This window comes from Bacillus sp. Au-Bac7 (assembly GCF_021341655.1).
GTDB lineage: Bacteria > Bacillota > Bacilli > Bacillales > Cytobacillaceae > Niallia.
This window is the reverse complement of sequence record NZ_JAJTTG010000013.1, coordinates 1-57,671: the sequence shown is the minus strand read 5'-3', so window position 1 is coordinate 57,671 and position 57,671 is coordinate 1. Positions and strand designations below refer to the sequence as shown.

Annotated in this window: 52 protein-coding genes, 7 tRNA genes, 1 riboswitch and 1 other annotated feature (1 of these 61 running past the window's edge); of the genes, 16 read left to right on the top strand and 43 right to left on the bottom strand. The window is 39.0% G+C overall.

Annotated features, from left to right (window positions below):
• The 4 genes from LXM54_RS22740 to thpR all read right to left on the bottom strand — a co-directional run.
• On the bottom strand, window positions 1–610 hold the 5' portion of the coding sequence (locus tag LXM54_RS22740) for a phosphotransferase family protein (protein ID WP_233317727.1). It extends 170 nt beyond the left edge of the window; the window shows 610 of its 780 coding nt (coding positions 1–610); it begins with the start codon at window positions 608–610; its stop codon lies off the left edge, out of view.
• 380 nt (window positions 611–990) lie between these two features.
• Window positions 991–3,144: a type I pullulanase gene (gene pulA / locus LXM54_RS22735; protein WP_442780530.1), complete on the bottom strand. Its 2,154-nt coding sequence runs from the start codon at window positions 3,142–3,144 to the stop codon at window positions 991–993.
• A 40-nt stretch (window positions 3,145–3,184) separates the two neighbouring features.
• The gene (locus LXM54_RS22730; protein WP_233317651.1) at window positions 3,185–4,165 is read right to left on the bottom strand and encodes an NERD domain-containing protein; all 981 of its coding nucleotides are present in this window, start codon (window positions 4,163–4,165) and stop codon (window positions 3,185–3,187) included.
• Window positions 4,166–4,199: 34 nt separating this feature from the next.
• Window positions 4,200–4,766, bottom strand: coding sequence for an RNA 2',3'-cyclic phosphodiesterase (thpR, locus tag LXM54_RS22725; RefSeq protein ID WP_233317649.1), 567 nt, complete (start codon window positions 4,764–4,766; stop codon window positions 4,200–4,202).
• 276 nt (window positions 4,767–5,042) lie between these two features.
• Between thpR and cysK the strand changes: the two genes are divergently transcribed.
• The gene (gene cysK, locus LXM54_RS22720) at window positions 5,043–5,975 is read left to right on the top strand and encodes a cysteine synthase A (RefSeq protein ID WP_233317647.1); all 933 of its coding nucleotides are present in this window, start codon (window positions 5,043–5,045) and stop codon (window positions 5,973–5,975) included.
• Window positions 5,976–6,026: 51 nt separating this feature from the next.
• On the opposite strand, the gene dat is transcribed toward cysK, so the two are convergent.
• Together dat and pepV are read right to left on the bottom strand one after the other, a co-directional pair.
• Window positions 6,027–6,884: a D-amino-acid transaminase gene (gene dat, locus LXM54_RS22715; RefSeq protein WP_233317645.1), complete on the bottom strand. Its 858-nt coding sequence runs from the start codon at window positions 6,882–6,884 to the stop codon at window positions 6,027–6,029.
• Between the two features lie 31 nt (window positions 6,885–6,915).
• Window positions 6,916–8,334 carry a dipeptidase PepV gene (gene pepV / locus LXM54_RS22710; RefSeq protein ID WP_233317643.1) on the bottom strand — a complete coding sequence of 473 codons (1,419 nt, stop codon included), beginning with the start codon at window positions 8,332–8,334 and terminating at the stop codon, window positions 6,916–6,918.
• 278 nt (window positions 8,335–8,612) lie between these two features.
• On the opposite strand from pepV, the gene LXM54_RS22705 reads away from it, so the two are divergent.
• Entirely contained in the window at window positions 8,613–9,062 is a 450-nt protein-coding gene (locus LXM54_RS22705; protein WP_233317641.1) for an NUDIX hydrolase, read from the top strand.
• A 40-nt stretch (window positions 9,063–9,102) separates the two neighbouring features.
• Here LXM54_RS22705 and LXM54_RS22700 read toward each other — a convergent pair whose 3' ends face one another.
• Window positions 9,103–10,344, bottom strand: coding sequence for a M48 family metallopeptidase (locus tag LXM54_RS22700; protein ID WP_233317638.1), 1,242 nt, complete (start codon window positions 10,342–10,344; stop codon window positions 9,103–9,105).
• Window positions 10,345–10,723: 379 nt separating this feature from the next.
• Between LXM54_RS22700 and LXM54_RS22695 the strand changes: the two genes are divergently transcribed.
• Window positions 10,724–10,945, top strand: a complete 222-nt coding sequence (locus tag LXM54_RS22695; protein ID WP_127736905.1) for a DeoR family transcriptional regulator — start codon at window positions 10,724–10,726, stop codon at window positions 10,943–10,945.
• 92 nt (window positions 10,946–11,037) lie between these two features.
• On the opposite strand, the gene LXM54_RS22690 is transcribed toward LXM54_RS22695, so the two are convergent.
• Both LXM54_RS22690 and LXM54_RS22685 read right to left on the bottom strand, forming a co-directional pair.
• Window positions 11,038–11,757, bottom strand: coding sequence for a pseudouridine synthase (locus LXM54_RS22690; protein ID WP_233317725.1), 720 nt, complete (start codon window positions 11,755–11,757; stop codon window positions 11,038–11,040).
• A 51-nt stretch (window positions 11,758–11,808) separates the two neighbouring features.
• On the bottom strand, window positions 11,809–13,434 hold the full coding sequence (locus tag LXM54_RS22685; protein WP_233317636.1) for a putative polysaccharide biosynthesis protein: 1,626 nt from the start codon (window positions 13,432–13,434) through the stop codon (window positions 11,809–11,811).
• A 216-nt stretch (window positions 13,435–13,650) separates the two neighbouring features.
• Here LXM54_RS22685 and LXM54_RS22680 point away from each other — a divergent pair, with 216 nt between their 5' ends.
• Window positions 13,651–14,925 (top strand): NAD(P)/FAD-dependent oxidoreductase, encoded by a 1,275-nt coding sequence (locus LXM54_RS22680; RefSeq protein WP_233317633.1) that lies wholly within the window; start codon window positions 13,651–13,653, stop codon window positions 14,923–14,925.
• A 29-nt stretch (window positions 14,926–14,954) separates the two neighbouring features.
• Here LXM54_RS22680 and LXM54_RS22675 read toward each other — a convergent pair whose 3' ends face one another.
• The 5 genes from LXM54_RS22675 to LXM54_RS22655 form a co-directional block, all read right to left on the bottom strand.
• Window positions 14,955–15,137, bottom strand: coding sequence for a sporulation protein Cse60 (locus LXM54_RS22675; protein WP_233317723.1), 183 nt, complete (start codon window positions 15,135–15,137; stop codon window positions 14,955–14,957).
• Between the two features lie 116 nt (window positions 15,138–15,253).
• On the bottom strand, window positions 15,254–15,559 hold the full coding sequence (locus LXM54_RS22670) for a rhodanese-like domain-containing protein (protein WP_233317631.1): 306 nt from the start codon (window positions 15,557–15,559) through the stop codon (window positions 15,254–15,256).
• Between the two features lie 145 nt (window positions 15,560–15,704).
• On the bottom strand, window positions 15,705–18,125 hold the full coding sequence (leuS, locus tag LXM54_RS22665) for a leucine--tRNA ligase (RefSeq protein ID WP_233317629.1): 2,421 nt from the start codon (window positions 18,123–18,125) through the stop codon (window positions 15,705–15,707).
• Between the two features lie 72 nt (window positions 18,126–18,197).
• Window positions 18,198–18,422: a binding site (T-box leader), on the bottom strand.
• Between the two features lie 110 nt (window positions 18,423–18,532).
• Complete coding sequence (locus LXM54_RS22660; protein WP_233317627.1) at window positions 18,533–19,708, bottom strand: amidase; 1,176 nt, start codon at window positions 19,706–19,708, stop codon at window positions 18,533–18,535.
• A 22-nt stretch (window positions 19,709–19,730) separates the two neighbouring features.
• Window positions 19,731–20,303 (bottom strand): histidine phosphatase family protein, encoded by a 573-nt coding sequence (locus tag LXM54_RS22655; protein WP_233317625.1) that lies wholly within the window; start codon window positions 20,301–20,303, stop codon window positions 19,731–19,733.
• Window positions 20,304–20,538: 235 nt separating this feature from the next.
• Here LXM54_RS22655 and LXM54_RS22650 point away from each other — a divergent pair, with 235 nt between their 5' ends.
• Entirely contained in the window at window positions 20,539–21,732 is a 1,194-nt protein-coding gene (locus LXM54_RS22650) for an MDR family MFS transporter (RefSeq protein WP_233317623.1), read from the top strand.
• Window positions 21,733–21,789: 57 nt separating this feature from the next.
• Here the strand turns inward: LXM54_RS22650 and LXM54_RS22645 are convergent, their stop codons facing one another.
• The gene (locus LXM54_RS22645; protein WP_233317621.1) at window positions 21,790–22,053 is read right to left on the bottom strand and encodes a YtzC family protein; all 264 of its coding nucleotides are present in this window, start codon (window positions 22,051–22,053) and stop codon (window positions 21,790–21,792) included.
• A 197-nt stretch (window positions 22,054–22,250) separates the two neighbouring features.
• Between LXM54_RS22645 and LXM54_RS22640 the strand changes: the two genes are divergently transcribed.
• Together LXM54_RS22640 and LXM54_RS22635 are read left to right on the top strand one after the other, a co-directional pair.
• On the top strand, window positions 22,251–23,213 hold the full coding sequence (locus tag LXM54_RS22640; protein ID WP_233317619.1) for a TIGR01212 family radical SAM protein: 963 nt from the start codon (window positions 22,251–22,253) through the stop codon (window positions 23,211–23,213).
• Window positions 23,210–23,782 carry a class I SAM-dependent methyltransferase gene (locus tag LXM54_RS22635; RefSeq protein ID WP_233317617.1) on the top strand — a complete coding sequence of 191 codons (573 nt, stop codon included), beginning with the start codon at window positions 23,210–23,212 and terminating at the stop codon, window positions 23,780–23,782. Before LXM54_RS22640 ends, LXM54_RS22635 begins: the two co-directional genes overlap by 4 nt.
• Before the next feature lie 48 nt (window positions 23,783–23,830).
• Here the strand turns inward: LXM54_RS22635 and LXM54_RS22630 are convergent, their stop codons facing one another.
• From LXM54_RS22630 to LXM54_RS22620, 3 genes are read right to left on the bottom strand one after another with little or no spacing between them, the layout of a single operon-like run.
• Complete coding sequence (locus tag LXM54_RS22630; protein WP_233317615.1) at window positions 23,831–24,376, bottom strand: GNAT family N-acetyltransferase; 546 nt, start codon at window positions 24,374–24,376, stop codon at window positions 23,831–23,833.
• Between the two features lie 26 nt (window positions 24,377–24,402).
• On the bottom strand, window positions 24,403–25,497 hold the full coding sequence (locus LXM54_RS22625; protein ID WP_233317614.1) for a tetraprenyl-beta-curcumene synthase family protein: 1,095 nt from the start codon (window positions 25,495–25,497) through the stop codon (window positions 24,403–24,405).
• Window positions 25,498–25,511: 14 nt separating this feature from the next.
• A complete protein-coding gene (locus tag LXM54_RS22620) occupies window positions 25,512–26,315 on the bottom strand; it encodes an alpha/beta hydrolase (protein WP_233317613.1) in 804 nt (267 codons plus the stop codon).
• Between the two features lie 339 nt (window positions 26,316–26,654).
• On the opposite strand from LXM54_RS22620, the gene LXM54_RS22615 reads away from it, so the two are divergent.
• Window positions 26,655–27,512 (top strand): C39 family peptidase, encoded by an 858-nt coding sequence (locus LXM54_RS22615; RefSeq protein WP_233317611.1) that lies wholly within the window; start codon window positions 26,655–26,657, stop codon window positions 27,510–27,512.
• A 17-nt stretch (window positions 27,513–27,529) separates the two neighbouring features.
• Here the strand turns inward: LXM54_RS22615 and asnB are convergent, their stop codons facing one another.
• The 5 genes from asnB to ytkD form a co-directional block, all read right to left on the bottom strand.
• Window positions 27,530–29,422 (bottom strand): asparagine synthase (glutamine-hydrolyzing), encoded by a 1,893-nt coding sequence (gene asnB / locus LXM54_RS22610; protein WP_233317722.1) that lies wholly within the window; start codon window positions 29,420–29,422, stop codon window positions 27,530–27,532.
• Window positions 29,423–29,699: 277 nt separating this feature from the next.
• On the bottom strand, window positions 29,700–30,902 hold the full coding sequence (metK, locus tag LXM54_RS22605; RefSeq protein ID WP_233317609.1) for a methionine adenosyltransferase: 1,203 nt from the start codon (window positions 30,900–30,902) through the stop codon (window positions 29,700–29,702).
• Between the two features lie 245 nt (window positions 30,903–31,147).
• Window positions 31,148–31,307: riboswitch (SAM riboswitch) on the bottom strand.
• 60 nt (window positions 31,308–31,367) lie between these two features.
• Window positions 31,368–31,610 (bottom strand): DUF2584 domain-containing protein, encoded by a 243-nt coding sequence (locus LXM54_RS22600; RefSeq protein ID WP_233317607.1) that lies wholly within the window; start codon window positions 31,608–31,610, stop codon window positions 31,368–31,370.
• A gap of 25 nt (window positions 31,611–31,635) precedes the next feature.
• Complete coding sequence (locus LXM54_RS22595) at window positions 31,636–32,430, bottom strand: alpha/beta hydrolase family protein (protein ID WP_233317606.1); 795 nt, start codon at window positions 32,428–32,430, stop codon at window positions 31,636–31,638.
• 15 nt (window positions 32,431–32,445) lie between these two features.
• A complete protein-coding gene (gene ytkD / locus LXM54_RS22590) occupies window positions 32,446–32,973 on the bottom strand; it encodes an RNA deprotection pyrophosphohydrolase (protein WP_233317604.1) in 528 nt (175 codons plus the stop codon).
• 193 nt (window positions 32,974–33,166) lie between these two features.
• On the opposite strand from ytkD, the gene LXM54_RS22585 reads away from it, so the two are divergent.
• Window positions 33,167–33,424, top strand: a complete 258-nt coding sequence (locus LXM54_RS22585) for a DUF6154 family protein (RefSeq protein WP_233317602.1) — start codon at window positions 33,167–33,169, stop codon at window positions 33,422–33,424.
• A 370-nt stretch (window positions 33,425–33,794) separates the two neighbouring features.
• Window positions 33,795–35,249 (top strand): cardiolipin synthase, encoded by a 1,455-nt coding sequence (gene cls / locus LXM54_RS22580; protein WP_233317600.1) that lies wholly within the window; start codon window positions 33,795–33,797, stop codon window positions 35,247–35,249.
• A 35-nt stretch (window positions 35,250–35,284) separates the two neighbouring features.
• On the opposite strand, the gene LXM54_RS22575 is transcribed toward cls, so the two are convergent.
• Window positions 35,285–35,758 carry an S-ribosylhomocysteine lyase gene (locus LXM54_RS22575; RefSeq protein ID WP_233317599.1) on the bottom strand — a complete coding sequence of 158 codons (474 nt, stop codon included), beginning with the start codon at window positions 35,756–35,758 and terminating at the stop codon, window positions 35,285–35,287.
• A 191-nt stretch (window positions 35,759–35,949) separates the two neighbouring features.
• Here LXM54_RS22575 and yidD point away from each other — a divergent pair, with 191 nt between their 5' ends.
• Complete coding sequence (gene yidD, locus LXM54_RS22570) at window positions 35,950–36,195, top strand: membrane protein insertion efficiency factor YidD (RefSeq protein WP_233317718.1); 246 nt, start codon at window positions 35,950–35,952, stop codon at window positions 36,193–36,195.
• Here the strand turns inward: yidD and LXM54_RS22565 are convergent.
• On the bottom strand, window positions 36,192–36,755 hold the full coding sequence (locus LXM54_RS22565) for a beta-class carbonic anhydrase (RefSeq protein WP_233317598.1): 564 nt from the start codon (window positions 36,753–36,755) through the stop codon (window positions 36,192–36,194). The two genes, yidD and LXM54_RS22565, sit on opposite strands and share 4 nt — an antisense overlap.
• A gap of 188 nt (window positions 36,756–36,943) precedes the next feature.
• Here LXM54_RS22565 and LXM54_RS22560 point away from each other — a divergent pair, with 188 nt between their 5' ends.
• The 3 genes from LXM54_RS22560 to LXM54_RS22550 all read left to right on the top strand — a co-directional run bounded on the left by LXM54_RS22560 (window position 36,944) and on the right by LXM54_RS22550 (window position 39,627).
• Window positions 36,944–38,305 (top strand): cytochrome ubiquinol oxidase subunit I, encoded by a 1,362-nt coding sequence (locus LXM54_RS22560; protein ID WP_233317596.1) that lies wholly within the window; start codon window positions 36,944–36,946, stop codon window positions 38,303–38,305.
• A 14-nt stretch (window positions 38,306–38,319) separates the two neighbouring features.
• Window positions 38,320–39,363, top strand: a complete 1,044-nt coding sequence (locus LXM54_RS22555; protein ID WP_233317595.1) for a cytochrome d ubiquinol oxidase subunit II — start codon at window positions 38,320–38,322, stop codon at window positions 39,361–39,363.
• A 108-nt stretch (window positions 39,364–39,471) separates the two neighbouring features.
• Window positions 39,472–39,627: a DUF1540 domain-containing protein gene (locus LXM54_RS22550; RefSeq protein ID WP_233317593.1), complete on the top strand. Its 156-nt coding sequence runs from the start codon at window positions 39,472–39,474 to the stop codon at window positions 39,625–39,627.
• Window positions 39,628–39,663: 36 nt separating this feature from the next.
• Here the strand turns inward: LXM54_RS22550 and LXM54_RS22545 are convergent, their stop codons facing one another.
• From LXM54_RS22545 to LXM54_RS22520, 6 genes are all read right to left on the bottom strand, one after another.
• Window positions 39,664–40,899 carry an NAD(P)/FAD-dependent oxidoreductase gene (locus LXM54_RS22545; RefSeq protein WP_233317591.1) on the bottom strand — a complete coding sequence of 412 codons (1,236 nt, stop codon included), beginning with the start codon at window positions 40,897–40,899 and terminating at the stop codon, window positions 39,664–39,666.
• 34 nt (window positions 40,900–40,933) lie between these two features.
• The gene (locus LXM54_RS22540; protein WP_233317589.1) at window positions 40,934–42,394 is read right to left on the bottom strand and encodes an o-succinylbenzoate--CoA ligase; all 1,461 of its coding nucleotides are present in this window, start codon (window positions 42,392–42,394) and stop codon (window positions 40,934–40,936) included.
• Between the two features lie 132 nt (window positions 42,395–42,526).
• Window positions 42,527–43,345, bottom strand: coding sequence for a 1,4-dihydroxy-2-naphthoyl-CoA synthase (gene menB / locus LXM54_RS22535; protein ID WP_127736786.1), 819 nt, complete (start codon window positions 43,343–43,345; stop codon window positions 42,527–42,529).
• Window positions 43,346–43,387: 42 nt separating this feature from the next.
• Window positions 43,388–44,200: a 2-succinyl-6-hydroxy-2,4-cyclohexadiene-1-carboxylate synthase gene (gene menH, locus LXM54_RS22530; protein WP_233317586.1), complete on the bottom strand. Its 813-nt coding sequence runs from the start codon at window positions 44,198–44,200 to the stop codon at window positions 43,388–43,390.
• Window positions 44,197–45,939: a 2-succinyl-5-enolpyruvyl-6-hydroxy-3-cyclohexene-1-carboxylic-acid synthase gene (gene menD, locus LXM54_RS22525; RefSeq protein ID WP_233317584.1), complete on the bottom strand. Its 1,743-nt coding sequence runs from the start codon at window positions 45,937–45,939 to the stop codon at window positions 44,197–44,199. Before menD ends, menH begins: the two co-directional genes overlap by 4 nt.
• The gene (locus tag LXM54_RS22520; RefSeq protein ID WP_233317582.1) at window positions 45,936–47,312 is read right to left on the bottom strand and encodes an isochorismate synthase; all 1,377 of its coding nucleotides are present in this window, start codon (window positions 47,310–47,312) and stop codon (window positions 45,936–45,938) included. Before LXM54_RS22520 ends, menD begins: the two co-directional genes overlap by 4 nt.
• A gap of 337 nt (window positions 47,313–47,649) precedes the next feature.
• Here LXM54_RS22520 and LXM54_RS22515 point away from each other — a divergent pair, with 337 nt between their 5' ends.
• Window positions 47,650–48,384 carry a TraR/DksA C4-type zinc finger protein gene (locus LXM54_RS22515; RefSeq protein ID WP_233317580.1) on the top strand — a complete coding sequence of 245 codons (735 nt, stop codon included), beginning with the start codon at window positions 47,650–47,652 and terminating at the stop codon, window positions 48,382–48,384.
• A 43-nt stretch (window positions 48,385–48,427) separates the two neighbouring features.
• Here LXM54_RS22515 and LXM54_RS22510 read toward each other — a convergent pair whose 3' ends face one another.
• From LXM54_RS22510 to glgB, 5 genes are read right to left on the bottom strand one after another with little or no spacing between them, the layout of a single operon-like run.
• On the bottom strand, window positions 48,428–50,830 hold the full coding sequence (locus tag LXM54_RS22510) for a glycogen/starch/alpha-glucan phosphorylase (RefSeq protein ID WP_233317577.1): 2,403 nt from the start codon (window positions 50,828–50,830) through the stop codon (window positions 48,428–48,430).
• Window positions 50,820–52,271: a glycogen synthase GlgA gene (gene glgA, locus LXM54_RS22505; protein ID WP_233317576.1), complete on the bottom strand. Its 1,452-nt coding sequence runs from the start codon at window positions 52,269–52,271 to the stop codon at window positions 50,820–50,822. Before glgA ends, LXM54_RS22510 begins: the two co-directional genes overlap by 11 nt.
• A complete protein-coding gene (locus tag LXM54_RS22500; RefSeq protein ID WP_233317574.1) occupies window positions 52,268–53,296 on the bottom strand; it encodes a sugar phosphate nucleotidyltransferase in 1,029 nt (342 codons plus the stop codon). Before LXM54_RS22500 ends, glgA begins: the two co-directional genes overlap by 4 nt.
• Before the next feature lie 30 nt (window positions 53,297–53,326).
• The gene (locus LXM54_RS22495) at window positions 53,327–54,472 is read right to left on the bottom strand and encodes a glucose-1-phosphate adenylyltransferase (RefSeq protein WP_233317572.1); all 1,146 of its coding nucleotides are present in this window, start codon (window positions 54,470–54,472) and stop codon (window positions 53,327–53,329) included.
• A complete protein-coding gene (gene glgB / locus LXM54_RS22490; protein ID WP_233317570.1) occupies window positions 54,420–56,360 on the bottom strand; it encodes a 1,4-alpha-glucan branching protein GlgB in 1,941 nt (646 codons plus the stop codon). Before glgB ends, LXM54_RS22495 begins: the two co-directional genes overlap by 53 nt.
• Window positions 56,361–56,674: 314 nt before the next feature.
• Between glgB and LXM54_RS22485 the strand changes: the two genes are divergently transcribed.
• Window positions 56,675–56,887 (top strand): hypothetical protein, encoded by a 213-nt coding sequence (locus LXM54_RS22485; protein WP_233317568.1) that lies wholly within the window; start codon window positions 56,675–56,677, stop codon window positions 56,885–56,887.
• A 150-nt stretch (window positions 56,888–57,037) separates the two neighbouring features.
• Here the strand turns inward: LXM54_RS22485 and LXM54_RS22480 are convergent.
• The 7 genes from LXM54_RS22480 to LXM54_RS22450 form a co-directional block, all read right to left on the bottom strand.
• A tRNA-Glu gene (locus LXM54_RS22480) sits at window positions 57,038–57,109 on the bottom strand.
• A gap of 3 nt (window positions 57,110–57,112) precedes the next feature.
• Window positions 57,113–57,203 (bottom strand) — tRNA-Ser (locus LXM54_RS22475).
• Between the two features lie 7 nt (window positions 57,204–57,210).
• A tRNA-Asn gene (locus tag LXM54_RS22470) sits at window positions 57,211–57,285 on the bottom strand.
• Between the two features lie 9 nt (window positions 57,286–57,294).
• Window positions 57,295–57,371 (bottom strand) — tRNA-Ile (locus LXM54_RS22465).
• Window positions 57,372–57,377: 6 nt separating this feature from the next.
• A tRNA-Gly gene (locus LXM54_RS22460) sits at window positions 57,378–57,451 on the bottom strand.
• 18 nt (window positions 57,452–57,469) lie between these two features.
• Window positions 57,470–57,545, bottom strand: a tRNA-His gene (locus tag LXM54_RS22455).
• Between the two features lie 33 nt (window positions 57,546–57,578).
• Window positions 57,579–57,654, bottom strand: a tRNA-Phe gene (locus LXM54_RS22450).
• Window positions 57,655–57,671 lie beyond the last annotated feature (17 nt).

Genomic DNA, 57,671 nt, shown 5'->3' with positions numbered 1-57,671 from the left:
TCCAATCTGATTTTGGGATATACCAGTGAAGAAGCATTCCTAAATCGATTGCCGGATCTGCAATCATTGCGCCATCCCAATCGATTAAATACAACTGGTTGTCTTCTGATAGCAACCAGTTGTTATGATTTACATCACAATGGCAGACAACTTCTTCCTCCGTTTTTATCGATGGAAGATTCTGTTCTAAAAAGGCAATTGAATTCGTGATGGTTGTATTCCCCGTCAGTTCTTCATCCAGTTCTGCTTTAATAACAGCAAGGATCATATTTGGCATCAAGGTTGTTTTTCCAAGCCTTTTCAGCATTTCCAATAACGGTTTAGATGTATGGATTTTTTTCAGCAGCATCACAACCCTGTCATCTGTCATATCAGATTGGCTGAATTCCCTGCCGATAAGCCACTGCTGCGCAGTAAATACATCTCCGTTTTCAAATCTTTTTGTCCAAACAAGTTTTGGGACAATTCCTTCTGCAGACAAAACAGCTAAAAAAGGCGAAGAGTTTCTTTTCAGAAACAGCTTCTGGCCATTATTCTGGGCGAAAAAGGCCTCGCCTGTTTCCCCGCCTGCAGGGGTTATTTCCCAATCTTGTCCTAATAAATGTTCCAACATTGTTCACCTACTATATATATTGCTCCATGATTTTAGGATGAGTCATTCTTGTTTGAACCTTTTTTATCCCTTGTAGGAAGAACAAACAGATTGATTCGTTCTAACTAATAAAAAACTCTTTATTCTTAGCGTTCTACGCATTTAAGTGCAATATTAATCATCATAAATAGAAAAGGACATAGTACCCCAAAAAACATACTATGCTAATGAAAAAAATCAATGTATCAAGAATAATTTATTGTTATAAAAAAAGAGAGCTATTACAATCAGTAACTGACAACAATAGCTATCACATTAAATATTATCTCTTATTTGGTTTTTTAGTCAAGTCTATCTGCAATATAATATTATTTTTCAAAAATTAAATTTCTGCCTATTCAGTTTGTCTCTTTTCGCTTTCCAATAATTGTTATGCCAATCGGGTTTATATCGATGGTTTTTTCCACATCAGGAAGTTCATGGAGATACACTTCTTCTCCCTTTAACAGGAGCTTCCAATTTCCTTCTTCGACAGCTGCCCTTTGTGAATCGTCATCCGCGTTGATATAGATAATAAGTGTTTCCCAATCACCATAGTCTTCAATATTGTTCAGTTTGTATTCTACGAATAAAGGGGAATGTGATTGAATAGTGACATGCTTTCTAATAGCTTCAGCGCTTGTCAGCCGCAGTGCAGCGGTTGATTTGCGCAAAGATATAAGGTCTTTTATAAATTGGACATTATCAAGAAATGTATCTCTTCTATCCCAGTCAAGTCTGTTAATTTCATCAGGCGATTTATAGCTGTTTTCTACACCGTATTTCGTTCGGAAAAACTCCTGACCGCTGTGAAGAAATGGTATGCCTTGGCTGAGTAAGACGATGGATGTGGCAAGTCGATGTTTTTTACGTTTCAAGCTCATCTCCAAGTCAGGAAAGCACGCCTCAATTTTATCCCAAAGCGTATGGTTATCATGCGATTCTACATAATTGATTGTCTGATTCGGCTCTGTAAATATTCCTGCGTTTTGTTCTGCTAATCCAATGCTGCCAGAGAGAAGCTCATGCACTGCTGGCTGACTCCCATTCCCTAATGCAAAGCCTGTATGTTCCAAATCAAATGTACTTCCCTTTATTTGATCGCGGAATTGATCATTGAACTGGCCGATTCGAGGCATTTTATGTTGATTGCTAATTATCGCCTTGAGATCATCTGGTAGAGGTGTCTGCAGATTCCACCCCTCTCCAAAGGTTAAAATAGACGGATCTTTACTGTCACAAATCTCCCGAACCCCCTGCATTGTCTCTACATCCAATATGCCCATCAAATCAAAACGGAAGCCGTCAATCTGGTATTCCTCCAGCCAGAAGCGAACGGAGTCCAGAATATACCTTCTTACCATCAGACGCTCAGAGGCAATATCATTGCCTACACCTGTACCGTTAGAAGGCATTCCGTGAATGTCATAGCGGAAGAAGTAGCCTGGGAGAATCTTCTCAAACGGCGAGTCTTCTTTTTTGTACACATGGTTATAAACAACATCCATAATGACCCTTATTCCTTGCTCATGAATTGCTTGGATAAGCTGTTTTAATTCTTTAATCCTTGCGTATGGGTCAGTCGGATTTGTTGAATAACTGCCTTCAGGGACATTGAAATGTGATGGATTATAACCCCAGTTATATCGTTTAAAAACATTTAATTCATCCACTTCTTCGAAATCATGGACAGGCAGAAGTTCAAGATGAGTCACGCCGAGTTCTTTCACATACGAAAGTCCGGTCCATTCTCCAGTTGGGGTTTTCGTGTTCAGCTGGGCAGCACCTAAGTACGTCCCTTTCTTATCTGCTCCACTGTTCGGATGGATAGTAAAGTCACGGATATGGGTTTCATAAATAATGCTGTCAACAGGGGAGGCAAGTGCTGGCAGTTTAGGTTTCACCGTTTTTGTTTTTCCTAAATCAACGATGACACCCTTTTCACCATTGACGCTAACAGCAACTGCATACGGATCAACCGCTTCTCTCCACTCAAGATTAATAAGAACTAAATAAGTATAGTGAAAGCCGTCTACATCCTGCTCTACCTCAGCTGTCCACACACCCTTTTCTTGTCTTGCCATCGGGATTTCCATACGCCGCTCAGAATGTATAGGATCTTGAAGAACGAGCTTTACTTGTTGAGCTGTTGGAGCCCATAAGAAAAAATGGCTTTTCTCAGCGCTGTATTGCACACCTAACGGACCTTCATAAAAATAACGCATATCAAACTCTTTCGTTCTTATGACTGCACCAATCTGCAAATCAGTGCTGCCATTGTGATTATCAATAATGGTATAGCTTTTGCCTGCATCCAGCAATTCAGAAGAGATGCAAGTATATTTAACATATTGCTGCATCGTTTCCTTTTTCTTAATGGTTAATGGTACAGAGTATTCTCCCTGTACTGTAAAGGCATCCGCTTCACCGCCATGATACATATAAGGCAGCAGTATAGTAATAACAGACAGCTCATCTAAATAAGCATAATAGTCCCTTTTAATAGATAGCATCATTCCCCACTCCTTCTCTTGTTACCTAAACACTATTCGTTTATGATTCCTCCTCCTCTGGAGCATCCCAATCATATCTTCGAACAGAAGTTGTTAAACAATATTGCAGCAGACTTTCTGCCGCTTTCAGCTGGATAGCCTTGATAGGTGATTGCTGGGTTCTCATCATACGGAACCACTCATCATAATTTCTTTTTTCAATAATCTTTAAATCATATGGTATCGTTGGATAATCAATATAGCCATTCCTTGTCAGGATAGCCTTTTGAATAGGCAGTGCAACATCATGCCTGTCGAGAATTCCGCGGACAATTTTTTCTGTCCTGTTTAAAGCAATCAACGGGCTTAACGTCTTTTTTTCTTTGTCATTATATTTCTTTACCCAAAATTTTTCATTTGAACCTAGGTAAACAGCGGAATCTTCCTCTTCTAGGATAGTGATGCACCACACAGCAGTTGGTGTCACCATCATGACTTCCAGATCAATAGGAGCATTTTTTAACAAGAAAACTGGTTTGTATAGCACTAAATATGTATCAGGAAATCGTTGCAAAAAATATTTCAAGTGCTCATCATAATAAAACGCCTTCTTAACAGTTGATTTTTCTGTAAGAGTAGAACTAGCCCATTTCAGCTGAAAACGAAAAAGCTGATTTAAAAATTGCAGCTTCAATTGTTCTTCTGATTGAGGCTCATTAAGAGCATTGGCTTTATAATCAAAGGAAAATATTTGCTCTTCTTTGTCTTCTTCTTTAACAGCTGCCGGAAATAAAAGGAGCTCTTCTTCCTTCGGCTTTTTATTCATCATTCCTCTGATTTTTAGAAAAAGAGATTCCTTTTCCTCTGTTATATCGTCTAAACTTTCATTATCCTCGTAGAATATTTTCATGTCTTGTGTATCAAATGCCTTTTTAACACCTTCCCATTTCTGCTTTTTTAAGCGGACATAACGGGACGGATACAGCAGTATATTTTGTTGGTAACGTGATATATAGTCTTTTAGCTTAATTAATTGTGCCAAAGCTTTTCCCCCTAAAAAAACCTGTACTTTTCTATTAAATAAATTTTTTTGTATATATTGCTTCATATTTTGGTTCTTTATTTAAATGTGTCTGAAATAAAGAAAATTGCTCTACTTGAAAGGAAGGTTTCGCATCACTGAATGGGTTTTGGGAATTCAGCATGTTCTGGCGAAATCTCTCTGTTCCTGCCCATTTCCTTGCAATCGTAATATGCGGATGATAGGGCCTAGTCTCTAAAGTAAAGCCTGCCTTTTTGCACTTAATATATATATTCTCTCTTAACTGGTGCAGCGATGGATGATTCTCCAATCCTAACCAGAAAATCCGTGGACTGTCCTGACTGCCGAATACTCCTAATTTGTCGATATTCAACGTAAAATGGTCTATATCGTAACTATCTTCATTTAGAATAGTGATAAGTTCGCTCTTTTGTTCTTCCGTTGCTGCTCCCAAAAAAGCTAAAGTAATATGGTAGTCTTGCGGATGCACCCATTTTTTAAAAGGAAATGCTTCTTTAAGCTTACCCCTTACAGCCTCTACTTCTAGCCGGACAGCTTCCGGCAAACCTATCGCAATAAAATAATGTGTATTCGTGTTCATAAAAGCATCCTTTTCTTGTTTATCCTATTAAAGGTAAATTATTTTTCTTTTATGGGCAATTATAGCTATAATACTATTAAACATTCGCAAAAAGTCCTTTTATGTAAAGAATATATTGTTATTATATATCCTTTTCCCTTGTTTTTAATCTTAATCTTCATGAATCTCACTTTAATTGAAAGAAATAGAAGACAAGGACATTCTTGTACCTTATCAGCAATCACCATCTATGTGAGATTTTATTCATATTTAGTAAAAAGAAAGTAGGAAATAACAATGAAATTGTATGGATCCGTATCTGAGCTTATTGGTGACACTCCATTAGTTCGTTTGAACTCTATTGGTGAAAAAAATGGTGCTGTCATTTACGCAAAACTGGAATATTTTAATCCTAGCAGAAGTGTAAAAGACAGGGCGGCATTCAATATGATTGAAGCCGCAGAAAAGGCAGGAAAGCTTGTTCCTGGTTCCACTATAATTGAACCAACAAGCGGCAATACAGGCATCGGCTTGGCAATGAATGCAGCTGCTAAAGGCTATCGCGCCATTCTTGTTATGCCAGACACGATGACAAAGGAAAGAATCAATATTTTAAAAGCATATGGAGCTGAGGTTGTGCTGACACCAGGTGACGAAAAAATGCCTGGAAGTATAAAAAAAGCATTGGAGCTGAAGGACGAAATTCCAAACTCTTTTGTACCCATGCAATTCAGCAACAGCCATAATCCTGAAGCGCACCGGAAAACAACTGCTCCAGAAATTATTAAAGCAATGGCTGAACTGAATAAGTCTTTGGCTGCATTCGTAGCAACAGCAGGGACTGGTGGAACAATAACTGGAACTGGCGAGGTACTAAAAGAGGTATTTCCAAATATACGCGTCCATGTCGCAGAACCAGCTGGATCTCCAGTTCTGTCTGGCGGTGCTCCTGGAAAGCATAAACTTGTCGGCACAAGCCCTGGCTTTATTCCAGATATATTAAACCAGAATGTTTATGATCAAATCCACTTAGTAACAGATGAAGCTGCATATGAGTATACAAGAAGACTTGCACTTGAAGAAGGAATACTGGCAGGACCATCCTCTGGTGCAGCCTGCTATGCTGCCGTCCAAGCAGCAAAACAATTGTCCGCTGATGATGTCGTCGTCTTTATTGTATGCGATACTGGTGAGAGATACTTATCAACAGATGTATTTGCACTAGATTAAGAAGAGTCCCTCTTATAGATAGAGGGACTCTTCTCATTTTCACAGAACATATTAAACTAATTGTCCACATTCACTTTCAATTGCATCCTTAAACAGTTTCTGCAAGTTTCTCGTAACAGGACCTATTTCACCGTTGCCAACAGGCACATTGTTTATGGATATAATCGGCATCACTTCAGCTGTTGTACTCGATAGAAATACCTCATCAGCATCTATCAGGTCCTCGATTGTAAAGGCTTCTTCTACTACCTCTATTTCGTTTTCCTTACATAACTGAATGATCTTCTGTCTTGTAATTCCATTTAAAATAAATTGGTTGGCTTCATGTGTTTTCACACTGTTATCCTTCATAATCCATATATTTGAGGAGCTTCCTTCTGTAACTGTCAGTTCCCGATATTGAATGCTTTCATAGCAGCCAGCTTCCGTCGCTTTCTGCTTGGCAATCACATTGCCAAGCAAATTCAAACTCTTAATATCACATCTCGACCAGCGGATATCTTCTACCGTAATGGCTTCCACACCGTTATCAAGCTGCTCATAAGGAATACTAACCTCTTTCGTATAAGCTATATAAGTCGGAGGAGTATCTTCTGCAGGGAATGCATGGTTCCTCGAACTGGTGCCTCTTGTGACCTGCATATAGATGATTCCTGTTTCCAGTTTGTTCTTTTCTACAAGCTGTTCCATTAACAGCTTGAGTTCTTCGACAGTATACTCTATCTTGATACTCAGCTTATCACCGCTGCCAAGCAAGCGTTCGAGATGCTCATTTGCAGTAAACAGCTTTCCATTATAAACTCTTATCACTTCATATATACCGTCACCAAACTGATAACCTCTGTCCTCAATATCAACCTTTGCTTCAGATCTATCAATAAAAGCTCCATTCATCCATACAATACTCATTTTCTCTCCCCCTTAACCATGTTAGTAATATTTATTTTGCTAGCTCATATATAGCTTGGGCATAAATTGCTGTTGCTTTAAGCAAATCCTCGATAAACATGTATTCATCCTTCTGATGAGCAATATCATCTCTGCCTGGAAACAGAGGGCCAAAGGCAACGCCATTTTCCAGAGATCTTGCGTATGTTCCGCCGCCGATTGAAATCAGTTTCGGCTCTTCACCTGTCTGTTCTAAATAAACCTTGCTTAATGTTTGAATCAGCTCAGAATCCTTGTTGACATGATGAGGCTTGGAGTCTGTAAAATTCTCAATCACAAATCCATGGCCAGCAAGCAATTTATCTAACACAGCCTTTGTCTTTTCCATTTCATTTGTGACCGGATAACGGCATGTTAATCCTATTTTGCCGCCGACTTGTTGATTATATTGCAGGATGCCTACATTCAATGTTAAGTCTCCCGTGATATCATCGTTATAAGCTACTCCTAATTTTTGACCTCTTGAGTCATCTTTGAAGTAACCGTTAACAAACTGAAAGTAATTCGCTGCCTTTTCATCAAGTGGCAAATCAGCTAGAAAGGACGCAAGCTTAAGACCGGCATTTACCCCATTATTCGGCTCCATTCCATGTGCGGAAACACCTTCAAGCTCTAATACTAGTTCACCTGCATCTACTGTATATTGACCTGTTAAATTGTCCCTGCTTAAATATTCCTGGAAGCGCTGAATGATTTCCGTCTGATCTGATAGAACATGCAGCCTCGCTTCCGCAAAATCTGGGACCATATTGTATCTTCTTCCAGAAGAAAAAGAAACTATGCCCACTTTTCCAGACTCATACTGGGCCATCTCGTCCAAAGACTGAACCATATCAAAATCAGATATTCCTTTTTCCGCATAAATGATCGGAAAATCCGCATCAGGTGCAAATCCCATCGTTGGCATTGGTTCTTCTTGGAAGTACGTTGTGACGCATCTCCAATCACTCTCTTCATCTGTTCCAATAATCATTTTAACTTCCTTTGTTAAAGGCAAATCCAATTCTTTAATTATTTTCATGGCATAATAAGCTGCCATCGTAGGACCTTTATCATCCAAGGCACCTCTTGCGAATATTTTCCCATCGCGAATTTCTGCGCTGTAAGGATCACTTGACCAGCCGTCTCCTTCTGGAACAACATCAACATGACAAAGGATTCCAATGCTTTCATCACCAGCTCCAAACTTCACATGTCCTGCTACGTTCTTAACATTCTTTTCTTCAAACCCGTCTCTTTTGCCAAGCTCCAGCATAAAGGTCAAGGCTTCTTTAACACCTTGTCCAAACGGAGCATCTTCTGTTGCATTTTCTTCATCCAGCACACTTTTTATTTGAAGTAAGCCTTGTAAATCTTGGATGAAATCATCTTTACGAATATGTACTTCTTTTAACCAATCCAGTGCTTTCACTAAACCAGCCTCCTTAACCTAATATTCCAATATGTTTTTCCTTTGCAGAATATCTTGCTTTAGCTTTATTCTTATGTTTTTTAGAATATATAAAAGTATTTTACCATAATCCCACCAATTCTTATCAATAAAAGACAAGCCCTGTATTGATTTTGTCTGTTTTTGGTTGCTTTTCTTATCATTCCCACACATAAAGGAATCATAAGACATTCAAAAATTTTCGGTTTTACGCTTCTTCCTGTAAAATATTAAAAAAAGGTTCTGAAAGGGTTGGCGTTATGGAATATATTAAGGAGCTGCGGCAAAAGGTTGGCAAGATGCCGTTAATACTCGTTGGTGCTGTTGTTATTATGGAGGATGCGGACAAAAGAGTGCTCTTGCAGGAAAGAACACATCCTCATAAAGTATGGGGGCTGCCTGGCGGTTTAATGGAATTGGCAGAGAGTACAGAAGAAACAGCTAAACGAGAGGTTTGGGAAGAAACTGGCTTGCAGGTAGAGGAGCTAAAGCTATTAAACATCTATTCTGGAAAAGAGTATTATACAGTTGCAGCAAACGGAGATCCCTTCTACTCCGTTACAGCAGCTTATTATACGAGGAAGTACAGCGGCCAAATGAAAGTTAACAAGGAAGAGGCCTTTCAACTGCAATTTTTTGATTTAGAGAAGTTGCCTGCAAATATGGTTGGCAGTCATCGGCGATTTTTGCAGGACTATTGCACCTTATAAAAAATAACAACAAGCGGCTGATGTATCAGCCGCTTGTCTCTTATTGATATATATAACTATCAAACAAATCTAAAATGTCTTGATAATTACTTTCTGTCGCATAATCATAGGCTGTATAGCCGTACGCATCTACTATGTTTATATCTGATCCATTATCAATTAAAAGCTGAATAAGCTCCATATCTGCACCTTGATAAACTGCATACATAAGCGGTGTCATTCCGTCTTCATCTTGAGAATTTGGATCTGCCCCACTATCAAGCAGCGTTTTCACTGTATCTATATCATTTTGATATGCTGCTTCATGAAGCTCCGTATAATAACCGTCATAATATAAATCTTCATCTTCTGGGTATGAAAACTCTGTTCCACCAGATTTTATGAATTCAGCAAAATCAGAATGTTGAATGAAGGATGTTATTCCAGCAACTGCAGCGCTAACTAACCCGATGAAAATAATAACACCAGCTACAAATACGGAAATACCTACCCACATGCCTCTCTTCGATTCCTTTAATGGCTTTAAGTCAATTTCATTATAAAAGGACTCAATTGCATAAACTCTTTTAGGCAAATGAGGATGTGTAGACAGCTTTTCATTGAACCATACGAAAAAGCCGCTCTCTTTTTCCAATTGCTCCATATATGCCTGTTTATTCACTTTATTGTATAAGGTTGTACCAATCCCAAGCATGGTCAAGGCATTCTTTGCTGCAGTAAATGATTGAACATAATAGGCTGCTGTTCTGTCACAGGTATATTCGCATGCACGTAAATAAGCATTTCCCAGGAAAGGAATATACAATGCCGGCAACAGGAAAAAACCGTAATGAACATGTTTACGTTTCAAATGGGTAAATTCATGAGCCATGATGAACATGACTTCTTTTTCCGCACCTCTGTCAACCATTTCAAAAATACTTGAATACAACACTACCATATTCCTGCGCACAAACTTGGTCGCAAATGCGTTAAGGATACCCTCTGATTCCAGTATATATATATCTGGGAGCTTGCTCAGCTCAAGATCTTTGGCGATACCAACCGCCTTTGCATAAAGCTCAGGAAATTGATCTTCTCCCAGTTTAACTCCATTTCTCCTAATGCCAGCCATCGAAAGTGCATGTAAAAACAGCATGACAGCAATTATTGCTGCATAGATAATAATACCAATAACCGAAAAAAGCAATAAAATAAGTGTGCCGATACTTACAAGCAGCACGAGTACAAAATAAATGTTCTCTCTAGGATGAACTAGCTGATCTTTTCTTATGTTTTCCAATCACATATCCTCCAAAAATGTTTATCGTTTTGATTATAATGGAAAAAAAGGTGTTAATAAACATTTTTATTGTACTTCATGCAATTTGTTATCATAAAGTTAATAGTTTGTACCATATGATATGGTAAGGAAAAAACCAGGGGGTGGTATATTTATACATTAATAATCAAATATTTTGTAAATTTGAGCAAATAATGTAGAATTAAAAAGTAAATAGGGATACAATATTTATAGAAGTTCATTTTTGTTCACTATAGCCATTTGAAAAGGAGTTGTCTGTAAAGAAGAAAATTACATACGCTTGAAGAATAAATCTTCAAATAAGCTGTCGGTCGCAGGAATTTGCCAAAGGTTTGAAAAAAGGATAGGGAGTGGTTTATTGAAACCTTCAACTAACCGGATGTTAAACCGTATCAAATCCGTCTACATGTTTATTAGTAAGCGTGGAACAGTAACAACACAAGAGCTAGTGGAGGAATTTGGTATTACTCCTCGAACGATTCAAAGAGATTTGAATGTTTTAGCTTATAACGATTTGGTGAAAAGTCCAAGTCGTGGAAAATGGACAACAACTAGAAAAAAAGTGAAAATGACGTCTTAAACCGTAGATTGATTATTGATAATATACTGCATATTTACATGCAATATAAAAAAACGCCAAAATTGGTTTGGCGTTTTTTTATGCTGCATGTTTTAATTTACTTCATAATCTTGAAGAAGTTGTATCTCCTCATCAGTGAGCTCTCTGTATTCCCCAAGCTCCAATGTTTCGTCAAGCGCAAGCGGTCCCATCGAAATTCGCTTCAGATAGATGACCTTCTTTCCTACACTCTCAAACATTCTTTTAACTTGATGAAATTTGCCTTCTGAAATCGTAAGCTCAATATCAGAGGTTTCGCCAGCCTTCAAGATAACAAGGTGCCCAGGTTTGGTTACATAACCGTCATCAAGGGTAACACCTTTTTTAAAGGATTCTATATCTTCGTCTGTAACGATTCCTTTTATGACCGCAAAATATGTTTTAGGAACATGCTTTTTCGGTGAAAGCAACCGGTGCGAAAGTTTGCCGTCATTTGTAAGCAGCAATAATCCCTCTGTATCCTTATCAAGGCGGCCGACAGGAAACGGATTGTAGACAGCATCCTCAATTTCCAGCAAATCAACAACTGTCTCCTCTCGGGCATCCTCAGTCGCTGAAATAACTCCTGGCGGCTTGTTCATCATCAGATAAATAAATTCCTTATATTCCACTATCTCCCCGTTTAATGTTATGACATCTTGCTCGGGGTCGACCTGCTGTTTAGCATCTTTAATTACTTCATCATTGACCTTAACTGCCTTGCTTTTCAGCAGCGACTTTACATCTTTTCTGCTGCCATATCCTAAATTGGCAAGCAGTTTATCAATTCTCATTTTTTTCATTTATCTTGCCATCCGTTTCATCTTTATTTATGTGTCTTCTATTTAAAATGGAAGTCTTAGCTTTCTTTTAATTGATTCAGCTCTCTCTCCCAGCAACATGTAAACAAGCTTAGAGCGGTATGCAAGGTAAGCGTATATCAGCCCTCCAGCCAGCGCGACAATCCCAACCATAAGAAGAGAGGAAATTAATGATTTCGGCTCCAAGAATAACCTGAGTAGTGTGTAGATAATTTCCGTACCAACAAACATTAGGAAAGTAAAACCAACGATTAACACACTTCTACGCAGGACTAGCCTGAATGGATACTTCGCAAAAACTTTTATCACAAAGATATTAATTACTATTGCAGCAGTATATCCTAATGCTGTTGCCAAAATGGCACCTTTCGCTTCCCATCTTTCAATAAGCGGCATGTTTAAGCTCAGTTTAACCAATAAACCTACTAAAAGACTTAAGACTGTAAAGCGCTGTTCGTTTATACCTTGCAAGATTGCGGCAGTAACAGCATACAGAGAAAATAGAATGGCAACTGGTGCATATAAACGCAGCACCTCTGTTCCTAAAGCTAAATCCACTGTCCCGTAAAACAGACGATATACCGGCTCAGCCAGCACGGATAATCCTATTGTTGCCGGTAATGTAATAAATAATAATATTTGAAATGCTTGATTTAAATTATGGTTTACAGACTTTTGATCTCCACTAACAAACGCTCTTGTTATCATCGGCACGAGTGTCATGGAAAAGGCAGTTGCCAAGGAAACTGGAATAATGACAATCTTATGTGTCTGATAGTTGAATGCATTCAGCTGCGTCTCTGAAATGGCACTTAAACCTGCAACAGCCATCGCACGGTTAAAGGTAATCGTATCGATAAACTGAAAGAGCGGGTTTGCTATTCCAACGAAAACAAATGGTGCTGCTGAGATAAGTATTTCCTTATACATGGAGCCTAAGGAAATGTCCGAAATTTGCTGCCTGTCTTCTAGGAGCATGGAGTTAAAATGATGTTTTCTTTTAAGCCAATAATAGATAAGTACTGCAAGTCCGCCAATCGCACCGACAAATGCTGCAAATGTCGAAATGCTGACTGCAGTTACAATATCGCCTTTGAGTACATACAACACAGCGGCAGCTCCGCCAAGCATGAAAACGATTCGTACAATCTGCTCTACTACTTGAGAAACAGCAGAAGGTCCCATTGACTCATGTCCCTGGAAGAAACCGCGAATCAAGCTCATGACAGGGACGACGATAACAGCAAAGCTTACTGCCCTAATTACAGTCGTAACATCCTTTACGCTGGAGTTAAGATCATCCTCAGGAATATTAATCTCTGCAAGAAATGGTGCGAGGAAATACATGGCAAGGAAACAGACGAATCCGGTACAGGTCATCACAACAAGCCCTGACTTAAAAAGCCGCCTGCTGACACCGTACTCTCCCATCGCATTATATTTAGAAATGAATTTGCTGACAGCAAGAGGAATACCTGCTGTTGCAATACTGATGACAATCGTATAAGCTACATATGAATATTGATAAAGGATAGTTCCTTCTTTTCCGACAATCATATTAAACGGGATTACATAGAACAATCCCAGTGCTTTTGATATCATAGTTCCGAGTGTTAGAATAAACGTACCTCTCAACAATTTTGACGACATATAATCCCTTCCTTAAATGAAGCTTAGCTGCAAACTAACATAACAAATTATTTTAACATGAAATGAATATGATACTAAGTGTAATAATGAGCATTTTTTATACACACTATTAGTAGTTTACCTTTTCTTGACTAGAAACGCTACTTTAGCTTTCAAATGAAGAAAATAGTCTATAATAATAGATCTCAATATAGGAAAAAGAAAGTAGGTTCATCTATGCAATATGAAGTAATTGTAATTGGCGGCGGTCCTTCTGGATTAATGGCAGCGATTGGTGCTGCTGAATCTGGTTCAAAGGTCCTGTTAATTGATAAAGGGGAAAAGCTTGGCCGCAAGCTTGCTATTTCAGGAGGCGGCAGATGCAATGTCACAAACAGGCTTCCTGTTGATGAAATTATTAAGCATATTCCAGGTAACGGACGTTTTCTTTACAGCGGGTTTTCGATTTTTAATAATGAAGATATTATTAATTTTTTCGAGAATTTAGGAATTGCTCTAAAGGAAGAGGATCATGGCAGAATGTTTCCTGTCTCTAACAAAGCTCAATCTGTTGTTGATGCCTTATTGCAGGAGCTCGACAGACTGAAGGTTGAAATCCGGACAAATACTCCTGTTAAAAAGGTATCCTATAATGAAGACGGCACTAAGACAATCTTTATGCAAAACGGAAAAGAGGCAGTCACGAAGTCTCTCATCATTGCTGTCGGCGGCAAATCTGTGCCCCATACAGGCTCAACTGGCGATGGATATGCTTGGGCAGAGAGTGCTGGACATACTATTACCGAGCTGTTTCCAACAGAAGTACCTGTCACTTCAAGCGAATCATTTATCAAGGAAAAAACATTACAAGGTTTGTCTTTAAGAGATGTTGCGCTGAGTGTATTAAACCAAAAAGGAAAACCTATTATCACACATAAGATGGATATGATTTTCACCCATTTTGGGATCAGCGGTCCAGCTGTATTGCGCTGCAGCCAGTTCGTCGTCAAAGAGCTGAAGAAAACCGGTTTAGCAGAAATTCCTGTTTCGATTGATTCATTTCCTGATAAAAAGGAAGAACCACTGTTCCAAGAAATAAGTAAACTCGTTAAGGACGAGCCTAAAAAAGCGGTGAAAAACATTTTAAAAGGTTTCTTAACAGAACGCTATTTACTGTTTTTACTTGAGCTTGCAGAAATTGATCCTGCAGCACAAGGAGCTACTGTCTCCCAAGATAAGCTAAAAAAATTCACCTCTCTTTGCAAAGGATTCTCTTTTAAAGTCAACGGTACAATGCCGCTTGAGAAAGCATTTGTTACAGGCGGAGGTGTCTCTATTAAAGAGATTTCTCCAAAAACAATGGAATCAAAGCTAATGCCAGGACTCTTCTTTTGTGGAGAGATATTGGACATCCATGGATATACAGGGGGATATAACATCACAAGTGCGTTTGTGACAGGAAGACTTGCTGGTGTAAATGCCGCTCTTGAAGCAAAAAATATGTTTATGTAAAAAGTTAGCTGAACGGTTTAATAGACTGTTCAGCTTTTATATATAATCATCGAGGAGAAACAATAAATCTGTTCTTCTTCCCCCTCTTGTAATGCTGCAACATTATACTTTATATCTAAAAGCTTCTTTTCATCAAGCTTCTCCAGGAACTTATTCATTTCCATTTCCAGATCTTTTTCATGCTCCTGGTCAAATAATTTAACCTTTATCATCATCCACACTCCTAAGTGATCAGAATATTCTATTAAAATAATAGCCAATTTATCGTCATTTTAGACAATATGAAAATAAAAAACCCTTCACAGCAAGCTGCGAAGGGTTCTTTAGATTAAACAGTTTCACCGTTCCAGTTAAGCATTCCACCAACCATGTTAACAACCTTGTAGCCTCGGTCTTCAAGGAAATAGCAGACGTTTTCGCTTCTTTTACCACTGCGGCATATAAAAATATATTCTTTCTCTTTTGAGAAGTAGTCTAGCTTTTCAGGAATATCATTCATGCGAATATGCTTAGCCCCTGGAATCATGCCTTCTGCTACTTCATCATCTTCCCTAACATCAACAAGCTCCAGCTTTTCCCCTTTTTTCAGCTTGTCTTCTAATTCTTCTGTTGTAATTATCTTAATATCTTCCATTTATTATTTCCTCCATTCTACCAGTACGAATCATGTTAACTTCCACTCATTGTAATATAGAACAATTAAAAAAAAGATGCAAATCACATGCCCACTGTTTTTATATAAAAAAAGTCCAGCCACACAGTATGGCTGGACTTCTGTATTAATTAGCTACAATATTAACCAATTTTCCTGGAACAGCAATAATCTTTCTAACTGTTTTCCCGTCAATTTGCTCTTTCACTTGACTGTCTTCCATAGCGATTTGCTCTAGAGCATCTTTATTCGCATCAGCTGGAACCATCAATTTTGTTTTTACTTTACCGTTGATTTGGATAACGATTTCGATTTCATCGTCTACCAATTTTGCTTCATCATATGCTGGCCATGCTTCATATGCAATCGTACCTGATGAGCTTCCAAGTTTTTCCCACAGCTCTTCTGTAATATGAGGGCAAATTGGGGAAAGAAGCTTCACAAAGCCTTCAATATAAGCTTTTGGAATCGCATCTGCCTTATAGCACTCATTAATGAAGACCATCATTTGGGAAATAGCTGTGTTAAAGCGTAATCCTTCAAAGTCCTCTGTAACCTTCTTCACCGTTTGGTGGTAGATTTTGTCTAGACCCTTCGCTTCATCGATTTCTTGAACTTTGCTTGAAATCTCGCCATTATCATCCACAAGCAATCTCCAAATACGGTCAAGGAATCTTCTTGAACCATCAAGTCCGTTCGTTGACCAAGCTATTGCTGCATCAAGTGGTCCCATGAACATTTCATACAAGCGAAGTGTATCAGCACCATGGCTTGAGACTATTTCATCCGGATTAACTACATTACCTTTAGACTTACTCATTTTTTCATTGTTTTCACCAAGAATCATCCCTTGGTTATACAGCTTTTGGAATGGCTCTTTCGTAGGTACAACGCCTAAATCATACAATACCTTGTGCCAGAAGCGTGCGTACAATAAATGCAGAACCGCATGCTCTACACCACCGATATAAATATCAACTGGAAGCCATTCTTTCAGCTTTTCAGGGTCTGCAATAGCTTCACTGTTTTTCGGATCGATATAGCGGATATAATACCAGCTGCTGCCCGCCCATTGCGGCATTGTGTTTGTTTCACGTCTGCCTTTTTTACCTGTAACCGGATCTACTACATTAACCCACTCAGAGATGTTTGCCAAAGGCGATTCACCAGTTCCAGATGGTTTAATCTCTGCTGTATCAGGCAATGTTAGCGGCAATTCTTCCACAGGGACACCTGTCATTGTGCCATCTTCCCAGTGAATAATTGGAATTGGTTCACCCCAGTATCTTTGACGGCTGAATAACCAGTCACGAAGTCTGTAGGTTACTTTCTTCGTACCGATGCCTTTCTCTTCAAGCCATGCAATCATCTTAGTGATTGCTTCTTCTTTTTGCAGCCCATCAAGGAAGTCAGAGTTAACATGCGCTCCATCACCAGTATAGGCTTCTTCCTGTACATTTCCGCCAGCTACCACTTCTTTAATTGGCAAATCAAAAGTTTTTGCAAACTCGAAGTCTCTTTCATCATGTGCAGGAACTGCCATAATGCTTCCAGTTCCATAGCTGACAAGCACGTAGTCTGCAATCCAAATCGGCATTTTTTCGCCATTCACTGGATTAACAGCATAAGCTCCTGTGAATACACCTGTTTTTTCTTTAGCAAGGTCCGTTCTTTCCAAATCACTCTTGCTCTTAATTTTCTCTAAATATGCTTCAACTGCTTCCTTTTGCTCTGCTGTTGTGATTTTATCAACTAACGCATGCTCAGGAGCAAGTACAGCATAAGTAGCACCAAACAGTGTGTCTGGTCTTGTCGTGAACACAGTGAATGTTTCATCATGGTTATCAATTTGGAAAGTCACTTCCGCTCCTTCAGAACGTCCGATCCAGTTTCTTTGCATTTCTTTAATGCTTTCCGGCCAATCCACTTCATCCAAATCTTCAAGCAAACGGTCAGCATAAGCTGTAATCTTTAAAATCCATTGTCTCATCGGGCGTCTTTCAACAGAATGTCCGCCCCTTTCGCTCTTTCCGTCAATGACCTCTTCATTGGCAAGCACTGTTCCTAAAGCAGGGCACCAGTTAACTGCCACTTCATCAACATATGCTAAGCCTTTTTCAAATAGCTGTAAGAAAATCCATTGTGTCCATTTATAATAATCTGGATCTGTAGTGTTAATCTCTCTGTCCCAGTCATAGGAGAAGCCTAAAGAGTTGATTTGACGTCTGAATGTTTCAATATTTTTTTCTGTGAATAGTGCTGGATGGTTGCCTGTATCAAGTGCATATTGTTCTGCAGGTAATCCAAATGCATCCCAACCCATTGGATGAAGAACATTAAAATCCTGCATTCTTTTCATTCTTGAAAGAATATCAGTAGCTGTATATCCTTCTGGATGTCCTACGTGAAGGCCCGCTCCGGATGGATATGGGAACATGTCAAGTGCATAGAATTTCTTTTTCCCTTTATCTTCACTTGTTTTAAACGTTTTATTTTGTTGCCAATAGCTTTGCCATTTCTTTTCTATGTTCTGATGATTAAAGCTCATCTTATTTCCTCCTATTAGTTTTCTATTCGCAGGGTTTGTTTTCCTTAGAAAACAAAAAATCCCCTCATCCCAAATAGGGACGAGAGGAATATATGTATATCTCCCGCGGTACCACCCACAATTAGTGAATAAATCACTCGCTTCATTTATCCCTTAACGCGGTGTACGGCAAGCATTACTGTTAGTTCACACTTGCAACTCAAAGGCGAGTTCAAGATTTTTTTTGACTGGCTTGCACCATCCGCCAGCTCTCTTCAACAAAAAAGCATCTTTACTATTCCTTTTCCTAGCTGTTGCCCTATATGATGTTTATTGTATGTTATTTTCTTCACGGATGCAAGAAGTTATTAAGCAAGAACTATCTCCGCCAGCTCCTTGTTAAGCATATGCACCGTTAAGGATTTCGGTCACCGTTTGTTTGCTTCAAGTGACGCAATAAATTGCAGGAGCTTTTTATCCTGACCTTTGCCAGCAATCACAGATACACCAACAGGAACGCCGTCTACTTCTGCAAGCGGGATATTCACCTGCGGGAAGCCGGTTAACCCAGCAATGCAGCAGAGCTGGAATGTCCTGCTTCTGCGCAGTTCCAGTTCTTCCACCGACAGATTGAGCAGAGGTGCTTTTCCAGGTGATGTTGGAATGATTAAAAGGCCATCATCCTTTAGCAGTTTTTCCATATTTTCTTGAATCATACGTCTTTTCTTTATAAATGGGGACATATCAGCTTCAGCTAGTGTGCTTGCCCATTGAAATCGTTCTGCAATGCCAGGACCGAAGGATGGTTTATACTTTTCAATCCATTTTCCATGCTCCTCCCAAATCTCTCTGCCTTGCAGCATCCTGAACGTCTCTGCCCAGTCAGCAAGCCCCTCATTTGCCAATACCGTTTGCGAATGTGTTAAAGAAGCTGTCTGCCATTTTTTCAACTCCGTTAATAATGCCTCTTTTGCATTAGGTTCAATCAATTCCCATGCATCATCTGCCATCAAAATACGAGTGAAAGGCTCTCTGGAACCTTCCTCTTTAATCAATACGTTGCCAACCTTTCGTAATGTCTCTGCGTCTCTTGCCATCCAACCGACAGTATCAAAGCTTTTAGCTAACGGAATGACTCCTTCCATATCAACAATATTATGAGTTGGACGGATGCCATAGATTCCACAATAAGAAGAAGGAATTCGGACAGACCCGCCCGTATCTGTTCCGATTGCAAAATCAGTTAATTCCGCTGCTACTGCGACTGCTGATCCGCATGATGAGCCGCCAGGAATGCGCTTTGGATCTTTCGGGTTGATTGGAGTTCCATAATAAAAGTTTTCTCCATTAAGACTATACATCAGTTCATCTGTTATCGTCGTTCCTTCAAGCCTTGCGCCATTATTAAGTAACAGGCTGAGAGAGAAAGCTGTACTTGCTGCAGCAGGGTGAGTCTTGAGCCAATCTGGATTTCCTGCCGTTGACTGATGTCCTTTTATAGCAAACACATCCTTAACTGCAAAGCTTAAGCCTGATAATTCCCCTGTATTTAATGGTTCTAATACAACCTCTTTTTTTGCAAATGCCCCAAAATCCTTAACCATCTTCTCCTCATCCTTCCCGTAATTAAACTTGCAAATGTGTGACGATGTTGTAGTCCTTTATCGCCCATTTACTGTCTTTATAATGAATATTGCTTATACAAGCATTTGTTAAGTATGTATTGTCTAATGTAATTTCCTCGTTTGACAGAATTCTTAAAATGGTATGAATGACAGCCCCATGAGCAACAAGGAGAACTTTTTGCTGTGGGTAGCTTTGCAGAATATCTGCCAAGCCCTGTTTCAGTCTTTCTGCCAATTCCCAGTAAGGCTCTGCATTAGGATAAAGCATATCAGGATAAAGGACCTGTCTTTCCTCCTTTGTTTTTCCTTCTGCATCCCCAAAGCTTCTTTCAATGAATTCGGACATTTCTACTATAGGCAGGTTTAGAGACTCGTTTATAATAGCCGCAGTTTCCTTTGCCCGAATAAGAGGGCTTGTGATGATAAAATCCCAGCTAGTTTCCTTCAAATAGTCCCGGCATTGTTCTGCTTGTCTAATTCCGTTCGAGTTCAATGGAATATCGGTTCTGCCTTGAATCTTCCCTAAGGAATTCCAATCTGTCTCTCCGTGCCTTATTAAACAAATATTTGTCATGAATCTTAATTCCTTTCTATACAAGAGCATGATATTTCTACTGTAGATTAAATTGTCTAACTTTTCAATAAATTATCTGTTTTATTCGCACAGTTGTTAAAAGTAACCGTTTTAATTAACAGAAAATAACTAATTTTCCGCCTTCATGCAGATGGAGTTATTTCTATTGCAGGAGTTCTAAAATCGCATTACACTTATTGCTGGTAGCAAATTAAATGGTAAAGGAGCACCACATATGCCTAGAGCACTATGGCTTTTAGTAATTGGAATGGCTGTCAATGTCACCGGCTCTTCTTTGCTTTGGCCATTAAACAGTATATATATCCACGACCACCTCGGAAAATCTCTTACAGTTGCCGGTTTTATCTTAATGCTTAATTCTGGTGCAAGTGTAATCGGGAATTTGGTTGGCGGCGCGCTTTATGATAAATTAGGAGGCTATCTCTCCATTCTTCTGGGAATTTCGTTAACAGCTTTGTCCTTGTTAGGGCTGTCCGTCTGGAATGCTTGGGAAGCTTATTGCTTCTTCTTCACATTGTCAGGCTTTGGATCTGGGATTATTTATCCAAGCATGTATGCAATGGCGGGAAATGTCTGGCCAGAGGGAGGCAGAAAAGCGTTTAACAGCATTTATGTTGCCCAAAACGCTGGAGTTGCATTAGGTTCAGCAATTGGCGGGCTAATTGCTTCCTATTCGTTCACTTGGATTTTTATCTCTAATACATTTATGTATGTTGTATTTTTCTTTATTGCTTTATTGAGCTATAAAAACATCCAAGTTCAACCTATTGTGCAAACGGCAGGAGACAATGGTATAAAAAGAAAGAAAGCACATCGAAATCCAGCTATTTATGCCCTTACTATTCTCGGCTTCGGTTATTTGCTGTGCTGGATTTGTTATGTACAATGGCAAGCGACCATTTCTACACATACACAAGAGTTAAATATTCCGCTTGCACAATACAGTTTACTATGGGCCGTTAACGGCGGCTTAATCGTTTTTGGTCAGCCTCTCATCAGTCTGTTTACGAAGAAAATATGTTCTTCTGTAAAAATGCAGATGTTAATTGGTATTGTTATTTTTATTATTTCTTTCCTTATCGTCGGTCAAGCAGACATGTTTGCAGGGTTCTTAGCTGCCATGATCATTCTCACCGTAGGGGAAATGTTAATATGGCCAGCTGTTCCAACCATTGCAGATAAACTGGCACCAAAGGGGCGGGAAGGCTTCTTCCAAGGTATTATCAACAGTACAGCAACCGGCGGCAGAATGATAGGTCCTTTATTAGGAGGCTATCTAGTCGATGTTAATGGAATTGGCCTGCTTGTACCTGTATTAATTTTCTTACTTGTTATTGGTATGGCAGCTGCTTACTTCTATGATGCACCATTAAAAACCAGCAAGCTTAGAGTACCTAAAACAGAATAATATTAAAAGGGCGATTCATCATTAGAATCGCCCTTTTTGATGCATTACTAAGACTCTTTATGGTAAATGTAGGGCCATTTGATTTTGCTTATCCTGTATAAGCAGCCTCATTCTGTATAATTGATCCCTTTGCTGCGCGTTGGCACTATGATCCATCGTTTGCAAGTCATTAAATACATTTTCCAGCTGAAATTGTGCATCTGTATATTCTTCTATATTATAATGCTCCTGCATTTGAGCAATTTTATACTGTTCTTCTGCATAGCCTATCGCTGTATTACATCTTTCCAAAAGCTCATCCATAGAATCACGAGTTGCCAATATATAGCCCTCCCAACAAGTGTTGCTGTCTTTGAAGCAATAGTGCTTCGCTACATATTATCTGTAGTCTGCAACCTTCTTATGACTTCCTTTTCTTTACTGAATTAGCGGTTTATATAAAACTGTTTGGAGAAGCAGCAGTTACATGTTAAAATTTTTGTTATGCATTTAGATTGCATTATAAGGAGGTCATTCTTTTGAGTCAGCAAAATCCATTTGCTTATGCAGCTGATAATAAAAGATATCATACATGGAATTATCATTTGCGAGGCGAGTTTGGACATAAAGTATTTAAAATCGCACTAGACGGAGGCTTCGATTGCCCTAACCGGGACGGCACGGTGGCACACGGCGGCTGTACTTTCTGCAGTGCTGCTGGTAGCGGTGACTTTGCAGGGAATCGTGTCGATTCATTGGAAAAGCAATTTCACGATATAAAAAACAAAATGCATGAAAAGTGGAAAGACGGCAAATATATGGCTTATTTCCAAGCATACACAAATACACATGCTCCTGTTGAAGTGCTGAGAGAAAAGTATGAAACTGTTTTGAAGCAGGAAAATGTTGTCGGCATTTCCATTGCGACAAGACCAGATTGTCTTCCTGATGATGTTGTTGAATATTTGGCAGAACTGAATGAGCGCACCTATTTATGGGTGGAGCTTGGCTTGCAGACTGTCCATGAAAAAACAGCACAGCTTATTAATAGAGCCCATGATTATCAAACATATGTGGATGGTGTTAATAAACTGAGAAAACATAATATCCGCATTTGCTCACATATCATTAACGGGCTTCCACTTGAGACGAATGAAATGATGATGGAAACAGCGAAAGAAGTGAGCAAGCTTGATGTGCAAGGAATTAAAATTCACTTGCTTCATTTGCTGAAGGGCACACCTATGGTTAAACAATATGAAAAAGGATTGCTTAAGTTTCTAACCTTTGACGAATATATTCAGCTTGTTTGCGACCAGCTGGAAATATTGCCGCCAAGTATGATCATTCATCGAATTACAGGCGATGGACCGATTGATTTAATGGTTGGACCAATGTGGAGTGTCAACAAATGGGATGTACTGAACAGCATTGATGCAGAATTGAAAAGACGTGACAGCTGGCAAGGAAAATTTTATAATGCGGAAAAGGTGACGATATGAAGCTGGAACGCATACTTCCCTTTGCAAGAACATTGTTAGAAAATGCAATCGATGAAGACGATATTGCCATTGATGCGACAATGGGAAATGGTCATGACACCTGTTTTCTGGCAAACCTTGTAGGAGAAGGCGGCAAGGTATACAGCTTCGATATTCAGGATCAGGCCCTTGAAGCAACGAAAAGCAGACTTGCAGCCCAGTCCCTTACTAATCGGGTAATTCTTACTAAAACAGGGCATGAAAATGTGGAAAAAATTATTCCTGAAAAACTGCATGGACTTGTGAAGGGTGCTATTTTCAATTTAGGCTATTTGCCTGGTGGAGATAAATCAATCGTTACAAATTCGAACACGACTATAATGGCAGTCGAACAAATATTTAACATGCTTGCACCAGAAGGAATCATTATTCTTGTCATTTATCATGGACATACTGAAGGTGCACAAGAAAGAGACGAGCTGCTTACATTCGCTGAAAACTTCAGTCAGGAAAAAGCGCATGTTCTAAAATATCAGTTCATTAACCAAAAAAACAACCCGCCTTTTATTATTGCCATTGAGAAAAGATAAATAAGAAAAAATGCCGGATAATCAGTAAGACTGATTCCCGGCATTTTTTTATTTCTTTTCGTTTAAGGAAGGGTGAAGCAGACAATACATGAGGCAATCATAAATATGTTCATTTTGAACCATATATTTTGCCAAAGTACCTTCTTTATGAAAACCTGCTCTTTCCAGCATTTTTTGAGATGAATTATTTTCAGGATACACAATCGCTGAGATTCGGTTCAATTGCAAAGCAGAAAATCCGTATGATATAACTTCAGAAATAGCCTCCATCCCATAGCCCTTTTTCCAAAAATCCGGGTGAAGCTCATAACCGATTTCAGCCCGCTTATGCTTTTGATGCCATGCATGATAGCCAATTGTCCCAATAAAAGCGCCGCTGTCCTTTTCTACCATTCCCCAGCGAATTCCTTTTTGCATGCTGTAATTCATATTGAAAATTGCCAGCAAGGAACGTGCTTCCTCAATTGTGGTAAAAGGCTCTTGCCCGTAGTGCACCGTAACGTCAGGACGACTTAATATACTATAAATCGCTTTAACATCTTTTTCTTCTATCTCTCTTAAAAGCAACCGATCTGTTTCTAGTTCAGGAAACATCTGCAACTCCCCTTGTCGGCCTACATTTATTTAGATATCGTCTTCATCATTCCTGCTGGAATCATCTTTTGAAACTTGCGGTATGCTCGTCCATTAATATAAAAGAAGTAGCCAACCGGACCGGAAGTTTTAATAATTTCCCTTGCCAGCTTTCTAATATTTTGCTGCTTATATACTTTTTCGTCAGATAAGTAGACACCGAGCAGTCCTCTGTTAATAAGTTTGTGGAACCGTTGATGAGGGAGATTTTTTGTATGTCTGTCTGCTTCTTCTACAAAATGCTTTAACCGGCTGAAAAGCTCTTCTTCATCTTTATAATAGAAGCAGAAATTTAAATCGCCGCCCTGTCTGTCTTCTTCCTGATCGATAAAGTAATCTAATAATATGTGAAGACCTTGTATATATGGAAAATAGCCGTCTCGAATATTGGAGGAATAAGCTGGCTGAAAATCCTTTCTTAATGCATAAGAAACTAAACAAAATATCCCTAATGTTGAACCGGAGCATGCAGAGAATTCATACCAATCCATTTCAGGTATTGCGTGCTTGTTCTCATCAAACCATGATTTCAATCTTGGAATTCTTTCCTCTACCATAACATGCTTATGTATTTGCAAATCGCAATAATATCGGCAAAGTTCAAGTAACTGGTCTTTAATATATTCATAATTCTCTAGCTCTGCGAGTGTGTCCCGGCATGTTTTGGCTAAATCATACAAGTAGCCGCCGTCATCTTGATCCTCTCGGAACCGGTAATAGTTAGTGGGTTGTGCCCCGACTGTGAGCGCATGCTCCATTGATTCATGCAGTGCAGAGAAATCCCGCGGATCTAATGAAGTGCTCCGGTCACATAGATTATCAAGATAATCGCTGATTGTTTGGTATGCCACAATAAATTTAATGGCAGTCTTATATTCATGCCTTGAAATAAGGGCCATGATTGATCCGCCTTCACAGTGGAATGTTTTGTCCTTTATGCTCGCCAAAGCCTGTCTTTGCAGCTCAGGATTTGGGATTTGCTTTGCTCTGTTCGTCCAATAGTTCAGTTCCTTGTGAACAACAGGAAAAACCTTTAAATACACTTTAGACATTAATGTTAGTGGCATGTTTGGTACAGACATTTTTAAAACCTCACTTATACAATATAACCTATCGATTTTAGCTGACTATTGATAAAATCAAGCGCATAGTCAAACACATCATCTCGTTCCGGCTCGTTAAAGATTTCATGGTAGCATTGTGGCCATTCTTTAAATCTCTTTTCTGATAATGGTACCATATTGAACCAATTTTTCACCATTTTTTTATCTACTACTGAATCGTCTCCCCCTTGCATAAGAAGAAGAGGCAAATCCTGCATTTTGTTTACATTCGCAAAGGCTGCAGCCATTGCACTAATCAGTTCTCTATACCATCTTACAGACACTTTTGTAATATATAAGGTATCGTTGCTATCTATTTCCCTAATTTCTGCATTTCTAGTCGCCATTTCGATTGTTAAGCCTGTATTCATGCGCAGTCTAGGCGCAGCTTTGTTCAAAAGGATTGAAATGGCGCTCAACAGCTTCGGCGGATATTTTTTTAACCCAAGACATGGCGATGAGAGAATAAGACCAGCAAGCTTAAGATTCTCCTGTTGCAGCAGACGAATAGATGCCAAGCCTCCTAAGCTGTGTGCAATCAAAAAAACCGGCAATTCAAATTGGTAGGCTGCTTGAATCCAGTCTTTAACTTCAATTGTATACTCACTGAAAGAGTCGATATGCCCCCTGCTTGACCGTGTTGTCATGCCTTGGCCTGGAAGATCCCCCATCACGACATGAAAACCAGATAAGCGAAACATTTCAATTAGCCAACCGTAACGGCGATGATGCTCCATAGCACCATGAACAATCACGACGACTGCTTTAGCCTCTCCTTCCGCTTCCCATTTCCACATAAAAAATCTCCCCCATTCGACTTATCACAGTATTGCTTCTTCTATTATGTAACACGTAAATGCACTTTGACAAATTTTTAAATTAAATTACGGCGATTGTTCCTGATTATTTAAGGAAAATTAAAGGTTGCCGCAGTACTCTATATTTGATAAAACACATATTTAATACAAAAAATCGGTTTTTATATTATGCACTAACGGGAAAAAAATATTAAAAAATAACCAAATGCAGCCTCTTTAGGCGTGAAAGGTATCTTCAAGTCAAGAAAGTTCATTTCTTACTATTTATTTTCTCAAAATTTATCCGATAAATACTTATATAAGAAATAGGTGATGAAAATGAATACAAACGAAATAATACTATACTCTGTCCTTGCTCTATTCTTCGTATTATTCCTTGTAGTTCAAAAAAGGCTTACTAAAATTGTAAAAGGACTGCTCTTTTCCTTAATAGCCATATTAGTTGGCATCAGCTTTTATGTATTAAATTTAGACGGTTCTAAGAATTTTGCGCTTGCAAAAGAGCGGGTAGAGGAAATAGCTGTTACAGCTAAAGAAAATGTAGAAAAATTAAGTTCAAAAGTAACTATAAAAGAATCTGTGTTATTGGAAGCAACTGCAATGAATCAACTGCCAGAGCTTCCGAGAGGCTGTGAAGTGACGGCTCTTGCGATGCTTTTGCAATATGCAGGTGTAGATGTAGATAAGATGACACTTGCAGAAGAAATTACTAAAAATACTACAGCATATGAAGTCGTTAACGGTACTATTTATTATGGCAATCCTAATGATGGGTTTGTCGGAGATATGTATTCCCTTGAAGGTCCGGGGCTTGGTGTTTATCATAAGCCGATTGCTGAGCTAGCGGAAAAATATCTTCCAGGAGCAATCGTTGATTTTACTGGCTCTGATTTCGATTCGGTAAAAGAACAGCTTTCAGATGGCCGTCCAGTTTGGGTTATTACTAATTCAAAATTCCAAGAGCTTTCTGATGATAATTTCCGCACATGGGTAACTCCAAGCGGCACAATCGATATCACATATTCCGAGCATTCCGTCCTGATAACTGGCTATGACGAAGATTATGTTTACTTTAATGATCCATTGACAGGTGAACAAAATAAAAAAGCACCCATCGATGATTTTATTGCATCGTGGGTGCAGATGGGAAGCCAAGCAATAACTTACAGCAACTAACTTCCCTACTCCATTAATTAAACAAGTGTTTTTTCTTTTAAATATTCCTTTTCGAAGGAATATTTTTTTTCGATATAAACACTATGCCAAACCATAAACATCAATACAGTCCAAATTTTGCGGCTGTTGTCAGCTTTACCTTGGCAATGGTCTTCCAATAGCTGCAATACAACAGATTTGTTCAGCAAATGGTCTGTATCGCTTTCTTTAATGATTGTTTTTGCCCATTCGTTCATCTCATCTTTTAACCAGTGACGAATTGGCACAGGGAAGCCTAGTTTTTTGCGTGTTAATACATGCTCAGGCACAAAGCTTTCCGCTGCTTTTCTTAAAATATACTTTGTAGTTCCATTTGCAGTCTTTAAGCTAGACGGTATTTTAGAAGCTACTTCAAACACAGCTTTATCTAAGAAAGGTACACGCAATTCTAGAGAGTGAGCCATTGTCATTTTGTCTGCTTTCAGCAAAATATCTCCTCTCATCCATGTGTGGATGTCAATAAACTGCATGCGGTCAACTGGATCATAACCTTTGCTTTCTTCATAAAGAGGTTTTGTAATATCTGTATGATCAATATTTTTGTTGTAGATGGACAGCAACTGTGCTTTTTCACTTTCACTGAACATCTTAGCATTTCCGATATATCTTTGTTCCATCGGTGTCACACCGCGTTCAATAAAGCTCTTTCCTTTAACACCTTCAGGAAGAATCGCTGCAATAGCACGCAACAGGGACTTACCAATTTTAGGAATTTTATTAAATACTTCCAATGACTGCGGCTCACGGTAAATATTGTATCCGCCAAACAGTTCATCTGCACCTTCGCCTGAAAGAACAACTGTAACATGTTTTCTAGCTTCTTGTGCAACAAAGTATAAAGGCACACATGCTGGATCAGCAAGCGGATCATCCATATGCCACATAATTTTCGGAATTTCATTCATATATTCCTGTGGTGTAATGATGCGGCTGATGTTTTCTAAACCAAGCTTATCCGCTGTTTCCTTCGCTACGTCAATTTCACTGAAACCATTATGCTCAAACCCGACAGAGAATGTTTTAATTCCAGGATGGAATTCTTTCGCAATACTAGCAATAATCGATGAATCAATTCCGCCGGAAAGGAAAGAACCAACAGGAACATCGCTTCGCATATGCATTTTTACACTGTCAAACAGCACATCTTTAATTTCTTTAACGAACTCTGATTCCGTTTTGTTCACAGGCTGGAAAGATGCTCTCCAATAGCGTTTAATATCCATTGGCTCACCAAGTTTTTTCGTGAAGTAATGACCTGGCTCAAGCTTGTTGATGCCTTCTGACATTGTATTAGTCTCAGGAACAAACTGGTAAGTCATATAATGCTGAAGAGACTCATAGTTTAATACATCGCTTTCTAATGCCATTGCAATACTCTTTTTCTCTGATGCAAAGTAAGTCTTTTCACCATCATCAAAATAGAAGAAAGGCTTGATTCCAAATGGATCACGAGCACCATACAATGTTTTTTCCTGCTTGTCCCAAATAACAAATGCAAACATGCCGCGAAGTTTTTCAACAGCCTTTTCTTTTTCATGGCTGTAAAGGGCAATGATTACTTCTGTATCTGAGTTAGTTTGGAACGTTAAGCCTGCCTTCACTAGCTCTTCTCTGATTTCCAAATAGTTATAAACTTCTCCGTTGAAGATGATCCAATAACGTTCATTTTCATATGTTAACGGCTGATGCCCAGACTCGATATCAATAATACTCAATCTTCTGAAGCCGAATTGGATATGTTCATCATAGAAGTATCCTTCATCATCCGGTCCACGGTGTGTAATAATTCTATTCATATTCGCAAATTGTTCTTTTTGCGCCTCTTGGAAGTTTTGCTCTTTTTCATGTATACAGCCTACAAAACCACACATACTGCTCACCTACTCCATTCTTCTCCTGTTACTAAGGAGACCTAAATTACTGTTAGTATAAACTTTTACTGTTAATCTTTAAATGTAATCCGAGCTATTTTAAAACATTATTATGTCCTATTAGCAAATATTGACTACCATTTATATTTTACATTAATCCATTATAGACGAAAGTCTTGATAATTTTAAGAGCTAAAAACAAGTAAAATTTTCTACTGACTTATTAGACGGAAAAAGAAAGAAGGAGTTACACTTTATTACCGTGCAACTCCTTCTTTTATTTTCCAGCGACAGCTGTTTTTAATACATCTGATTTATCTGTACGTTCCCAAGGCAAATCTAGGTCATTACGTCCAAAATGTCCGTATGCTGCTGTTTGCTTATAAATTGGGCGACGCAAGTCCAGCATTTTAATAATTCCTGCTGGGCGAAGGTCGAAGTTTTCGCGGACAGCGTCTACCAGAACTTCTTCTGATACAGTGCCTGTATTAAATGTGTCAATAGAAATGGAAACTGGCTGAGCAACACCGATTGCATATGCAAGCTGCACTTCAACCTTGTCTGCTAATCCTGCTGCCACGATGTTTTTCGCTACATAGCGTGCTGCATATGCTGCAGAGCGGTCTACTTTAGTTGGATCCTTCCCAGAGAAAGCTCCGCCGCCATGTCTTGCATAACCGCCATATGTATCTACGATAATCTTTCTTCCTGTCAATCCTGCATCACCTTGTGGTCCGCCAATAACGAAACGGCCAGTTGGATTAATGAAATACTTCGTATTTTCATCAATTAATTCTGCTGGAACAACTGGATTAATTACATATTCCTTAATATTGCGTTGAATTTGCTCTAATGTCACTTCAGGGTGATGCTGTGTGCTGATAACAATTGTATCAATTCTTACAGGTTTATCATTTTCATCATATTCAACAGTAACTTGCGTTTTGCCGTCCGGACGCAAATATGGCAAGATTTCCTCTTTACGCACTTCAGCCAGTCTTCTAGAAAGCTTATGAGCTAAAGAGATTGGCAAAGGCATAAGCTCTTTTGTCTCATTGCATGCAAAGCCGAACATTAATCCTTGGTCCCCTGCACCGATCGCTTCTATTTCTTCATCTGACATTGTTCCTTCACGTGCTTCAAGGGCTTGGTCCACACCAAGAGCGATATCAGCAGACTGCTCATCAATAGAAGTAAGCACTGCGCTCGTTTCTGCATCGAAACCATATTTTGCACGAGTGTAGCCAATTTCCTTAACTGTTTCTCTTACAATTTTCGGTATATCCACATATGTAGATGTAGTTATTTCCCCTGCAACTAAAACTAATCCTGTTGTTACAGATGTTTCTGCTGCAACACGGGCATTTGCATCTTTTGCTAGAATAGCGTCTAAAATCGCATCTGAAATTTGGTCACAGATTTTATCCGGATGACCTTCCGTTACCGATTCAGAAGTAAACAAGCGACGTTTTGATGACATCTGATTTCCTCCTTATTATAAGGCAAGCACTCTTGCCCTCTAAATTGATACGGTACTCATTCCCTAGATAGTATGAAGTAAACAAGGTGTTTTTATCCGAGAAGTGTTATCCTTTGGCAAAAAACACTTGCTCAAAAACACACATGAAAAATATACATTTTTTTAAAAGATAATGGACCAGATTGCATACAAAAAACCTTTTCAATAGTGAAAAGGCTCCAAGCAAAATTGATTCGCACCTTTCACTCTTATCGTTCAAGGATATTTCCTTGCTACAGGTTAGCACCTTTCCTAAGAGAATGTCTGCTCCATCCATCAATTAAATGGATGTTTCAGCCTATTTTCTTCACATAGTAGGTTGCTGGGTTTCATCGGGCCAGTCCCTCCACCAGCTCAGGATAAGAGAGTATCCGTTCAAGATTTCATAATAGCTCAAACTTTTAATTACTGTCAATATATTTATCTTTAATTAGTCGAATTTAATGCAATCAATTTGTATGTTATTTTCGTTTTTCCATCAGACCACTCCAGTTTTTCAATGGAAGCAGTTCCGATAAGTTCTCCTTTAATGGTCTTTCTGACTTCTAAAGGAATATGCAGGGGATATAAACGATATGCTTCTTTTTCGAGTTGAAACCAATTCTCCTCAAGGCGCAATTCATTTCCTTTGGTGACAATCATTGTATTTAATTCTAAGGGCATTCCCATTTTTCGTTCTCCCTCCTTCTTATCCTTACTTATATTCTACCAGCTTTTCACTGTGTTTTTTCATCCAACTGCATAAATTTTCTACAACCTTCCGATTGACTTTAGGAGGGAAATAGTGAGTGAATTCTGGAAAGTACCATGTTTCAACGGTTTTCCCTTGCTTTAGAAGCCCCTCTTCCAGCTTTTTGCTGTGTTCAATGGACACATTTGTATCCTGCATTCCATGAATAATTAAAGTAGGTGCGCAAATCTTGTCCAAATAATGAAGAGGCGTTCTCTCTTGAAACCGTTCCGGATATTTTGCCGGTGTGCCGCCAATGACTCTTTTCATCATTCTCCGCAAATCCTTCCTTTCTTCATATGTCAGCACCATATCAGAAACACCGCCCCATGTGACAATAGAAGCAACAGGACAATAAATGCCAACAAACAAAGCCATAACACCGCCTCTTGAAAAACCAAAAACATGGACTCGTTTAACGCTCGGGTAATTTTTTAGCAGATGAAAAGCAGCAATTCCATCTTCCCGATCTTCTCCAGCGAAATCTTCATTTCCTTCTCCACCTTGATTGCCCCGGTAAAATGGTGCAAACACAATAAAGCCCTCTGCAGCGAATTGAACAATTCTGCCTGGTCTAACCTTGCCAACATTTTTTATTCCGCCTCGTAAATACAAAAATCCGTCTGAAATGTCTTCCTGTTTAGGTACAGCAAGTAATCCTTTTACTTTCAAACCATTTACAGCATATGTAACGATATACAAGTCAATTGAAGGATTTGGGGAGGGGAATCTGATTTGCTCCAATATCTCTCCATTCATGCGAATCCCACCTTTTTATTTTTTTGTATAATACCCCAAATTTTCTCCTGATAATTGTTCCATCATTCTTTTTATACAATAATCAATCGTCCTATCTTTCATAATATAGCTGAAAGATTTATGAAAACGGACATCTAATATATCTCCGTTATAGATTCTTGGCCCTTCTGTTTCTAAATAATTATCTCTATGCTGCAGGGAAGAGATATGTGCAAAATAGACTGCTTTAACAAACTTAGAATCTTTTTCATGGACCTCATACTCTGCAATCCAAGTAAGCTTGCCGACAATTCCGCCTGTTTCTTCCATCACTTCCCGTCTGCATGCTTCCATTAGTGTTTCCTTGTCTTCGACTTTGCCTCCTGGAAATTCAATGCCTCTCGTTTTATGCTTTGTCATCAGCCATTTTCCATCCCATAAACAAATGACTAAAACATGTTTTGCAGGAAGAGAAAATGCATTTTTCTCAAATGATAAATTCACTTTTAGTCCATTATTGTCATAGAATGTTTTCATCATTGCCTCACATTCATTAGTAATCATTTTTCTAGTCCTACTGGAATATCTTTCAATTGATAGGGTATGTAACCATTATAAAGAATAGGGGTATAATAATGAAACTGAAAGCTTTAATTAAGTTGTGGCGAAAATAGACATTCTCCGATATTATAGTAAGTATAATTAATAAAGCGGTTACATTAATACACACCGATATACCATTTGGAGGGAATGGATCATGAAATTAGTCGATGAATTATATAATTTATATAAGAATAAACTAACTGGTGATGAGGAAGATATTGATATGCTAGCATTCGCCTTTTTAGAGGAAATGTCTAGAGAAGATCTTCTTCATATCATCCAAGAGCTAAATGAGCAAGAGCTGTATGACTTGATGGGCTTATATTTAATTGAAAGCCTTAAAGGCAAATTTGCCAAAGATGATTATCGTCAGCAAGGTCATACATTGTTTTCGCCAAGAAACCTGCACTAATTCACTCTGCAAAAAAAGACAAGTTCCAAGCGGACTTGTCTTTTCCTTTTTAACCTTCATTCTCTACCTGCAGGAAATCTATTTAGAGCTTTAGCTCATTGGTCATGGATTTGTCCTTTATCAAGTTTTAAATAACCTCTATTAAGTACTTTTACCATCTGGATGTTTCGTTTAATATTGTTTGTTGGAGGGAAGATTATATGGGAACAAAATAGTTTTCAACATCAATCATTTTCACCTATAATGATACAGAAATCTTCAGTACTACCATTTTTTGAACCTTTTGTTGCTCTCGACCTTTGGCGTGAAGTGGTTGCAGATGATACACAAAAGAAATATTTAAAAGACAAAGGTTGAAAGGGATTGTTCTATGCACGTATACACTATTTTATTAAGTACAATCATTTTACTTAACATTATCTTCGCTTTCCTAGTCATTTTCTTTGAAAGAAAAGATCCCATCGCCACTTGGGCATGGCTCATGGTTTTGACCTTTATCCCAATACTAGGATTTATTTTATACCTTCTTATTGGTCAAAATTTGCGAAATAGGAAAATGTTCCAATGGGATGAGCGAAAAAAGCTTGGAATCGAACAAGTCTTGGCGTCTCAATTATTGCAAATCAGTTCAAATCAGCTGCGCACTACAAATGAAGTTATTAGAAATAATCAAGATCTTATTTATATGAATTTATTCAATAATGATGCTGTTTTGACAGAAAATAACGCAGTCGATATTTATACAGACGGCAAGGAAAAGTTCGACCAATTATTAAAAGATATTATGGCAGCTAAAAAATCAATCCATCTGCAATATTATATCTTTAAAAATGATGGGATAGGTTCCAAACTGATTGCAGCCTTAACTGAGAAGGCAAAGGAAGGGCTGGAAGTAAGGCTCTTGTATGATGAGCTTGGCTCGAGAACTTTACAAAAGCGCGCTTTTAAGGAATTAAAAGCTGCCGGTGGGCAAGTTGCCGTCTTTTTCCCAAGCAAGTTTCATTTAATTAATTTACGTATGAATTACCGTAATCATCGAAAGCTTGCCATTATCGACGGGCATATCGGCTATATTGGAGGCTTTAATGTTGGGGATGAATATTTAGGATTGAATCCTAAATTCGGCTACTGGCGCGACACGCATCTTCGTATTGTCGGCACAGCCATTTATGCTATTCAGACAAGGTTTATTCTTGACTGGAACCAAGCGGCCGCACACCATGAAATTCATTACTCTCCAGATTATTTTCCTGGTAAGCTTGACGAAATTATCGGGAATATCGGGATGCAGATTGTCTCAAGCGGTCCAAACTCTGAGTGGGAGCAAATCAAAAATGGCTATATTAAAATGATTACAGCTGCTAAGGATTCGGTTTTTATTCAAACACCTTACTTTATTCCTGACGCGAGCTTGCTTGATACTTTAAGAATTGCAGCCCTATCAGGGATAGATGTTAAAATTATGATACCAAACAAGCCTGACCATATGTTTGTTTATTGGGCGACATATTCCTATATTGGTGAAATGCTAAAAGCAGGAGCAAAGGTATATATATATGAAAATGGTTTTATTCACGCCAAGACATTGCTTGTTGACCGGAAAATCAGCTCTGTAGGTACTGCTAATATTGATATGAGAAGCTTCCGTCTGAACTTTGAGGTAAATGCATTTATATATAGTGAGGAAATAGCGAATTCACTGACTGACGGCTTTATGGAGGATATGAAGCTATGCACTCCCCTTTCATTAGACAGCTATTCAAAAAGATCATTATGGATTAAATTTAAGGAATCATTCTCTCGATTATTAAGTCCACTGTTATAAAAAAGAGGTGCTAGATAGCACCTCTTTTGCTTTGCTTATGCGAAAACTTGCTTCAAGTCTTCTTTGCTTTGCTTTAACCAGAACTGCATAAGCTTTTTTGCTCCCTCAAGATCATGAAGCTTCGCTTGGCCGCATTGTGTTTCATTTGCAGCAGGAATTTCTGTGATTTCAACTGCTGTTTTCATTGTATCTTCAAGCAAATCGATAACTTCTTCCACAGTCGGCTCACCGCTGACAACTAAGTAATAGCCAGTTTGGCAGCCCATTGGGGAAATATCAATAATATCAAAATGATTATATTTTTCTACATGTGCACGAAGATTAAATGCTAATAAATGCTCTAATGTATGAATCACATCAGGCTTCATTGCCTGTTTGTTCGGCTGGCAGAAACGGATATCATATTTATTAACAACCCCGTCACTTCCTACTTTGTGGACACCACAGTGTCTAACATACGGAGCTTTTACGGCATTATGATCTAGTTCAAAGCTTTCAACTGAAGGCATTCATGTCATCCCCTTTTTTTTCGTTACCTCATTATAACGTAAAACCCGAGTATTTTCATCAACTTAATTATATTATATTTTTCCAGTTTAAGAATGTTCGTAAATGGAGTGCTGTCATTTTCTTCTCTTTAACAGTCATGCTATACTGACTTCAAGTAAGCATTAGAAATTAGGAGTGCAAAATATAAATGATAAGCAAACTGTTCATCTTACTAATCCGGTTTTATCAAAAGGCCATTTCACCACTTACTCCGCCCTCCTGCCGCTTCTATCCTACCTGTTCCTCTTATGGTTTAGAGGCTATCAGAAAGCATGGTGCATGGAAGGGCGGATATTTAACAATAAGGCGCATTCTCAAGTGCCATCCATTTCATCCGGGCGGTATTGATCCGGTCCCGGAAGAATGGCCGCACAAAAAGGATCATTCCCCTAATTAAGCTTTATAGCCATCGACTACAAGGTCAAGCTTTCCTGTTTTAGGATCAATTACTAAGCCGTGAACAGGAACATTTGGTGGAAGAAGGGGATGATTCTTCACCATCTTAACACTATGTGACACACTTTCTTCAACAGAACTAAAGCCTGTTAGCCATTTATCCAAATCCATGCCGGAGTTTTCTAATGTGCTGATAGTATCCTCAGAAATTCCTCTATCCTTCATTTTATCAAGCATAGAGTCATAATTTAAGGCACTCATTCCACAATCATGATGTCCGATAATCATTACTTCATCTGCCTTTAATTCATAGACAGCTACAAGAATGCTTCGCATGATACTTCCGAAAGGATGTACTACTACTGCCCCGGCATTTTTTACAAGCTTTACATCACCGTTAGAAATATTCAAAGCATGTGGCAGAAGCTCAAGCAGTCTTGTATCCATACAAGTAAGAATAACCATTTTTTTATTTGGGAATTTCGTTGTTATGTAACGCTCGTATTTGTTTTCTGCTACAAATTGTTCGTTAAAAGTTAAAATTTCATTTAATAATGTCATTATCCTTATCTCCTATCTTATCTACTCTTTTTTTTACTATATCCATCTATTATATAGTAAGTAAAAAATCTTTTGAAGACAACTCCTAATAACTAAAAGCCTGTATCTATCCATTCTTACATAATTGCGCCAATTCCTGAAAATACTAACAGCAGTATTCGGAATACAAAAGGAAAGGATAGATATTAATGGATCATCTAGTTACTGCTCGAAGCATGTTCGGGATGACGATGGGGTTTCACATCATCTTCGCAACAATCGGGGTCGGACTGCCTTTAATGATGTTAGTGGCAGAAATTCTTTATCAAAGAAAGAAGGACCTTGATTATGTCATCATGGCGAAAAGATGGACAAAGACATTTGGGATTTTGCTTGGTGTCGGTATTCCCACAGGGACGATTGCCGGCCTTCAGCTTTCCTTGTTATGGCCAGGCTTCATGAAAGTGATTGGAGAGGTAATGGCACTCCCTTTTCAGATAGAAATCTATGCTTTCTTCATAGAGGCATTATTTATGTCCATCTATGTGTATGCAGCCGAAAGGATTCCACCATGGGCCAGGATCAGCAGTCTTATTCTTGTTGCAATTGGTGCCCTTGCATCTGCCATCCTTATTACAAATGTACATGCCTTTGAAGGAACACCGCAAGGATTTCGCATGGAAGACGGACAAATTACAGACGTAGATCCATGGAAGGCTTTCTTCAATCCTACCTTTTTTGTATCCGCAGGACATGTAGCGATGAGTGCTTATACAACAGGAGCCTTTGTTGTCGCAGCTGTTTCTGCATTTAAGATGTTAAAACAGCCATTCGGCTCGCGCATCTTTCAGTTCCATCAGAAAGCATTGATTTTAAGTATTTCAGTCGGTGCTGTCTTTTCCTTATTGACTGCCTTAAATGGACATGAGTCTGCTCAAAAACTGTATGAATATCAGCCGGAAAAGCTCGCTGCTGCTGAAGGGCTCTTTGAAACACAGTCTCATGCACCTCTCGCCATTGGCGGTTTCACAGACAAGGAGAATAGAGAAATAACCGGTGCGATTGAAATACCATGGGCACTTAGCTTTTTAGCAGGAAACAGCTTTGATACGGTTGTCACAGGCTTAAATGACTTTCCTGAGGAATATTGGCCACCGCTTTATGTTCATACACTATTCAATGCCATGGTGGGGATAGGCTCCTTTCTAATTCTCCTTTCCTTCGCTTCATTGGCATGGAAATTCCTTTTGAAAAAGGAGCGTTTTCCTAAATTTATTATGTGGATCTTTGTAGCTTCTGGTCCTCTCGCTATTGCTAGCATAGAATTCGGCTGGATTTTTGCTTGTACAGGCCGTCAGCCTTGGACTATTTACAGGCAGTTATCAACGGCAGATTCGGTAACTACAAGCGGCAACCTTCCATTGCTGTTTTTCTCTTTTATGATTGTTTATATCATTTTAGGGGTTACGGTGGCTTTAGTACTTATCTATTACTTCCGCAAAAACACAGTACTGAAGGACTTAAATGCTGCAAAGGAAAAAGAGATCCCGCTGTTTGGATCTAACAGTTAAGGAGTGTTAGCAACATGACAGATTCATTACTGGCGATTACTGTACTGTGGGGATTTGTATTCATATACGCCATTATGGCAACGATGGACTTTGGTGCAGGCTTCTGGTCGATGGTTTACATCAACAGGGAAAAAACGCGAGCAACAAATATTGCAAACCGTTATCTTTCTCCAACATGGGAAGTAACGAATACTTTTGTTGTTGCCATCGTTGTTGCAGTTTACAGCTTATTTCCAAAAGCTGCTTATACTTTAGGAACGGTTCTGCTTATACCAGGAAGCATCATTCTTCTGCTTTTGGCAATCAGAAGTGCCTTCCTTGTTTTTTCAAATATTGTGGAAGAATACCGCAAGCCGCTAACGTATATTTCAGGCATTACTGGAATGCTGATTCCAGGTATTTTACTCAGTGTCCTTCCAATCACCCATGGAGGATTTGTTGTATTTCAAGATGGCAAGCAAAGCCTTGATCTCGTCGGATTGTTCTCTAGTCCTAACGAATATGCCTTTTTCGGCTTTGCATTAAGCAGCACACTTTTTCTATCTTCGTTGCTTCTGGCAGATTATTCAAATGTTTCGAATGAACCTGAGGCCTATCGGCTATACAGGAGGGATGCAATTATTCTCGGTCCTATTTCTTTATTGATGGCAGTATTTATCATGCTCACATTAAAGCAGGATGCCAATTGGATTTATGTAAAAATGATGGATGATTTATATTTGCTTCTCCTTTCTCTTTTCTTCTTTATACTTGGGGGAGCAGGTCTTTTCCTTCCCTCACGAAAAAATAAAGACATAAAGGGAATGCCCAGGCTCGCTATAGTATCCATTACTATTCAATATTTAATGGCTAGCTATGTTTACGGTAAAGCGCATCTTCCATATATCGTTTATCCTGAAGTAACAATCACATCGTCCTTTACTAGTCCTAGCTCATTTCATGCGATATTCGCAACTTATATTGCAGCTTTCATTATTCTGTTTCCTGGTTTTTATTTCTTTTGGAAATTGTTTATGCATGATAAAAAATACTTACAGCAAAAGGCGACTAAAAAATAGGACATCACTGCTACAAGTATAAAATTTTCGTTTCTGCTTCATACTAAGTATAGGAAGAGGGCTACCCAATTCCTGTAAATCATAAGCCAACTAAGGAGAGTGTTTCTATTGGCAAAAGATGTACTTTGTGAAGTAAGAAATTGTACTTTTTGGGAAAGCGGAAATTTATGTGGAGCCGATCAAATTTATGTAGTAAGCCATGTAGGTGAACATGCTGATAACAGCAGAGAAACAGATTGTAAAACATTTCAGCCTACAGAATAACGAAAAAAAAGAGAGGACTTTGCCTCTCTTTTTTGTTTACTTGGAATATAACTTCTTCTCTGGTCTGTCTGGAGCAACCAATTCTTCATCAGGATGCTTGCCATAAAGAATAATATCCCTGATTATTTTGGCACCAAGCATGCTGTACACTGTTCCATTTCCCCCATATCCTAAACAATAGAAGATACCATCCTTGCTTGGGTGCTTGCCGATAAATGGTCTGCCGTCTGCAGATTCGCCAAAGGTAGCTCCATAAACATAGTCAACATCCATTACATATTCAGGGAAATGCTCCTTTATTTTCTCCAGCAGTCTTTCTCCATATTTCTTTAATACTTTAGCATCTTGTGGAGCTTCCATTGGATCTTCATCAAGACCGCCTGCTACAATCCTGCCATCATATGTAGTCCGCATATAAAAGTACGGTCGTTTCGTCTCCCATATCATGCACTGTCCTTCCCAGCCAGCAAAGTTTTCAAGTCTGCTTGTTGCGATTGCGAAGGAACGATTTAATTCAGCTCCAAGCCGGTCCGTATGAAGTGCGGCTTCATACCCTGTTGAATAAATAATTTTTTTCGCGTGAATGATTGCTCCGCTGTCAGCTTTAATTTGCCAATATCCATCTATAAAGCCTTGCTCCTGTACATTAGTTTGTTCATATACACGGACATTTTGCTTTAAAGCTGCCTCTTTAACAAGCTGAATAACAAGCCTCTGAGGATTAACCTCCGCATCTCCTTCTGTAAGAATAGCAGCAGGCTTTGAGAAGCCGAAGCGCTCCTTCATTTGATTATCATCTAAATATTCAACAGGAAAACCGTGTTTTTTCAACATCGCATACTCTGTTTTCAACTTATCTGCATCTGTTTGACTGCTTGCATAATATAAACTTTTTCTTTCTTTGAATTGAACATCTTCTGTTAGAGAACTGGCAATGTCTTTTAAATCTTTCATTGCCTCAAAACACAGTTCGTAAAATCTTACTGCTTTTTCCTCTCCGATTGTTTGAGCAAATTCATGGAGCATCATATCGTTGGAGTATTGTAGAAGTCCTGTATTTGCTGCAGAACTTCCATGCCCTATTTTCCTTTTATCTGCAAGTACAATCTCTAAATCTTCATTTGCTAAGATATTCGCTGCTATAGCTCCAGACATTCCACCGCCAATGATAAGTACATCACAAAAAACATCCTCCTCCAAACGAGGATAGGAAGGAATATCTCTTAATGTATGTGGCCAATACAGCTCTCCATGATATAAATCAAGCCCCATGACAAAGCCCCCTAAAATATATTAGTCTTGGCTATTACAGCCACTCTCTTAATGTTTTTCTGACAATTTTTTTTGAGGCATTCCTCGGAAGCGCTTCTATGAAATGAATTTCTTTCGGTAGCTTATAGGAAGCTAATTTCCTTCTGCATTCTTCCAACACATAACTTTCAGTCAAGTCCGTTCCTTCCTCACATACAATAAAGGCTGCGGGAACTTGTCCCCATTTTTGGTTATCCATTCCGACAACCCCAGCTTCTTTAATTCCTTCTATAGAGGAAATTACCGATTCCAATTCTGCTGGATAAATATTCTCTCCGCCAGAAATAATCAGGTCTGAACGGCGATCAAGTACATACAGGAAGCCTTCTGTATCTTTATACCCTATATCGCCAGTGTGAAACCAGCCATCAGCTGAATGAGCTCCTTTATTCAAATATCCTTTAGACACATTAGGACCATATACAACAATTTCGCCAGCTTCTCCAGCTCCTAATTCATTTCCATCATCATCGACGATTTTCAACTGAGCAGGAAACAAAGGCTTGCCTGCAGAGCCAATCTTCCTTGCAGCATCTTGAGGCGGTAATGTTACAATTTGGGAAGAGGTTTCAGTCATGCCATAAGAGTAATACACTGGAATTCCCTTTTTCATACAGCTTGAAATTAACTCAATAGATGCCGGCCCACCTCCAAGAAGCATGTAACGGAAATACTCTGGAAACGGGCTCGTTGCTGCCTTTTCTATTTTTTGGAGCATTGCTGTCACAACAGACATAATTGTTATTTTTTCCTTCTGCAAATCAGTCAGAACTTGCTGTTCATCAAAAGACTCGTGCAGGACAATTTTCATTCCATATAGCAGACTTCTTATTAATATAGAGTATCCGCTAATATGGAAGATAGGCACAGTACAAAGCCAAACATCCTTTTCGGTCATCCCCGCATTTAACACATTGCCGACAGCGCTCCACCAATGATTTCCGTATGTTTGGATAACACCTTTAGGAAAGCCTGTCGTCCCAGAGGTATACATGATGGTACATGTATCTGCTAAATTTACTGTTTCCTGAACAACAGGCTGCTGAAATGGACCATTTTCCAACTCTTGATTAAACATCACATTTAAAGAAGGTAATGCACAGACCAATTCCTCTGTCTTTGTATGAAAATCATTGTCTGCAATAAGAGAATGAGATTTGGAGTCTTTGATTTGATACAGCAGTTCATTTGCTGTAAGGCGATTGTTTAAGAGCACGGCTCTTGCTCCCAGCAAATGAAGAGAAAGAAGAGCGATTACAGTGCGAAGATCGTTTTTCACTAAAAAAGCGACATAGTCCCCTTTCGTAATCCCTTTTGCAGTTAATACTCCTGCTGTGTAATATGCTTTTTCATACAGCTCCTGAAAGGTCAATGAAGTATTTTTGTAGACAATTGCCTCTTTGTCAGGTGTTAAAGAAGCTCGGTTCTTCAGGAAATTAGGAAGCAATTCTTCCATATGATTCTCTCCTTTTTAGTTAACAGCATTTGTTTTTTGTAATCAAAACAGGGTGACCTCCATCTTCTCCACTAATAGAGTGGAAAAGATGCTAGAAGTCACCCTTTTTTGGTTTATCCCGTTATTTGAAAATCAAGGAAAACGTGGGAATTGGCCAAAGTCAGGCTTGCGTTTTTCCTTAAAGGAATCGCGTCCTTCTTTTGCTTCATCCGTTGTGTAGTATAGAAGCGTTGCATCTCCAGCAAATTGCTGAATCCCTGCAAGTCCGTCTGTGTCTGCGTTAAACGCCGCTTTCAAGAAACGTAAAGCAGTCGGGCTCTTTTCTAGGATTTCCTCACACCATTTGATTGTCTCTTCTTCCACTTGCTCCAATGGAACAACAGTGTTTACAAGCCCCATATCCAATGCTTCCTGAGCATTGTATTGTCTGCATAAGAACCAGATTTCTTTTGCTTTTTTGTGTCCGACAATGCGAGCTAAATAGCCAGAACCGTAACCTGCGTCAAAGCTTCCTACGTTTGGTCCAGTTTGTCCAAATACAGCATTGTCTGCTGCGATTGTTAAATCACAGACTACATGCAGTACATGGCCGCCACCGATTGCATAGCCTTTAACCATTGCGATAACCGGTTTAGGAATTACACGAATTAATCTTTGCAGGTCCAGAACATTCAAACGAGGAATCTGGTCTTCTCCCACATAGCCGCCATGTCCTCTTACTTTTTGGTCTCCGCCTGAGCAGAAAGCTTTTTCTCCTGCACCAGTCAAGATAATAACACCAACACTGCTGTCATCTCTTGCTCTTGCAAAAGCATCAATTAATTCATTTACCGTTTTTGGTGTAAAGGCATTATGTACATGCGGGCGATTAATCGTAATTTTCGCAATGCCATTGTATGTTTCATAGATAATTTCATCGTAATTGCGCACAGCAACCCATTCTACTGCCATTTATATTTCCTCCTTTTATTTTGCCGAACTTTTATGAAGTCCTCAACTGCTGTTCGACAAAAACTCACTTACTATTGTACCAAAAATTTCAGGTTTCTCCACATGAATTGCATGCCCTGCATCATCCACGTTAATCCACTCGAAGTTTTCGTTTTGTTTTTGCATCTCACCAGCGATCCTGCAAAACTTTTCATCCAGCTTTCCTGTTAACAGCAACGTTGGACACTTCAGCTCTCCTAACCTTTCCCACCAGGAAGGCTGAGAGCCGGTCCCCATTTGTTCAAGGCTGTTGGCAAGACCTACTGGATTATTCATAAGCCTTTGGCTTCTAATTTTTTCTTTTACGTCCTTGCTTAAACGAGTCTGTGTGGCAAATAGGGGAATATTTTCCCATTTGTTCACAAACTTGTTAACTCCTTCTTTTAAAATATAGTTTCCTAATTGCTCATCCATTATCCGTCTTTCTCTTCTTTCCTCTTCTGTTTTCAGACCAGGTGTCGCACTTTCCAGCACTAAATTTCTGACCATGTCAGGATAGATGAATGCAAATGTTAGGGCAAGCCGCCCACCCATGGAATATCCTAAAAGATTTGTTGAATCAACTTCTAACGTTTCAAGTAGCTTTTTGATTGCTTTAGCAGCATATTCTATCTTGTAAGGCTGCTGTTCATCAGGTGATGCAGTTTGGCCATGTCCAATAATGTCCATCATGATAATCTGGTGGTTCTTTTCAAAAACAGGGATAAACTGCTGCCAAGTACTAGAATCCCCTGTAAAGCCATGCAGCAGCAATAATGGCTCACCTGAACCGTAAACTTCTACATGGTAGGAGATATTATCGACAACTATATTCATTTGCCTTCATCTCTCAAAAAATGTTGTATTTCCTGGGAAACTTTCGCCATAATCTGACGATGCTCCTTCAAGTTTTCGTCTCTATTTGTCTTTATTTCAAATAATCGGATGCTAAAATTCGACTCTGCATCCGTACATAAAGCTCGTAAGTGATCCCAATTCTCCACAACACTGTATTGTCCACCGTACAAGTTAATAAGATGTTCAAAATTTAAATCTAACGGTGTTCCAAATAATAGTTCAAAATGCTTTGGATGCTGAGCTTGGGGCAAGAAGGAGAATATTCCTCCACCGTTATTGTTAATGAGTATTATCGTAATCGGCACGTCAAATTGCTTTGCTGCAATAAGACCATTCATGTCATGGAAGAAAGTTAAATCCCCCAGCACTAAATACAACGGCTTTCTTTTGGCTGCTCCCACACCAAGAGCTGTAGACACAGTACCATCAATTCCATTAGCCCCTCTGTTCGCATAAATAGAAATATTCTTTGCTTGTTTATGAAAGAATGTATCCAAATCTCTGATAGGCATACTGTTGCCTACAAACAATACAGAATTGTCAGGGATAAGATCTGCTAACAAATGAAATAGCTTCGCTTCACTTAGTTCAGTTATATCTGCTACCTGACTTATTTCTTGTTTTGTTTTCTCATTGAGACTGGTCCAAAGCTGTCTGTGGTTTCCCTTACTGTGCTCGACATGTTCAATCAGTTTCCTGCAGAATGTTGTTTCATCACAATAAACCATTTCAGCTGTCAGCTGATTAGGATCTCTGAAACCAGCACCGCCGTCGACTACTATTTGCAGAGCTTCTAATTCCCTCATATATATAGTGAGGGGCTTGCTGACAGGCATGCTTCCAAAACGAATGATAACCTCAGGAACTAATGCTTGCTTTACATCCTCGTTCCGTAAAAAAACATCATATGTGTCGACAATCAGATTATCGGGATCCTCCATGGATCGAAGCTGTGATAATGGATCAGCGAGGATAGGGAAATCGAGTGCTTTTGCTAACTCCAATATTGCCTCCGAAAAATTCCCATCGTTCATTTCTCCGCAAACAATAATTCCTTTAGAAAAGCCTGTAAGCCTTGCTGCAAGTCCTTTTACATATTCATCTGAAACAGTTAGTTCCCCATTAATGATTTGTAAATATGGATCATCCGCTTCATACTTCTCTAACTGATTAAAATCTGGGATGAGCGGTTCGCGAAATGGAAGGTTCAAATGGACTGGACCTTTAGGTTCCTTTGTTGCAGCGGCAACAGCCCTTGCACTGACGGTTTTAACATAACGCAGCATTTCTGGAGCTGCATCAGGCGGAGACATTTCCATAAACCATTTTACTTGGTTTCCATACAAGTTTATTTGATCTATTGCCTGAGGTGCACCGACATCCCTCAGCTCATGAGGTCTGTCCGCCGTTAAGACAATCAGCGGTATTCTTGAGATTTTTGCCTCCACAATAGCAGGAAAATAGTTTGCAGCCGCCGTACCGGAAGTGCAAACTAAAACAGTGGGTTCCTTTAAGGCTTTTGCCATCCCTAAAGCATAAAAAGCAGCAGACCGTTCATCCACATGAACATGGACATTTACATGAGTATGCTCAGCCATTAACAAAGCAATCGGCGTTGAACGAGAACCGGGACTAATAACAGCATTTTTAATCCCGTTTCGGACCAGCTCATTTACGAATGACTGTAAATAAGCAGTTAAGTTTTCTTGATGGTTCATCCTAACTTACCTCCTAGTGCAGAAAGCATCGGTTTGAATTTTATTGCCGTTTCCTTGAACTCTGATTCCGCATCAGAATCTTTTACTACACCGCAACCCGCAAACAATGAAGCTTCCTTGTTTTGAATAAGAGCAGAGCGGATACTCACGGCAAACTCGCCATTACCTTGATAATCCATCCAGCCTATTGGAGCTCCGTAAAGCCCTCTATCCAAAAATTCCGCCTCGCGGATTTTTTCAATAGCCTGCTTTTGCGGATAACCGCCTAATGCAGGTGTCGGATGTAATAATTCTATAAGTGAAAATATAGAAGCTGAATTTTTTAAACTTCCTGTAACTGGAGTAAATAAATGTTGAATATCTCTCATCTTTATGAGGCTAGGCTCTGCTGGGATATCAAAAGTGCTGCACACCTTTTCCATCGCCCCTTTTATCATTTGCACAACATAATCATGCTCCATCCTGTTTTTCGGGTCATTCAGCAGTTCTAAGCCGAGTGCTTCATCTTCTTCTGCACTGCTTCCTCTTGCAATAGATCCTGCTAAGCATACGGAAAAGACTTGTTTACCTGATTTTTTGACAAGTCTTTCTGGTGAAGCACCGATAAAACAATCTTCCCCTGATTCTAATGCAAACACATAGCTGTTTTTTTGTCTGTTCAATAAATTTTGGAGGACAGATTCAACGGAAATTACCTTTTCAAAACTTAAGCGGCTTTCCCTTGCCAGTACAACCTTTTTTAACGATTGTCCCAGTTCCTGAACTACCTCTTCTACCATCTTCTTCCATTCAATACCATTAATTTCTGTACTGTCGAGCAGCTTATTTGTCAGTGTTTCGCTTGAGAAAGATTCATTGCTTTTTGGCATTTTCTGCAAACATGCTTTCAGTCTCTCATTTACTTGATCAGAATCTCCGAACTGGTTAACTGTAAGGTATTGCTCGCCATCTATTTCACTAAACATGATGGATGGCAAGTAAAAATGCGCGTTTTGAAAGTTTTCCCACAAATCTGTCCGTTCCTTCAAAGGATCAAACGCAAAACCGCCGAACAGAACCGGGCCAACCCCTGCAGTGTTAAATGGATTATTTATTTCACTGTTCTCAAGTAGCTCATGCCATTTTTTTTCAATCACTTCATAAGTATGCTCTTGCTTGCTGGATTGAATTGTTTTGCAAATGCCAATTCCAGCGTATATGGAAGTACCATCAGGGCTTTTCCAAAAAAATCGTTTTCCTTTATATTTATTATTCTGAGCATAAAAAGATAAAAAATCCCTTCTCTGCTCTAACTTAATCACCTTGCTTCTTAAAATAGAAGTGGACGCTTTTACTGCACTGCCTTCTAACAGAAGTCCTTTACTTTCTTTCATTACCTTGTAAATCCCCCTATAAGATCAGCCATTCCATATTGGTTTATAGCTCTGACCTTGAACTGAACTGCGATAATATCTATTCATATGCTCACAAATGTTCAATTTGACTTATTTTAAGATACACCTCCATTTCCTATTATGTCAATGATGTTATCCTATATTTCCGAATCCTGGTTTGTTATATTTGGATAGCTAAATAACTACTTCTTTTATGTTTATTATTCTTTACACAATGGAGCACTTTTACTTACATGTTTTAAGTGGGCTTAAGGCGGGAACGGTACAGTATGGACATTGGGACATGCATAAATTAATTACTTAAGGATGTGAGATCATGCTTACAAAAGAACAATTAGCAACGTTACAAAAGCAATTGGAAGATAGAAAAGAACAATTAACAAATAGATTAGATGGTAAAGAGGAAGAAACAATGCAAGACTCTGTCGGAGAGTTATCGACATATGACAATCATCCGGCCGATATGGGAACAGAATTATTTGAACGTGGCCGTGACCTAGCGTTAGAAGAGCATGACCAAGCTGAGCTAGACAATATTAATTCTGCTTTAAAAGCGATCCAAGATGGAACATATGGTATTTGTGAAGTTTCCGGAAAAGAGATTCCATATGAACGGTTGGAAGCAATGCCTACTGCCACAACATTAATTGAATACAGTGACCGGGAGTTAAATATGGACCGGCCTGTAGAGGAAGACATATTAGAGCCTGCACACGGCAATGTTTTCCGACACAGCGATACTGCTGAAATCCGTGACTATCAAGATAGCTTTCAAGAAGTTGCCCGTTACGGAACATCCGAAACCCCTGCAGACTTAAAAGGTGATTATGAAGATTATGACAGCCTTTATTCTGACAATGAACAAAACGGCGGCTTTCCAGAAGACTATGAATCCTTTACGGCAAGTAATATAACTGCCCAAAAGCGCGAAGTTTACCGTTCAGATGAAGAGAAGGAGTATGAAGATACCCTCAATGACGCTGGAACAGACGCTCCATTTGGTGATGTTCCCTACAAAAATAGAGACAGTTATACAGATGATAAGAACTAAAAAAAGCGATTGTCAGCTAGCTAAGTGACAATCGCCCTTCCCCTTATTTTAAGGCTTTAATATTCCAAATTTCAGCCGCATATTCTTTAATTGTGCGGTCACTCGAAAAATGTCCCGCTTTTGCAATGTTGACAGTACATTTCTCCAGCCATCGCTGTTTATTCTTATAAGCTTTGTCTACCTCATCTTGAATACAGGCATAGGAGTGAAAATCTTTTAGCAGGAAGTACTGGTCATTCTCCGTTAATAAGGAGTCGACAATTGGTTCAAATTCATTGAGATTTGTTGATAAATGGCCATTCTTCAGCTGGTCAACAACTTGATGAATTCGCTTATCATGATGATAATATTCAGCCGACTTGTATCCTCCATTTTTATATAATTCTAGCACTTGGTCTGCATTCATGCCGAATATAAAAATATTGTCATCGCCAACTAAATCCCTCATCTCAATATTAGCACCATCAAGTGTTCCAACAGTCAAAGCTCCGTTTATCATAAATTTCATATTTCCGGTACCAGATGCCTCTTTGCTTGCAGTAGAAATCTGTTCACTTACATCTGCAGCAGGAAAAATATGCTCTGCAAGGGAAACACGATAATTCTCTAAAAACACAACCTTTATCTTGTCTTCAATTGCTTTATCTTGATTGATTTTATCGGCGACTGAATTGATGAGCTTGATGATTTTCTTCGCATAATAATAGCCTGGTGAAGCCTTCGCGCCAAATACAAATGTCCTAGGAGTAATAGGTAAGGATGGATTCTCTTTAATGCGGTTATATAGATGCATGATATGCAGGACATTCAATAACTGCCGCTTGTATGCATGCAGTCTTTTTACTTGAATATCAAAAATAGATTGCGGGTCAACTATAATTCCATTATTCTCCTTGATGATACGTGCTAATTTCCGTTTATTTTCCTGTTTTACTGCGTCAAGCTGCTCTAAAAAAACAGAGTCGTGCTTGTATTCTAACAGCTTCTCAAGGCTCGAAGGGGTTTGAACCCACTCTGTACCGATTGTATCACTGATAAGATCTGCAAGCTTAGGATTGGATTTAATCAGCCAGCGTCTATGGGTTATTCCATTTGTTTTATTGTTGAATTTTTCAGGGAAGATTTGATAGAAAGCAGCCATTTCCCTCTTTTTCAAAATCTCTGTATGAATTTCTGCCACGCCATTAACACTATGGCTTCCTACTAAAGCTAAGTGCGCCATCTTAACCATACCATGGGCGATGATAGCCATATTCTCAATCCGGCCGAAATCTCCTGGATATAGCTCCCATAGCTGTTTGCAAAAACGTTCATTTATCTCATCAATAATCATATAGATTCTAGGCAACAAAGGCTGAAAAATAGAAATCGGCCATTTTTCCAATGCCTCAGAAAGGGTTGTATGATTTGTATAGGAAATAGCTCCTGTTGTTATGGTCCAAGCCTCTTCCCAGCTAAGCCCTTCTTTATCAAGCAATATCCTCATTAATTCCGGGATTGCCAATACAGGATGTGTATCATTTATATGGATGCTTACATGCTCATGAAACTCTTTTATGTCTTTATATTGCTGTTTGTAATCCTTGATGATAGACTGCAGGCTCGAAGAAACTAAAAAATATTGCTGTTTCAAGCGCAATATTTTACCTTCATCATGTGCATCATCAGGATAAAGAAACTCTGAAATCGCTTCTGTTTCTCTTTTGTATTTCATGATGTCCCCAACATCCTTAGCGAGCAGTGACGCAGGCTCTGCATTCCATAGCCTCAGCGTATTAACGGTACTGCTGCTATAACCGATAACAGGGATATCGTGAGGGACAGCCGTTACAGTTTCAGCATTTAAATGCCGAAACTGCAGTCTTCCATCCTTTTCAAACGAATCAATATTGCCCCAAAAGGAAATATCTACAGCTAGATCCTCTTTCCGGACTTCCCAAACCTGCCCTTGCTTTAACCATTGCTCTGGCAGTTCTAATTGATATCCATCGACAATTCTCTGCTCAAATAATCCATGCTTGTAACGGATTCCAAAGCCGTGGCCGGGAAGATTCAAGGTTGCCAATGAATCTAGGAAGCATGCAGCAAGCCTTCCCAGCCCTCCATTGCCAAGACCTGCATCACATTCAATTTCTTCTACGTCTAGCAGGTCGATTCCTAATTCAGAAAGCCCCTCTTCCACTACTTTATCAATTCCTAAGTTAATTAAATTATGGTGCAGTAATCTGCCCAATAAGAATTCTATTGATAAGTAATACACTTGTTTTCCTTTATTTCTGCGGTAAAGCTCATTTGTATTAATCCAATCTCCGCTAACATACTCCCTGATCATATGTCCTAATGTCTGGAAGTGGTCGCTGCTGGTACAATCTTCAAACGGTTTGCCGTAAGTCATCTCAAGCTTTTGCAAAAAATAAGTCTTAAAATTTTCTTTGTTAGAAAACATGTGTTTCACTCCTTGAGATAAGCTCAGCATATAGTTGGTTATATTTAAATGCTGACTGTGCCCAGCTATTGTCCATTGTCATTGCATTTTTGACAATAGTGCTCCATACGTCTTTGTCATGATAGAATTGTAGGGCTCTTCGGATAGTATAGAGCATGTCGTGAGCATTGAAATTAGTGAAACTAAAACCATTTCCGCTATTAGTAAGTTCATTGTATGAAAACACTGTGTCATTTAATCCCCCTGTCTCCCTGACAATTGGGATATTCCCGTACTGCAATGCAATCAGCTGGCCTAGCCCACATGGTTCAAACTTGGATGGCATAAGGAACAGGTCTGCACCGGCATATATCTTATGTGCCAAGCTTTCATCAAAACCAATATATGCTTTGCATTTATCGGGATATTTGAACTCCATTTCTCTAAAGAAATTCTCAAATTCAGCATCTCCTGTGCCCAGCACAAGAAATTGCACATCCTCCTCCATGATTTCATGGAAGACATGCCGTACTAACTCAAGCCCTTTTTGGCTGGTCAGCCTCGTTATCATTGATATCATTGGAATGGACGCATCCTCTTTTAATCCAAACAGCTTTTGGACTTCAAGTTTATTTTGGACCTTTCCACTAATATTTGTATTCGAGTATTTTTGAATAATGACATCATCTGTTGCAGGATTGTATACTTCTTCGTCTATTCCATTGATGATACCATTTAAGTCACTCTGCCTTAAATGTAAAAGCTGGTTGAGCTTTTCTCCGTAATAGTCTGTTTGTATTTCATTCATATAGGTTGGGCTGACAGTTGTTATTTTGTCAGAAGCAATTAAGGCGGCCTTCATAAAGTTGACATTTCCATAAAACTCTAGCTGATCTGTTGTAAAGTAATCATCATTTAAGTTCAGCATATCTCCAAGGGCCCCTCTTGGCATAATCCCTTGGAACTGAAGATTATGTATAGTAAATACTGTCTTAATCTGACTGTATTCTCGTCTCCATTTATAATCCACATTCAGCAGGAACGGAATCATTGCCGTATGCCAATCATGACAATGGATAATATCTGGATAATAAGATAGATAGGAGAGGCTTTCTAAGACAGCCCTGTTAAAGAATGAGAACCTTTCTCCATCATCGAAATAGCCGTATAGCCCCGGTCTTTTAAAGTAGTATTCATTGTCTATAAAATAAAAAGTGATGCCGTCTTGCTCGAGCTTTTCGATGCCGCAGTATTGATTTCTCCACCCTACCTGCACACGGAAGTCCATTACCTTCTCCAAGTCTTTTAGTAACTTCTCGGGAATGTCCCGATACTTTGGCATAATGATCGTTACCTCTGTTCCTTGTTTCACAAGCTCTTTCGGAAGAGAACCGGCAACATCAGCCAGTCCTCCAGATTTGATAAATGGTACACATTCTGATACTGCAAACATTACTTTCACGAATTCATCAACGCTCCTTGCACTGTCCCTTTTCTAACGACAAATGGTGTATTTTTGCTGCCTGTCATAACCGTTTCATTTCCTACCATAACATCTTTATCTAAAATTACATTTTCTAATACACAATCATCCCCAATAGAGCATTTTTGCATGATGATGCAGTTTTTAAGGCGTGAACCTTTGCCAATTTTCACAGCCCTAGAAATAATGCTGTTTTCTACATCTCCTTCAATAATGCAGCCATTAGCGATCATTGAGTTTTTCACTTCTCCTGTACTCGTATAGCGGGTAGGTGGTTCATCCTTCACCTTTGTAAAGATTGGCCTTTCCTTAATGAAAAGCTGATTCCACGTTTCTGCACGCAATATTTCTTTACTTACTTCAAAATAAGCAGAAATAGAGTCGATTTTTTCCGCATAACCGTTGAATTCATAGTGGCAGATTTTATATTCATGATTGAGGTCAAGCATGACATCCTTCATGCATGTATAGCCTGTAATATCTCTTGTTAAGATTAAGTCTATTAATAGAGATTTCTTGATTAAATATATTTCTAATGAATCTCCATTGTTGGTGATTTCAGTGATATCACAGCCAGAGGTAAGATGGCGTATTAGGACGGGGTTAAAGTCCATGTTAAAAACAGTAAAGCAATTTGCTACTAAAGCATATTCCTGTTTGCTTCGATAAAAATAATCCATATTTGCGGCAAACTGATTAAAAGATCCTATTCCTTCACTATCTCCATCCGTAATGGATGCTGGAAAGAAAAATAATCCGTCTCTTTTTCTGTCTAAGTCCCAATTTTTCCCTGACCCAAGATGATCCATTAATGATCGGTATTGGTACTTTGGAAAGATAGCGACACTGCCTATTCCTGAATTAACCATATTAGAAAGGACGAAATCAATAAGCCTATATCTCCCTCCAATTGGTAAGGCAGCAAGTGTCCTATGTGAAATTAATTCCTCCAAATCATGTTGATATGTTGTAGCATCAATTACCCCTAGCATTGTTCTTAACACTAAAAACCCCTCCCTAGTCTCTGTTGTTAATCAGGATATAAACGCACTAACCATTTCTTCTGTTACGAGCACAACGTCGTTATTACCTTCTTTTGGCTTAATAACCATTCCATCCGGTATCTCGATATCTGACGGAACGATTGCCTTTTCGATATAAGTATTTTCGCCAATCCGAGCATCGGGCATAATAACAGAGCTTCGGACGATTGAACCTGTTCCTACATTTACACCTTGAAAAACAATGGATTTTTCAATATTGCCACTAATCGTGCAGCCTTCATTTATTAATGACTCTTTAACTATTGCATCACTAGAAATATATTGGGGCGGATGGTTAGGATTAACTGTGTAAATTCTCCAATTATAATCTGATATATTCAGTTCACTAGAATTATCTAACAAGTCCATATTGGCTTCCCACAAGCTTTGGACTGTACCAACATCCTTCCAATAGCCTTTGAATGGGTAAGCGACTACCTTCCGTTTCTTCTCAATCAGCATCGGTATAATATCTTTTCCGAAGTCATGGGTTGAATGGCTGTTTTTATCATCCTCTTCCAGCAATTCCTTCAGCACTTTCCACTTAAAGATGTAAATGCCCATGGAAGCGAGATTGTTCTTCGGCTTTTTTGGTTTTTCTTCAAACTCAATGATATCCATCTCTTCATTCGTGTTCATGATACCGAACCTGCTTGCCTCACTCCATGGCACCTCTATAACAGAAATAGAAGCATCTGCCTGCTTCTGAATATGATAGTCTAACATCCATTCATAATTCATCTTGTATATGTGGTCACCTGAAAGAATCAGCACATATTCTGGATCATATTGAGAGAGATAATTTTGATTTTGGTAAATGGCACTGGCTGTGCCTGTATACCATTTCACCTCTGATGATTCGCTGTATGGAGGCAGCACAGTGACACCTCCATTTACCCTATCCAAATCCCAGGCACTGCCAATTCCGATATAGGAATTTAACACAAGAGGTTGATATTGTGTCAGCACACCTACTGTTTCAATTCCTGAATTGGAGCAATTACTCAAAGTAAAATCAATAATACGATACTTACCTCCGAATGGAATGGCTGGCTTTGCCAGCTTTTTTGTCAAAGAGTAAAGTCTACTTCCCTTTCCTCCCGCTAATAGCATTGCGACGCACCGTTTCTTTCCCATTCTCTTTTCTCCCCTTCCGATGTTGAACAGGCCGTAATATGATGATGCTAAAAGCTGGAATCGTCACTGGAACGGAATATGGCTTTCCGTGGAACGAAGTCTCATTGGCCTTTATCATTTTTTTATTTATATAGTTGGCTCCTCCAAACCTCTCATCATCGCTGTTCAATATCTCTCTATAGCTGCCAGCCTTTGGTACGCCAATTAAATAATTCTCATAAGTTTGATAAGTAAAGTTGCAGATAACTACTAGGAAATCTTCCTCCTTTTCTCCTTGTCTAATAAAGGAGAAAACAGATTGTTCATGGTTGTTAGCATCAATCCAATCAAATCCTTCGTGGAGATGATCCAATTCATACAGGGGTTTAGAGCGTTTATACAGCTTCAGCACTTCTTTGAAAAATACATTTGCCTTTTCATGCATTTCATAATCCATCAGCATCCAATCAAGCTGTTCTTTATCCTTCCACTCTGAAAACTGTGCAAGCTCCGCTCCCATAAATAATAGTTTCTTTCCTGGGTGTGTCATCATATATCCGATTAATAAACGGAACTGCGCAAATTTTTGCCAATAATCACCAGGCATTTTATTTAGGAGCGATTTTTTTCCATGAACAACTTCATCATGGGAAAGAGGTAAAGCAAAATTCTCCGAAAAAGCATAGAGCAAAGAAAAAGTAATTTTATTGTGCTCATGTTTTCTATTGGCTGAGTCTGTTTCCATATATGACAGTAAATCATTCATCCAACCCATATTCCATTTATAATGAAATCCTAGACCTCCATAATGTACTGGAGCAGTAACTTGGGGTAGATCGCTTGAATCCTCTGCAAACATCAGAACGGTAGGATCATATTGACAGACGGTTGTGTTTAGCTTTCTTAAGAATTCAACTCCAAATGGGTTAAGCGAATTCTCGCCAGAGTTTGGCCAGTAAATAATATTAGAAACTGCATCAACCCTAAAACCATCAACATGAAAATAATCCATCCAAAAGATCGCGTTGGAAATTAAAAAGCTATGTACTTCCATTCTTCCTAAATCAAAGTTTGCTGTTCCCCATACAAGATTTTCCCTGTCATTAGCATTCGGGTAGTCAAATTGGCTGGAGCCGTCAAATTGATATAAGCCATGAGCATCCTTGCAAAAATGTCCTGGAGCCCAATCTAACAGAACTCCCAGCCCATTCTGATGACATTGATCCACAAAATACATAAAATCCTTCGGCTCGCCAAATCTGCTCGTCGCAGAGTAATACCCAGTGCCTTGATATCCCCAGGAAATATCTAAAGGATGTTCTACTATTGGCAGTATTTCTATATGGGTAAATCCAAGCTCGATTACATAAGGGATAAGCTCATCTGCTAATTCTCGGTATGTATAAAGAGATCCGTCTTCTTTCAGTTTCCAAGATCCTAGATGTACTTCATAAATAGAAACCGGCTCTTTCAAAAAATTTTTTTTCTTCTTTCTTTGAATCCATCTTGCATCATTCCATTTGTAACCTTCCAATGAATAGACGATGGATGCGGTGTTCGGCCTCACTTCCGAATAAAAGGCAAAAGGATCAGCCTTCAAGTGCTTCCTCCCATCCTGACCAGTGATTTCATACTTATATAAAGCTCCGGTCAAATCTTTGGAAATACTGATATGCCATATTCCTTCTTTATTTATTCTTTGAAGGTCATACTGTTCACCTTGCCAATTATTGAAATCTCCTACTAAACGAACAGTCTTAGCATTCGGTGCCCACACACAAAATACCGTACAAATTTCTCCGTTCTCTTCCTTTACATGAGATCCAAACAATTGATAGCTTTCAAATAGATTGCCTTCATGAAATAAATGCTGCTGAAATTCAGTTGGGAATACTGTCTCCACATTCATCCTACTTTCTATGACTATTGATTTGATTCGACTGCAAAAAAAATATAATTTGTACAAACCGTTTTCCCTTTTTTGCTAGTTTTAAAACTATATGATTAAAAAGGGGAAGCAATTCGAAAAAGGATAAAATTATTCATTTAAATGTAATATTCTATTAACATTAATCTAAATCCTTTTTAAGTTTTTTTAAAATTTTATGACAATAAATAACTTTTTATGTTTGCTCTCCGAAAAATAGCAGTGGATTTTTATAACATAGTTTACATTCATTTAAGAAAGGATATTAAAGTAAGAAATAAAGGAGGGATTTGCTGATGAGTAAAAGCGAAGAAGAATATCTTTTAGAACAAAATCAAAAAGATCCTAGTCCCTATTTTGATGCACCAGACAAGAAGATTCTAGCCGCAGATATTTTCCGAGGTCCTCATACAGGAATGTTCTCTGATTTTGACCTGAATAATCCTGGTCAAAAGCTGATGACAGACAGGGACAAGCTTGAGGAAGATATAAAGAAGGGTAACTTTTAGCACTAAATAGCTTATGTCTATCTATGCTGATATAAGCCTAGACTTTTATAAAATATAGTCTATCTTTTTGAGTTATCCACAGGCATAAGCTAAAAAAAACAATAGAAAGAGCTGTTGGCAATATACCAACAGCTCTTTCTATTGTAAGTATGACCCATACGGGATTCGAACCCGTGTTACCGCCGTGAAAGGGCGGTGTCTTAACCGCTTGACCAATGGGCCGTCTGGCGGAGAAGGAGGGATTTGAACCCTCGCGCCGCTTACGCGACCTACACCCTTAGCAGGGGCGCCTCTTCAGCCTCTTGAGTACTTCCCCAAAAAAATGGCTCCGCAGGTAGGATTCGAACCTACGACCGCTCGGTTAACAGCCGAGTGCTCTACCACTGAGCTACTGCGGAACAATAATATGGTGGGCCTAAATGGACTCGAACCATCGACCTCACGCTTATCAGGCGTGCGCTCTAACCAGCTGAGCTATAGGCCCATATATTGGAGCGGGTGATGAGAATCGAACTCACGACATCAGCTTGGAAGGCTGAGGTTTTACCATTAAACTACACCCGCGTTATTAAATTTAAAATATGGGGCGACTGATGGGAATCGAACCCACGAATGTCGGAGCCACAATCCGATGCGTTAACCACTTCGCCACAACCGCCATCATGTTAATCTATTATAATCATGATATTAATGGTGGCTCAGGACGGAATCGAACCGCCGACACAAGGATTTTCAGTCCTTTGCTCTACCGACTGAGCTACTGAGCCTTTATACTTTTTTTGAA

Coding starts and splice junctions, on each gene's coding strand:
- LXM54_RS22675 (WP_233317723.1), bottom strand. CDS start 15,137: ATGATAAAGGTTAAATTATTTGACCAGGAGCATGAAAAAGATCTGGAA.
- LXM54_RS22690 (WP_233317725.1), bottom strand. CDS start 11,757: ATGAGAATTGATAAACTGCTTGCCAATTTAGGATATGGCAGCAGAAAA.
- metK (WP_233317609.1), bottom strand. CDS start 30,902: ATGTCATCAAAACGTCGCTTGTTTACTTCTGAATCGGTAACGGAAGGT.
- LXM54_RS22595 (WP_233317606.1), bottom strand. CDS start 32,430: ATGAATGGAGAGATATTGGAGCAAATCAGATTCCCCTCCCCAAATCCT.
- LXM54_RS22560 (WP_233317596.1), top strand. CDS start 36,944: ATGGATCATCTAGTTACTGCTCGAAGCATGTTCGGGATGACGATGGGG.
- thpR (WP_233317649.1), bottom strand. CDS start 4,766: ATGAACACGAATACACATTATTTTATTGCGATAGGTTTGCCGGAAGCT.
- pulA (WP_442780530.1), bottom strand. CDS start 3,144: ATGCTATCTATTAAAAGGGACTATTATGCTTATTTAGATGAGCTGTCT.
- LXM54_RS22545 (WP_233317591.1), bottom strand. CDS start 40,899: ATGGGGCTTGATTTATATCATGGAGAGCTGTATTGGCCACATACATTA.
- LXM54_RS22635 (WP_233317617.1), top strand. CDS start 23,210: ATGAAGCTGGAACGCATACTTCCCTTTGCAAGAACATTGTTAGAAAAT.
- LXM54_RS22510 (WP_233317577.1), bottom strand. CDS start 50,830: ATGTTTTCTAACAAAGAAAATTTTAAGACTTATTTTTTGCAAAAGCTT.
- LXM54_RS22515 (WP_233317580.1), top strand. CDS start 47,650: ATGCTTACAAAAGAACAATTAGCAACGTTACAAAAGCAATTGGAAGAT.
- menB (WP_127736786.1), bottom strand. CDS start 43,345: ATGGCAGTAGAATGGGTTGCTGTGCGCAATTACGATGAAATTATCTAT.
- LXM54_RS22600 (WP_233317607.1), bottom strand. CDS start 31,610: ATGGGAATGCCCTTAGAATTAAATACAATGATTGTCACCAAAGGAAAT.
- dat (WP_233317645.1), bottom strand. CDS start 6,884: ATGAGTATTGTATGGATGAATGGAGCTTTTATTGATAGATCTGAAGCA.
- LXM54_RS22705 (WP_233317641.1), top strand. CDS start 8,613: ATGGAATATATTAAGGAGCTGCGGCAAAAGGTTGGCAAGATGCCGTTA.
- asnB (WP_233317722.1), bottom strand. CDS start 29,422: ATGTGTGGTTTTGTAGGCTGTATACATGAAAAAGAGCAAAACTTCCAA.
- LXM54_RS22655 (WP_233317625.1), bottom strand. CDS start 20,303: ATGACAAATATTTGTTTAATAAGGCACGGAGAGACAGATTGGAATTCC.
- leuS (WP_233317629.1), bottom strand. CDS start 18,125: ATGAGCTTTAATCATCAGAACATAGAAAAGAAATGGCAAAGCTATTGG.
- LXM54_RS22680 (WP_233317633.1), top strand. CDS start 13,651: ATGCAATATGAAGTAATTGTAATTGGCGGCGGTCCTTCTGGATTAATG.
- LXM54_RS22630 (WP_233317615.1), bottom strand. CDS start 24,376: ATGTTTCCTGAACTAGAAACAGATCGGTTGCTTTTAAGAGAGATAGAA.
- menD (WP_233317584.1), bottom strand. CDS start 45,939: ATGAACCATCAAGAAAACTTAACTGCTTATTTACAGTCATTCGTAAAT.
- LXM54_RS22660 (WP_233317627.1), bottom strand. CDS start 19,708: ATGGTTAAGGATTTTGGGGCATTTGCAAAAAAAGAGGTTGTATTAGAA.
- glgB (WP_233317570.1), bottom strand. CDS start 56,360: ATGAATGTGGAGACAGTATTCCCAACTGAATTTCAGCAGCATTTATTT.
- LXM54_RS22520 (WP_233317582.1), bottom strand. CDS start 47,312: ATGAAAGAAAGTAAAGGACTTCTGTTAGAAGGCAGTGCAGTAAAAGCG.
- LXM54_RS22625 (WP_233317614.1), bottom strand. CDS start 25,497: ATGTCTGTACCAAACATGCCACTAACATTAATGTCTAAAGTGTATTTA.
- LXM54_RS22485 (WP_233317568.1), top strand. CDS start 56,675: ATGAGTAAAAGCGAAGAAGAATATCTTTTAGAACAAAATCAAAAAGAT.
- cls (WP_233317600.1), top strand. CDS start 33,795: ATGCACGTATACACTATTTTATTAAGTACAATCATTTTACTTAACATT.
- LXM54_RS22495 (WP_233317572.1), bottom strand. CDS start 54,472: ATGGGAAAGAAACGGTGCGTCGCAATGCTATTAGCGGGAGGAAAGGGA.
- menH (WP_233317586.1), bottom strand. CDS start 44,200: ATGAATATAGTTGTCGATAATATCTCCTACCATGTAGAAGTTTACGGT.
- LXM54_RS22540 (WP_233317589.1), bottom strand. CDS start 42,394: ATGGAAGAATTGCTTCCTAATTTCCTGAAGAACCGAGCTTCTTTAACA.
- LXM54_RS22575 (WP_233317599.1), bottom strand. CDS start 35,758: ATGCCTTCAGTTGAAAGCTTTGAACTAGATCATAATGCCGTAAAAGCT.
- LXM54_RS22585 (WP_233317602.1), top strand. CDS start 33,167: ATGAAATTAGTCGATGAATTATATAATTTATATAAGAATAAACTAACT.
- ytkD (WP_233317604.1), bottom strand. CDS start 32,973: ATGATTACTAATGAATGTGAGGCAATGATGAAAACATTCTATGACAAT.
- LXM54_RS22620 (WP_233317613.1), bottom strand. CDS start 26,315: ATGTGGAAATGGGAAGCGGAAGGAGAGGCTAAAGCAGTCGTCGTGATT.
- cysK (WP_233317647.1), top strand. CDS start 5,043: ATGAAATTGTATGGATCCGTATCTGAGCTTATTGGTGACACTCCATTA.
- LXM54_RS22685 (WP_233317636.1), bottom strand. CDS start 13,434: ATGTCGTCAAAATTGTTGAGAGGTACGTTTATTCTAACACTCGGAACT.
- LXM54_RS22565 (WP_233317598.1), bottom strand. CDS start 36,755: ATGACATTATTAAATGAAATTTTAACTTTTAACGAACAATTTGTAGCA.
- LXM54_RS22670 (WP_233317631.1), bottom strand. CDS start 15,559: ATGGAAGATATTAAGATAATTACAACAGAAGAATTAGAAGACAAGCTG.
- LXM54_RS22555 (WP_233317595.1), top strand. CDS start 38,320: ATGACAGATTCATTACTGGCGATTACTGTACTGTGGGGATTTGTATTC.
- LXM54_RS22650 (WP_233317623.1), top strand. CDS start 20,539: ATGCCTAGAGCACTATGGCTTTTAGTAATTGGAATGGCTGTCAATGTC.
- LXM54_RS22615 (WP_233317611.1), top strand. CDS start 26,655: ATGAATACAAACGAAATAATACTATACTCTGTCCTTGCTCTATTCTTC.